The following is a 55,959-nucleotide window of genomic DNA, read 5'->3' as shown; positions in this document are numbered from 1 at the left end:
CCGCCCTCTGCAAAGGATGTGCAGACCTCCCCGTTCTTCGCATCGAGCGCGATCAGCCGTGCATCCGCAGTCGGCAGGTAAACACGCTCGGCGCATGGCGCCCCAGCTTGCGCGGCCTGATCCCGGTAATAGCTGACGCCACGGCAGGTCTGATGCTGCCGGTCGGGATTCATCCCCGAATTGGCGTCGTATTTCCAGATCTGCTTGCCGGTCGCGGCATCGAGCGCGATCGCCAGATTATGCGGCGTGCAAAGATAGAGCGCGTTGCCGATCTTCAGCGGCGTCACCTGATAGGTCGTCTCGCCGACATCGTCGGGCAGCTTCACGTCCCCGGTCTGGTAACGCCAGACCTCTTGCAGGCCGCCGACATTGTCGACATTGATCTGGTCGAGCGGCGAATAACGCTGACCATAGGGCGTGCGGCCATATTGATGCCATTCGCCATCCGGCACATTGCCGCCGAGCACAGGCGCTGCCGCAACCTTTTCTTCCGGCAGATCGCCGCTCTGGCCGAGTGGATCGAAGAACATCGAGACGACTGCAATGACGACAGCAGCCAATACCGCAAGAGCAAGCGGCTTGGCGCTTGCGCCATAACGTGCGCCCGTCGGGCTGATGAAGCCGAGCGGACGGCGGATCCACGGCGTGAGCAGCCACATGCCCAGCAGAATGATCACTCCGCCGCGCGGGCCGAGCTGCCACCAGTCGAAGCCGACCTCCCATATCGCCCAGACGAGCGAGGCAACGACGATCACTGCATAGACATGCAGCGCCAGAAGCTTGCGGGCAATGAGAAGCACCGCGACGATGAGGAAGCCAAGTCCGCAGAGAAGATAATAGGCGCTTCCGCCGAGTGAAAGCAGGTATGCCCCGCCGCCTCCAAGCGCGATCCCCATCAGCGCGATGATGATTGCCGTGATCCGAATAGCCATGAGCACCCTCGTCATGTCTCGATAAAGCGGCAGAAGGCCTTCTGTCCGCCCGCGCCCTGGACCTGACCCTCCGGTGAATATCCGAACCGGCCCCGCGCAAAAGGTAAATTAGGAGGAACAGTTGGAAAGGACAGAGGTTGGAACACTCAATGCGAGAGGATTGTACCAATCATCGCGAACAGATCGGAACTGCCGCCTTGAAAACCTCATGGCACCCCTATGTCTTTTCTTGAAGTGAGGGAGTTTTCAGACAGCATGCCCTATGAACTTTATTATTGGGACGGCATTCAGGGACGAGGAGAATTTGTCCGTCTGGCCCTCGAGGAGGCCGGCGCCAAATATATCGACAAGTGCCGCAGCTCGACCGGCACGCAGGCGATGATGGAGTTTCTCAAGGGAAGCCACGGCCATGACCAGACGCCTTTCGCCCCACCCTTCCTGAAGGATGGCGAATTGGTCATCTCGCATGTCGCCAACATCCTCTTATATCTCGGCCCGAAGCTCGGGCTCGTTGCTGACGACGAAAAGAGCCGCCTGATCACGAACGGGCTGCAGCTGACGATCACGGATTTCATTGCAGAGGTCCATGATACGCACCATCCGATCAGCACCGGCGACTATTACGAGGATCAGAAGGCGGAAGCCAAGGCCCGCTCAACCGCCTTCATCAGGGATCGCATCCCGAAATTCCTCGGCTATTTCGAACGGATGCTTCCCACCAATCCGGCAGGCAAAGGCTTCATCGTCGGACATGGCCTCACCTATGTCGACCTGTCGCTGTTTCAGGTGATGGAAGGCCTGCACTACGCATTTCCAAAGGCGATGGGGGCTGCGGAGAACGACTATCCGCACCTATCTGATCTTCGTGACAGGGTCGCCGAACGTCCGCCCATTGCGGCCTATTTGAAATCCGAACGTCGCCTTCCCTTCAGCGAGTCCGGAATTTTCCGTCATTATCCCGAACTCGACCTGACGAGCTGATCCTATTCGATGACCGCACAGGCAAGGCGCTTGCCGGCATTGCCGGAAGGTTGGCCGGAATAATCGTCGGGTCCGGCATGGATCATCAGCGCCCTGCCCTTGATGGCACTTTCACCATCTTCCAGCGTAACACCCGTATTGAACACATGCGCCCTGAGCGTGCCGTCGGCCGGCACATACTGGTTCGGCATGTCGCCGGCATGCTGGCCGTTTGCGGCAAGATAGCCGTGTTCCTTATTTGTGGGGTTGAAATGACCGCCTGCCGACTCATGGCCGGTCGTGTGATCGCAGGTCCCTGTCTGATGCACGTGGAAGGCAACCCACTGACCGGCCGGCAATCCGCTGATTTCGGCAGCGATCATTACGCCGGCTTTCGTACCGGTAAGGTCCGCTTTGCCGATCTCCTTGCCATCTGCGCCGATAAATCTGGCCGTTGCCTTCGAAGCATCCTGGCTCATCGCCATGCTTGGCAGGGTGATGGCGGCAGCTGCGAAAGCTGCAGTCAGCAGATATTTCATGGTTTCCTCCTGGTTTTATGCGGCGGGCCGTCAGCCCGTCTCTTCCCCCAGTTCCTGCAGGATCTGGTGGCGAGCGCGATTGAGCCGGCTCTTGACGGTACCGACCGCGCAGTCGCAGATTACCGCCGTCGCTTCGTAGCTTTCTCCCAGGATCGCCACCAAAGTCAGCACTTCGCGGTAATGTGGTGGAAGCTTCTGCAACGCACGCTGCACTTCACGCGCCCGCGCCGCCATTTCCTGTGAAGCCGCGATCGGCGTGTCGCCCGACACATTCTCCTCTATGCCCGGCGCCTCGCGCCCGAGAATTTTGGATCGTGTATAGAAGGTGTTACGCATGATCGTGAAAAGCCACGACTTGAGCCTGGTACCACGCTCGAACTTGTCGAGATTGGCGAGCGCCTTCATCAGGGTTTCCTGCACCAGATCATCCGCATCCGAGGGGTTGCGGCAGAAGGTGCGGGCAAATGCGCGAAGAGCCGGTATAAGCCTGACAATATCTTGACGAGCAGGGTCACCGTTCAACTGTGAGTCAGACACCGTTGCCTACCTCTCCTTACTCATCAGGGCTGAATTGACGGGTGGCAAACGCATGCATTCGCCTTTTGGTTCCGAAAACTCGGGACCTGTTTTGCCGTGGCGGAACAAAGCCCACCCGACGCCCGTTTTTATCGTCGGGACCATTCAAGCACAGGAGACGAGATCATGGGCATGAACAACGGATCACCGAACACGACATCGCGCGACGATAGCCAGAAGCGGGTCGAGAAATCCGCACGCGAGAAAGGAAATAGGCAGGATCTGGAGGAGCAACTGAACGAAGGGCTGGAAGACACCTTCCCGGCAAGCGATCCGGTTGCCACCAGCACGACGTCCATTCCGGCCGGCACGCCAAAGCCGCCGAAACATTGAGATAGGGCATGCCCCGAACGGGCGGCTGGCACCGTAGGCCGCCCATTATTTTCGTTTGTATTCATCTGTGACATTTTCGGGATTTTGGGACGACCGGTCTTGCTGTATGGAAGTCTGATATAAACTTCACATCTGGATATCGGTTGCCGGGTCTGCGTGCGGCGCCTCTGAACCTAGGGGTCGGAATGGCGAAGGAAAATGCTCAGGTCGATGAGCGCGAGGCAAGAATGGGACGCCGCGTCAATGGCAAGGTCTCAAGCCTTTTGACGGAGATCGAGAAGGAAGACATTCCCGATCGACTGCTCGACCTCGCCCGACAGCTGCAGACTGCGCTTAACGACAAGCTCGCACGATAAGCCTTTTCGGACAGACCACCTCCCCCTTTGTCCGCAACCGTACAGACACGGAACTAACGCCGTCTTCCCGCAGTTAGATCGCCGCAATGTCAATCGGACAATCGATAGGGAGAACCAAGATGGCGACGTCAAAGACGCTAGACGACCTTTTCTACGAAACCCTCAAGGACATTTATTACGCCGAGCGGCAGATCGTGAAGGCGCTTCCGAAGATGGCGCGTGGCGCTCAGGACCCCAAACTGAAGGCTGCTTTCCAGACCCACAGGGAAGAAACCGAGGGTCAGATCGAGCGGCTGAAACAGATTTTCGAGATCCTCGGCAAACGCGCCCAGGGCAAGACCTGCGATGCGATCGAAGGCATATTGTCGGAAGGCGAGGAAATTCTGGACGAATTCAAGGGCACGCCCGCTCTCGATGCCGGCCTTCTTGCCGCCGCCCAGGCGGTCGAACACTACGAGATCAGCCGATATGGCACACTTCGTGCGTGGGCTCTGCAGCTGGGCATGAAGGATGTTGCAAAGCTGCTCGATGAAACGCTGCAGGAAGAATCCAGCACTGACGAACTGCTGACCAATCTCGCCGAAGGCGCCGTCAACGCCGCAGCGAAGAAAGCCGCGTGACGAGACAAATGCTTGAAAAAGCAAAGCCCGGATCACTCCGGGCTTTGCTTGGTTCAACGGTAAGCAACCGGTCCTATCCCGGTACCGGGGGGCTGCATCACGGCGGCAATGTCGATTGGCAGCATATTCCCGTTAAGGGCCTGGCATCTGAAGATACGGCCATCGCGTCTGCCACGCGTTGCGAGGTGAGTTCGGGCCGCATCAAGCGCTAATTCGTAACTGTGATAGAATGACGCGGATTGAACGCCATCGATGACATAGACCCATCCGGTCGCATGAGGCATTATATCGCAGTAGTTGTGCATGACGATCATCTCCTTCCCGACAACGGAACCGAGCAACAGCGCAAAGGTTCCAGCATTTCGGGAAGAATTCAACTGATGGATTGTAATGTCTTCACGCGACATTGCAGTTTTTAACATTTCCTCGGAACTTTTTTGCAGTGCATGAGTTTTTCGATTTGGGCAATGGAGACGATGATGGCGGCTTCTCAGGAAAACTGGATCAAGCACAGAGCGTATCAATTGTGGGAGCAGGAGGGTTATCCTTCCGGCAAGGACATGGAGCATTGGGAGCGGGCAAAGCTGGAATATGCAACGCTCAAGCCCACGGCAGGGGAGACTGACGCGCCGAAGAATGGCGCCGCGGTAAAGGCTCCGAAGGCAGCAGAAGCTAAACCGGCCAAGGCAGGCCCGGCAAAGACGACAGCCACGAAAACGACCAAGACTGCCGCCCCCAAAGCGGAAAAGAAGACGGAGAAGCCTACGACGGCCGCTAAGGCCGACGCCAAACCTAAGGTTCCGGCTGCCGCTGCTGCGGTAAAGCCGGAGCAAACCAAGAAGCGTCCCAAGAAAGCGGACGCCGAATAGGCTCTAACGTCAGAGCCAATTTTAAACACCAAATGATGCAGTAACCGGCGACCCTGTCGCCGGGCAATTCTTTTTGTATTTTTATGGGATGAGGATATGGGCTCGAAAACCGGCACGAATGCAATTCCCCGACATTCATGCAATCGGCCAAGCAACCGGCCAAGCAACCGGTTTGTTCGCCAGAGCCTAGGACCGTTCGCCGGAACTATCCGATCTCAAATGCGAAAACCGGCACATTTTGACAAATCGCAACACGATCACGCGATCTTGCAGGACACGAGCCGATGAGTGCTTATGTTTCGATCGACACACATAATACCCTCTATCCCCGGCGGCGAAATCGAGTAGGCTTTGATTCTGTCGCGGCCCAGGGGGAAAGTGCCAAGATGAAGATATTGTCGGTCACGTCGGAGATCTATCCGCTGATCAAGACCGGCGGACTGGCAGACGTAACCGGTTCGCTTCCCAAGGCGCTTGCACCGCTCGGGATCGAAACCACATCGCTCATTCCCGGTTATCCAAAGGTGATGAAACAGCTTGGCCAATCGACCACGCTGATGGAATTCGAAGACCTGCTCGGCGAGAAGGCAACGCTGAGACACGGCTCGGTCGAAGGTCTCGATCTTCTTGTGCTCGATGCCCCTGCCCTCTACGATCGCCCCGGCGGCCCCTATGTCGATCAATTCGGCAAGGATCACGCGGACAACTGGAAGCGGTTTGCCGTCCTTTCACTCGCCGCAGCCGAGATCGCCGCAGGCGCACTGCCCGGCTGGGTTCCCGACCTCGTCCATACCCATGACTGGCAGTCGGCAATGACTTCGGTTTACATGCGCCAGAACGGCTGCAGCACCCCGGTCGTCATCACCATTCACAACATCGCCTTTCAGGGGCAATATTCCGCCGATCTGCTACCTTGGCTTGGACTGCCGCCGGAAGCCTATTCCATCGACCAGCTGGAATATTTCGGTGATATCAGCTTCCTGAAAGGTGGGCTGCAGACGGCCGATGTGATCACCACAGTCAGCCCGACCTATGCCCGCGAAATCCTGACGCCGCGTTTCGGCATGGGCCTCAACGGCGTGCTCAACGAACGAGTGGAAGTGTTACGCGGCATCGTCAACGGCATCGATCTTGATGTCTGGGATCCGGCTGCCGACGAATTCCTGCCTCAGACTTTCGACATAGCCACCCTGCGCCGCAAGCGTGACAACAGGCAGCCGCTTCTCGACCGTTTCGGCCTCGATCCTGACGACAGGGGACCGATCTTTGCCGCGATCAGCCGTATGACGTGGCAGAAGGGCATCGACATGCTGGCCGAGACGGCGGACGAGGTGATCCACAATGGCGGCAGGGTCATTATCGTTGGTGAGGGCGACCACGACATCGAACAGGCACTGCTGGAAACGGCAGCACGTTATCCCGGTCGCATGGCAGTCCATATCGGTTATGACGAGCCGACCGCCCATCTCGTCCAGGGCGGCGCGGACGCGATCGTTCAGCCCTCGCGTTTCGAACCTTGCGGCCTGACCCAGCTATACGCCCTGCGTTACGGCTGCGTGCCCGTCGTCTCGCGCACCGGCGGACTTTCGGAAACCATCATCGATGCCAATGACGCGGCCATGTCCGCGCGCGTGGCAACCGGCTTCCAGTTCCATCCGGTAACGACCAACGGCCTGCGGCTGGCGCTCAGGCGTGCACTCCATGCTTACGAGCAGCCAAAGATGTGGGCGCGGCTGCAGAATCAGGGCATGAAGACGAAATTCTCCTGGGAGCGCAGCGGCCAGCAATATGCCGCCGTCTACCGCAGCCTCGTCCAGAAAGCCTCGCCGAACACAGGCCTGCGACGCCTGAAATTCTGGTGAGATCGGGCCGGGCGGAAAAGCTTACCGTTTCAGAAACCAGCTCATCCACCGCAAAAGATGCGGCAGGATACCGAAATACATGGTCGGCACGATCAAGACGGTGGCGATGAACATCTTCAACAGGAACGGGATGTCGGCGAGCCACGGGAAGAGGAAATAGACATAGAATGATGCGGTGGGAAAGATCCCCATCCAGATGACGAAGGCCATGCGCCAGCGTGCCGGCGGCTTGGGCGGAAGGGCGAGACCCGTTGCCGAAAACCACAGATCCTCGGTATTGAAGATGCGGTATTCCGGCTGATGGTCTGAAACCTGTTTCAGCCGCTCGTGCCATTCATGCGAAACATCGGACTGGCGCCATTCATCAAGATCCGCCTGTGTGGCGAAAACCTGGACGATATGGAATTCCTCGCCTTCGACCCGCGGCGGGATCAATGTCGAAAATCTGTAACCCTTCGACTTCGACGAAGCTTCCAGCATGCCACGCGCAAGCTCTTCATACCGCGTCTCGTAACCGACATTGGCGCGCCGATGGACGATACGCGTCACCTGGGACATCTGGCCTGATCCTTGTGTGAGAGGCCAGATCCGGGAGGGGTTACGCTCCATGGAGCGGAAAAGGGAAATGGCGCGGTAGGGTGTTCGACTGCTAGGAAAGCAGGAAGCCCTTGTCAACCGGACAAGGGCTCAACCCGTGCGCAAGGCTTCAAGGCCGCCTGAACAGGGCCAGGCTTCGACCTTCCAGTTCGAAATCCTTTTCCTTGGTGATCGTAAGCCCGCGTTTGGCGCTGTCGGATGTGGTCAGTTCCAGCACCCAGCCGCCCTCGCCGAATTGGGGGATACGGAAGGGGACGTTGCCTTCGAACGGATTGCACAAGAGAAGCACGTCGTGCCAGACGCCTTCTTCTTCCTGCAGGTCGCCGCGGCCGATATAGACACCGAGCGTTGTTCCCTCGTCCCATTGGTCAGGCTGCTGGAAACCGCCGCCGGCATTGAACCACTTGATATCCATGCCGTCGCGCCAGTTCTCTCGGCGCAGGAGCGGTTGCTCGGCCCTGAGCTTGATCACCTGGCGGGTGAACTCGCGCAGTTCCTCGCAGGTTTCCGGCAGGTCGTCCCAATGGACCCAGGAAATCTCGCTGTCCTGCGCATAACCATTGTTGTTGCCCATCTGGCTGCGGCCGAACTCGTCGCCGGCAAGCAGCATCGGCGTGCCGTGGGAGAAGAACAGCGTGGCGAGAAAATTGCGCTTCTGCCGGTCGCGCACGGCATTGATGCCTTCGTCCTCGGTCGGCCCCTCGGCGCCGTAATTGTACGACCGGTTGTCGTTATGACCGTCGTTATTGTCCTCGCCGTTGGCCTCGTTGTGCTTCTCGTTATAGGAGACGAGGTCGTTCAGCGTGAACCCGTCATGAGCCGTGATGAAGTTGACGCTCGCCCACGGCCGGCGGCCGCGCTGGTCGTATAGATCGCCCGAGCCGAGCAGGCGTGCGGCGAAATCTGTCGAGACATTGTCGCCCTTCCAGTATTCACGCACAGTGTCGCGATATTTGTCGTTCCATTCGGCCCAGCCGGGCGGAAAGCCGCCGACCTGATAACCGCCCGGACCGATGTCCCATGGCTCGCCGATCAGCTTCAACTTGGAGAGAACCGGATCCTGCGTCATCGCGTCGAAAAAGCCGCCGCGCTGGTCGAACCCTTCCGGCTCGCGGCCCAGAATGGTGCCGAGATCGAAGCGGAAACCATCGACATGCATGTGCTCGGCCCAGTAGCGCAGGCTGTCCATCACCATCTGCAGCACGCGCGGATGGGAGGTGTTCACCGTGTTCCCGGTGCCGGTGTCGTTGATGTAATAACGGTGATTATCCGGCAGGGTGCGGTAATAGGAGAAGTTGTCGATACCCTTGAACGACAGCGTCGGTCCAAGCTCGTTGCCTTCCGCCGTGTGGTTGTAGACCACGTCGAGAATGACCTCGATGCCGGCATCGTGGAAGGACCGCACCATATCGCGGAACCCCTGGATACCGCGCGGACCGTAATAACGTGACGCCGGCGCGAAGAACCCGAGCGAGTTATAGCCCCAGAAGTTCTTCAACCCCTTATCGAGCAGGTGCTGGTCGTCGGGGAACCAGTGGACCGGCATAAGCTCGACCGAGGTAATGCCAAGGCTCTTGATATAATCGACGGAAGCCTTGTGGCCCATACCCTCGAACGTGCCGCGCAACTCCTTCGGCAACGCCGAATTGAGCTGGGTGAACCCTTTCACATGGGTCTCGTAGACGACCGCCTTCGGCCAGGGAATGTTCGGACGGTTCTGGTCCTGCCAGTCGAATGCGTAAGGGTCGATCACCTTGGCCTTCGGCGTGAATGGCGCGCTGTCTCGCGTATCGAAGGTGAGATCCTTGTCCTCGTGAAGGAGATCATAGGCGAAATGCGCCTCGTTCCACTCGATATCGCCGACAAGCTCGCGAGCGTATGGGTCGATCAGAAGCTTGCTCGGGTTGAAACGATGGCCGGCCTCCGGCTCGAACGGACCGTGGATTCGAAACCCGTATAGCGCACCAGGCTTCAGCCCAGGCACATAACCGTGCCAGATTTCGTGTGTATATTCCGGCAGGTCGAGCTTGGCGATTTCGATCTTTCCGCTCGGATCATAAATGCACAGCTCCACCCGTGTCGCATGGGCCGAGAAGATTGCAAAATTGACGCCCTCACCATCGAAATTGGCGCCGAGCCGTGTCCAGTCGCCGGATTCGATCGTGAACTGATTGCTCTTCATGTCCATGCAACGCCCCTTTGTGGTAAGATCGCCATCGAGAAAATCTGCCCTACAATCGTGCAGCGCGGCATTTGGTTCCGCCTTCGTTTTGCGCGGAACGAGATCGTCGCCAGGATCGTTCTCCGCTTCGCGTCCCGTCTATCTTTCACGCTGCGACAGGAGGGTAAAAATATGACATCTCTGACACCACAGGAACTCGAAGGTCGGCTCAACGCTCATCGCGAACTGATGATCGAAATGCTGGCAGCCATGATCGGTGGCGAAGTGACAATCACGACATTCCTCAAGAAGCTGCGCGATGACGCGACCTTCAAGGATAACGAGGAAGATCCAGGCGTGATGCCGGACAGCGCTTTCGCGATCGAAAACGCCTCCGCCCGTGAAATTCGCGCCATACTGGAAGCCGCGCGGGCGCGGGCTTCCGCGAGCTAGATACCATGTCGGCATCGTGTTTCAGCACATTTTAATATTTGTGGCCGTCCTGCCATCTTTATGGCAATTTCATGGAACTAGAATGGCAACAGCACGTTCTTGGTCCAGAGTTCGATGGAGGCGACCATGGTCAGGGAATGGTTTGAAGTTGCAGGTTTCGCGCTGGTCATTGCTGCCTGCTACATGTTCGTTATTCCGGTTTGAAGTTTCCCGAGGAGGGGAATGAGGCCTCGACAAAAGAGGCCCCAAGCTCTCGTGGCCTAGTGGCCGCGGGAGCATTATGCTTGAGGCGAAAGGCCATCCAGAACAGCCTCGCGATCCATTGCCGGATGTAAAATTGTGGGAACGTTCTCCGCCCGGACTTGTTAGCCCACGTGACAGGTCGCCACTTGTTATCGCGAGCGACTGATACGGGAGACTGCCATGCTGCACTTATTCAGAATGCTCAGGAACCGTTTTCTGACCCGGCGGGAACAGTCGACATTCCATGTCGCCCGCCCGCAAGATCTTCAGGTCGTGGTTCCGGAAGCCGTTGCGCTTCCGCTTCCCAAGACACCGCGTGAAGAAATCAGCGTGCCCGCATCAATCAACGGACGCGACCTGTCGACCGGCAGGCTCTAGAGACTGACGAGCCACCGCTCATCTCAAGAAGAACAATCCCAAAGGAGCTTATCATGGCGAATATCGATTCCGCCAATATCCTCATCTTGGCCACCGATGGCTACGAACGTTCGGAACTGCGCGTGCCTTACGACGAGCTGAAAAAGCGCGGAGCCGAAGTGAAAATCGCTTCGATCAAATCCGGCGAGATCAGGAGCTGGGACGAGAAAGACTGGGGCGACAGTGTGACCGTCGATCTCGATGTCAAGGAAGCGAAGGTGGAGGATTTTGACGCGCTCGTTCTGCCCGGTGGCCAGATCAACCCGGATGTCCTGCGCAAGAACGAGGACGCCGTAGAACTGGTTCGCGATTTCATCAGCCGCGGCAAACCGGTAGCTGCCATCTGCCATGGTCCATGGATGCTGGTCGAGGCGGATGCCCTGCGCGGACGCAAGGCAACCTCCTATGCATCTATCCGCACCGACCTGCGCAATGCCGGCGCCAACTGGAAGGATGAAGCCGTCGTGGTCGACAGCGGCATCATCACATCACGCTCGCCAAAAGACCTAGCAGCCTTCGTCGATAAGATCGTCGAGGAAGTGGAAGAAGGCCTGCACCAGCACCGCGCTGCCTGATTGCCCTACTTCGATCTGGTGGAAGCCCCTCATCCGGCTGCCGCACCTTCTCCCCGCTTGCGGGGGGAAGGAACATGCCGCACCGGCGCCGGCTCTCCCTACCGCCTATATCAGGAACGTCATTTCGCCACGCGCGGGGAGAGAGCGAGGGGCAACTGGACGAGCGCAAGAGCTTAGCTGCAATCCAGCGCCACCTGGCCTTACTCTTCCTTCAAAAATGCCAGTAAACGCGCCTCGTTCATCCGCAATCCGCGCGGAGACTTGGATGTTTTCTCCGTCTCCATGATCCGACGCAACGGCGCATCATCCTCGGCAATATCGAGAATGCTCGGATGGATATAGCTTGAGCGGCAGACGGCGGGCGTGTTCTGCAGCACATCCGAAGCGGCTTTGGTCAGCGCCTTTATCTTCGGCCGCTTGCCCTCTTCCTCCAAGATCGTCCATGCCGTCATGAAGGCAGCCAAGCTGCCACCCCAGGTGCGAAAGGTCTTGGCCGAAACCGGAAAGCCGGCAGCCTTGGCGAGATAGGCATTGAGCCTGCCGGAATCGACCGGGCGGGCGGTGCCGTGCTCGTCTGGAAATGAAAACAGCTGGCGACCGGGAAGATCGGCGATCTCTTCCAGAATGCGCTGCAGTCGTGGATGTTTGAGCGTGTGCTGCACGCGCTTGCCGCCCTTGGCCGTGAATTTCAAAAGTACACCGTCGCCGGACAGGATCATGTGACGTTTCAGAAGCGTCGTTGCCCCATAGGTACGGTTTTCCTTCGCATAGGCTTTGTTGCCGACGCGCAGATGCGTCACATCCATCAGCGCCACGAGGGCGGCCAGCACGCAATCGGACTTGTCGAGACCGAGCGCAAGATCGCGCTTCACCTTGCGGCGAATGCGCGGCAAAGCCTCACCGAACCGGGCCAACTGATCGAACTTCTGCTCGCTGCGAAAGCTCTGCCAGTCGGCATGATACCGATACTGCTTTCGCCCCCGGGAATCGTAACCCGTCGCCTGCAGATGTCCCTGCGGATCCATGCAGATCCAGACATTGTCATAGGCCGGAGGAAGCCCCAGCGCCGAGATACGGAGCCGGTCGTCTTCATCAGTCAGAAGCAATCCGTCCGGCAGCTTGTAGCAAAAGCCCTTGCCACGCTTTAATCGGCGAATGCCCGGCTCCGTATCGCTGACATAGGTAAGCCCGATCGCTTTGAGCGAAGCGGCGTCGATCTCGATGGTTTTGAGCGAAAGATCCATGAGCGCTAAAACGACACGCCTCAGGCTTCGTTCCTGCGCGAACCGATCAAATCACTTCGAACTACATCGCCAGGCTGCGCCGCTCGTCGCCGACATCGTCGCGCTCTAGATTGGCGCGGGGCGCCACAAGTCTCCAGACAAGGCCTTCCGGGCGGAATTCGACATCCACTTGACCGCCAAAGGCAGCAATTGCGTGGCGCTGGATGATGGTCGTTCCAAACCCCTTGCGGGAGGGCTCGCTAACCAGCGGCCCGCCGCTTTCTTCCCAGACAAGCCTGATCTTCGGCTCGCCGTCATCGTCGGGAGCGACATCGTCCCATGAAATCCGCACACGGCCTTGGGGTACCGACAGTGCGCCATATTTGACCGAATTGGTCGCCAGTTCATGTAGCACGAGGCCCAGATTCTGGACCGCCTCTGCCTTGAGCATAAAATCCTCGCCCGACACCAGAAGCCGGTCACCGGCCTCGAAGGTCGACAGATGGATCTCGATGACGCGCATCAGCCGCACACCGGCCCATTGCTCCTTGGCGAGTGCCTCGATGGATTTTCCAAGCCCGTGCAGACGGGTGCTGATCGCCTTCTGGAATTCCGGCATGGTCGTGTCCTGACGGCCGAGCTGGCGCATCATCGCCTGCACAAGCGTCAGGATATTCTTCGTGCGATGCACCAGTTCGTGCAGGATGAGGTGAATGCGGTCTTCGGCTTCGCTGCGGTCGAAGGAAGCATTGGACAGCGCCACCGCCACCTGATTGGCCTCGGTAATCCGGGTTTCGACCGGCGAGACGATCTCGCCCTTGCCGATCCTGTCCGCCATGTCGGCAATCTGCCGGATCGGCGTGCGCAGCTGGCGGGCGATCGTATAGGCGAACAGGACCGCCAGCGTGAGAAAGATCACGCCGCCTGCGACCAGTTGCTTGAATGTGGTGATGATGCCTTCCTGCGCCGAGGCGATCGGCCCCCAGACGACGGCCTTCCATGTCCAGCCGGTTATCTGGGCGTAACCGTACATCTGCCTCTCATCACCTTCGACATCTTCGATCGTGCCCTTGAAGCCGGTCATCAACCTTAGCGTATCGGGATCGAACGGCTTGCCGGATGCTATTTTGTCGGCCCCACCAGAAGCCACGACCTGCCCCTGTCCGTCGATGACCGCAGCCGACCAGCCTGCAGGAAGTCCCTCGATGGAAATCAGCTTTTCCATGTCGTCGGCATTCTGCGTCATGATGATCGCCGAACCGGAATGCGAAAGCTCTTTTGGCAAAGGCATGGCGACGTTGAACACCCACCTGTTGCTCGTCTTACCGAAAAACACACTGGAGACTTCGGTAATACCCGACCTGAGCACCGATTCCAGCGCCGGCATGTTCGACATCCTGGTCAGCGGATCACCGAAGGGCGAACGGGTGTTGAGCCGCTGCTGGCCATCCTTGTCGACGACGATGACATACAGCGAATTGGAGCGCAGGCTGCGCTGGGTGCGGTCGTGGAAGGCTCTCAGGTCACCGGCTTCAAGCTCCGGTGAGGTAATCAGAAGGCGAAGCGTCGTCGCCATGTCCTGCAATTCGCGATCGACGGAGCGCGCAATCAGCTGCGCATCCTCGGCGGTCTCGTTGGCCAGTCCTTCGCGTTCCTGCCCCTCGAGTTGCAGGACAAGAAAACCGACAAAAGCCAGCAACGGCAAGGCGACGACAATCACCAGCGCCATCAGATAGGCGCCGATCGAGGCTGTGGGGAAAAGACGCGAAAACTTAAACATTCCGCTATCTTAAGCCAATAATAAAGCTGCAGGCAGAAGCCCGCCCGCTGTCACTGATCATCAGTCGTCCCGCCCTACGCTAATACATCTTAGCCAAAACGGTTCTAACTGCTTTTGCAGATCGCGCCAACATGTGTTTGGAACAACTGAGCTGTGCGTTGGCCCACAATGTTGCGAAAACGTGTCTGCCGTATCGTTTCGGGACAATCGACAAACGTGTGGAACTTAGCCTGCCCGACGAAGATCAGCCGATCCGCTGCCCGCTTTGGGGATCGAAAACCACTGCCTTGTCGAGATTGAAGACGAAGCGGAATGTCTGGCCGGGTTCGACAACGGTTTCCGCGCGGGCGCGACCGGTGAAGGTTGTGCCGTCGAGTTTTCCGGTTACGAACGTATCCGATCCGGTCGGCTCAACGATGGTGACGACCGCATCGATCTGCGCACTGGCTAAGGCAGCGGCATCGGCAGAGCCTTCGTCGGAAATCGCCTCAGGGCGTAGGCCAACGATGACCTCTTTCCCCTCGGCGAGCGGTGTCGTGACCGAAGGCGGAACCCTGACGGTCACGCCCTGGCCACCGGCGCCGAACAGCTGGATACCGCCTGAAACCGCCCTGCCCTTCAGCATGTTCATCGCCGGCGATCCCATGAAATCCGCGACGAAGAGATTGGCCGGACGGTTGTAGATTTCTGCCGGCGTGCCGACCTGCTGGACGATGCCTTCCTTCAGCACGACGATCTTGGTGGCGAGCGTCATCGCCTCGATCTGGTCGTGGGTGACGTAAACGATCGTCGCATGCGTGTTCTGATGCAGCGCCTTTATCTCGGCACGCACTTCGACGCGCAGCTTGGCATCGAGGTTCGAAAGCGGCTCGTCGAACAGGAAGACGCGCGGCTTACGCACCAGCGCCCGGCCCATCGCCACACGCTGGCGCTGACCGCCGGAAAGCTGGCTCGGGCGACGCTTCAGAAGATGTTCGATCTGCAGGGTTTTCGCCACCTGGGCCACCGCCTTGGCACGGCTCTCCTTGTCGACGCCGCGCATTTCCAGCGCAAAGGCGATGTTCTCTTCCACCGTCATGTTCGGATAAAGCGCATAGGACTGGAAGACCATTGCGATATCGCGCTTCGATGGGTGCAGGTCGGTCACCACTTGCCCATCGATAACGATGTCACCCGAGGACGGCGGCAAGAGGCCGGCGATGGCATTGAGCAACGTGGACTTGCCGCAGCCGGACGGGCCGACCAGCACGAGGAAGCCGCCCTTTTCCAGCTCGATATCGATACCCTTGAGGATCTCGACGCTGCCGATCTTCTTGCGGATGTTCTTAATCTGGAGAAAGCTCATCGAAATTTATCCCTTGACTGCGCCGGCCATCAGGCCGCGCACGAAATAGCGTCCGGCGACGACATAGACGAACAGCGTCGGCAGCGCGGCAAAGACGGCCGCGGCCATGTCGACATTGTATTCCTTCACGCCGGTGGAAGATGAAACGAGGTTGTTGAGCGCCACCGTCATCGGCGAGGCTTCGCCGGACGAGAAGGAAACGCCGAACAGAAAGTCGTTCCAGATATTGGTGAACTGGTAGATGACCGTAACAACGATGATCGGCCCCGAACTGGGCAGAAGAATGCGCCAGAAGATCTTGAAGAACCCTGCGCCATCGATCATCGCGGCCTTCACCAGTTCGTCCGGAAAGGCTTCGTAATAATTGCGGAAAAACAGCGTGGTGAAGCCGAGACCGTAGATCACATGCACCATGACGAGCCCGGTCGTCGAGTTCGACAGGCCCATCAGGCCGAGCAGCCGCGCCATCGGGATCAGCACCGCCTGGAAGGGGATGAAGCAGGCAAACAGCATCATGCCGAAAACGATCTTGTGGCCCGGAAACCGCCATTTGGTCAGCACGTAACCGTTGAGCGCGCCGAGCAGCGTCGAGATGATGACGGCCGGAACGACCATCTTGATCGAATTCCAGAAATAGCCCTTGATGCCGACGCAGGAGACCCCGATGCAGGCCTCACCCCAGGCTTTGGTCCAGGCGGCGATCGAAGGATCGGTCGGCAGCGCCAGCATGTCGCCGCCGCGGATTTCGTCGAGCGATTTGAGCGAAGTCGACAACATCACATAGAGCGGCAGCAGATAGACGATCGCAAGGATGATCAGCGCGGCATAGATGAAATAGCGTGTGAAACGCGCCGAGCCGGCGCTGATCGTTTCGGGTGCGGCGCTCATTGCTTCTTCTCCCGCAGTTCCGAATAGAGATATGGAACGATGATCGCGGTAATGCCCATCAGCATCATCACGGCGCTGGCCGAACCGACATTCATCTGGTTGCGATTGAACGTGTAGGAATACATGAAGGTGGATGGCAGCTCGGTCGCATTGCCCGGCCCGCCGCCGGTAAGCGCGATGACCAGGTCGTAGGACTTGATCGCCATATGCGCGAGCACGATGAAGGCCGAGAGAAAAACCGGCCGCAACAGCGGAATGATGATTCGGCGATAGATGGAGACCGTCGACGCGCCGTCGATCTGCGCTGCCTTGATGATCTCACCGTCTATGCCGCGAAGACCTGCGAGGAACATCGCCATGATGAAGCCCGACGCCTGCCAGACACCGGCGATGACGACGGTGTAGATCGCCATGTTCGGGTTCACCAGCCAGTCGAAGGTAAAGCTCTCCCAGCCGAGATTGCGCATCGTGTGTTCCAGCCCGAGACCGGGATTGAGGAACCATTTCCACGCCGTACCGGTGACGACGAAGGACAGCGCCATCGGATAAAGAAAGATAGGTCTGAGCACGCCCTCGGCGCGGATGCGCTGGTCCATCAGGATCGCGATGAACAGCCCGATTGCGGTGCAAAGCGCGATGTAGAGAATGCCGAAAATGGCAAGGTTCTGCATCGCCACATACCAGTTCGGCTGCGACCAGAGCCGGAAATAGGCATCGAACCCGCCCCATTTATAAACCGGCAGGATGCGCGATGTGGTGAAGGAAAGCGTGATCGTCCAGAGGATGAAGCCATAGACGAAAATCAGAATGACGGCGAAAGACGGCGCCAGAACGAGTTTCGGCAGGCCGTTGCGCAGCGTGTCGCCTAAGGATTTCCGCGGCCGTTCGGGGGTAACCACCGGCATCGGTTCGATTGTCGTCATGGGGGTCTCCAATGGGGAGAGAAACATTGAAGGCATCCGGCGGGATACCCCCTCTGGCCTGCCAGCCATCTCCCCCACAAGGGGGGAGAAGACCTGTGACACCCGCATCGTTCGATTGAGGCGTAGAGGGTGCAGCCGGGTTAAGCCCCTCCCCCTTGTGGGGAGGGGTTTGGGGCGGGGTATTGTCTGCTACTTCGCCGCAGCAACCGCTTCCGGCAGACGCTTCAAGGCAGCATCGGTCGTGAGCTGACCATTGAGATGCTGGGTGATGACGTCGAGCATGGCTTCCTTGATGGCGGCCGGCTGGGCGTAGCCGTGAGCCAGCGAGCCCATCAGCGTACCCTTGGACGAAGCTTCAGCCAGATCCTTCATGCCCTTCTTGGCGCAATCGTCGAATTCCCTATCCGGGATGTCGGTACGGGCCGGAACCGAACCCTTCACCTTGTTGAAGGCGATCTGGAAGGCCGGGTTTTCGACGGCGGACGCCATCTTCATCTGCGCGGCGGCGGCATCACCGCCCACGTCGAACATCATGAACTGGTCGGCGTTAAACAGAACCGAGCCTTGCGTGCCGGGGAAGCGGATGCAGACGAAATCTTTGCCCGGCTCCTTCTTGGCGCGCAGCCATTCGCCCTTAGACCAGTCGCCCATTTCCTGCGCGCCAGCCTTGCCTTCGATGACGAGCGCCGTCGACAGGTTCCATTCGCGGCCGGAGAAATTAGGATCGAAATAGGTGCGAAGTTTCGACATGTCGTCGAAGACCTTCTTCATGGTGTCGCTGGAAAGTGCTGCCGGATCGGCTTCGAGCACGGCCTTCTTGTAGAAATCCGGGCCACCGCGGGAAAGAACCACGGCTTCCCAGAGTGTGCCGTCCTGCCACGGAACGCCGCCATGGGCGAGCGGGACGATGCCGTCAGCCTTGAATTTGTCGAGCAGCGCGAACAGCTCGTCGATATTGGTCGGAACCTTGCCGCCCGCCTTGTCGAGTGCGGCCTTGTTCAGCCACAGCCAATTGGTCGAGTGAATGTTGACCGGTGCGGCCACCCAGTGACCGTCATATTTGGAGAATTCCTGCAGAGCCGGCGGAATGACCTTGTCCCAACCTTCCTTGGCGGCAAGATCGTCAAGGTTGGCGGCGACACCCATTTCCGACCAGTCGCGCAGGTCGAAGCCGAGCAGCTGAACCGCAGTCGGCGGATCGCCTGCAGTGACGCGGGCGCGAAGTGCGGTCATGGCGGCGGAACCGGCACCACCGGCAACCGGCATGTCCTTCCAGGTCACGCCTTCCTTGGCGAGGTTTTCCTTCAACACGTTGAGTGCTGCAGCTTCACCGCCCGACGTCCACCAGTGCAGGACTTCGACTTCAGCGGCCTTGGCGGCACCGGCTGTCATCGCGATCAACGCGGCACCGGCGGCCAGTTTTGTAATGGCACGAATATTCATTGATGATCTCCTCCAAGTCCGGGCTCCTCTCCGGATGAGCAATTTATAACGTTATAACCCGAGCAAGTGTCAACCCATGGATGAAGGTTTTCGAATTTCTCGTGATCAATTTTTTAAAGTATTGATCTGGCTCGACAAATATCGATTTTCAGAGGAATGTTCGTCCACTTGAAAGAAAATTCTGGAAATCGTCACGGAATTTGCAACGATATATATGGAGCTCCGGCAGCGGTTAAGCCGCCGGATGGAGGATGAGACATGCCGCTGGACGATGCAGAGGACGGACGCCAACCGAACACGGCTGGCTCTTCGACTTCAACTCCCGGCCCCCACCGAAAGCCGACGCTGAAGACGATCGCCGAATTGACCGGGCTTGCGGTGACCACCGTGTCGCGCGCGCTGGGCGACGATCCGCTGATTGCCCGAGAAACCCGCCAGCGTGTTCAGGCAGCGGCGGCTGAGGTCGGTTACCTGCCCGACCGGGCGGCCCAGCGCCTGCGTACCGGCCGCACCAATGTCATCAGCCTTGTTCTGGACCCGCATGAGGAAATCCTCGGCTACGGCACTTCGATGATCAGGGGCATGACGGCGACATTGCGCGGCACGCCCTATCACCTCGTCATCACCCCGCATTTTTCCGATACGCCGCAGATCGACCCCGTCCGCCACATCGTCCGCAACCGCATGGCCGACGGCATCCTCTTCAGCCGCACCGAACCTTCCGACGAGCGGGTGAAATTCCTGCTGGAAGCGGGCTTTCCCTTCGTCTGTCACGGCAGGACGGAGCTTGCGACGCCGCATCCTTATGTCGACTACGACAATTACCGCTTCACCTATCAGGCGGCGAAAAAGCTGATCGCCTCGGGCTGTCGGCGGCTGTTCATCATCCTTCCGCCCGAACGCTTCACCTTTCACCACCACATGCGCCACGGCTTCATGACGGCGGTGCGGGAAGAAGGGGTAGGCTTCGAGATAGCCCAGGGCATCACGCTCGACAGCAAGGCCGATGCGGTTCGCGATCATGTTGCGGCAAGGCTGGCGAAATCCGATCCGCCGGACGGTTTCATCTGCGGCGGCGAAGTCTCCGCCATGGCGGTAATGTCGGCCACCCACGACCTCGGGCTTGAGATCGGCCGGGATGTGAGGTTGGTGGCAAAACAGACATCCGGCCCGTTCGATCAGGTCCGGCCGCGGATCGAGACGATCTACGAGGATTTGTCCGAGGCCGGAAGGCTGATGGCGGGGCTGCTATTGAAGCGGATGGCGGGAGCAACGCCGGTGAGTGAGTTGCAGGCGGTGCTGGAGGTCTGAAGTTACCCTCGGTGGGCGACAAAGCCCCCTCTGCCCTGCCGGGCATCTCCCCCACAAGGGGGGAGATCAGCTGGGCGCCAGCTCCTCGCCTCAAGCAAACTTCATTTTTGGCGCCGCTACCATTCTACGCTCAACAGGAAGCGAAGGTAGCGCCGTGTGTGATCTCCCCAGCTGTGGGGGAGATGGCCGGCAGGCCAGAGGGGGGCCAGCACGCGCCGACGGCCCCCGTACCCTCATCTCAATCCTCTTCGACAAACACCTCTTCGCGCTTCTTCCTTACACTCGGCAGGAACACGACGATGAGAACGACAACGGCAATAAACAGCAGCGTGGCACTGATCGGCCGCGTGACGAACGTGCTCGGATCGCCGCGCGACAAAATCATCGCCCGCCGCAGGTTTTCTTCGAGCAACGGTCCAAGCACGAAGCCGAGCAGAAGCGGTGCCGGCTCGCAGCGGAGCTTCAGGAGCAGGTAACCGAGCAGGCCGAAGAATGCCACAGCATAGAGGTCGTAGACGTTTGAATTGACGCTGTAGACCCCGATCGAGCAGAAGGCCATGATGATCGGGAAAAGCAGGTAATAGGGGATCGTCAGCAATTTCACCCACAGCCCGATCAGCGGCAGGTTGAGGATGACGAGCATCAGGTTGCCGATCCACATCGAGGCGATGATGCCCCAGAACAGCGCTGGCTGTTCGGCCGCCACATTCGGCCCCGGTACGATGCCCTGGATAATCATCGCTCCGACCATCAACGCCATCACCGGGTTGGCCGGAATACCGAGCGTCAGAAGCGGAATGAACGAGGTCTGGGCACCGGCATTGTTTGCCGATTCCGGCCCCGCCACGCCAGCAACCGCGCCATGGCCGAATTCCTGCGGGTTTTTCGAAACCTTCTTTTCAACCGTATAAGAGGCGAAGGAGGCAAGGATCGCTCCGCCGCCCGGCAGAATGCCGAGCACCGAGCCGATCGCCGTGCCGCGCAGCACCGGTGCAATCATCGCCCGAAAATCCTCGCGGCTCGGCAGAAGGCCGGAAACCTTCGCCATCAGTACTTCCCGCGTCCTTTCGTTTTCGAGATTGCGCAGGATTTCCGCGATACCGAAGACACCGACCGCAACCGCGACGAAATTCAACCCGTCGGCATATTCACGGATACCGAGCGTGAAGCGCGGGGCGCCTGTATAGATGTCGGTGCCGACGAGGCCGAGCAGCAGGCCGAGCGCCACCATGGCCAGCGCCTTGATGACCGAACCATGCGCCAGCGCAATCGACGAGACGAGACCGACGACCATCAGCGAAAAGTATTCGGCAGCGCCGAATTCCAGCGCGATGGCGGTGAGCGGCGGCGCGAAGATGGCGACGAGGAAGGTGGACACCGTGCCGGCGAAGAACGAGCCGATCGCGGCGATCGCAAGTGCCGCCCCGGCCTTGCCCTTGCGCGCCATCTGGTAACCGTCGATCGCAGTAACCGCCGACGAAGATTCGCCGGGCATGTTGATCAGGATCGCCGTGGTCGAGCCGCCATACTGCGCGCCGTAATAGATGCCGGCGAGCATGATCAGCGACGAGACGGGTTCGAGCTGGAAAGTGATCGGCAACAGCATGGCGATCGTCGCGGTGGCGCCGATGCCGGGAAGCACGCCGATCAGCGTGCCGAGCAGCACCCCGATCAGGCAGAAGAACAGGTTCTCGATCGATCCTGCGGTCTGGAAGCCGAGAAGAAGATTATTGAAAAGATCCATCAGTCAAATCCTAGAAGCGAACCCAGGGTCCGAAGCGCTGGAAGGGCAGCCCGAGGCCATAGCTGAAAACCAGCACGGAAAAGGCGGTCAGCAGCACAGCGAGAATAACCGCCGTCAGCGGCTTCATCTTGTGGGAGGCGAAAGAGGCGATCAGCGCGGCGAAGAACAGCGATGGCACGAAACCGAGGCCGCGCACCGTGATGCCGAAGAAGATCGGGGCGGCAAGAATGAAGATGATACCGCGCCAGGCAATAGGCCCGATCGGCTCTCCTTCCACGCGAAATGCCTGAAACAGGATGATGGCGCCGAACAGGATTAGCGCCAGCGCCAGGATGAACGGGAAATACCCCGGCCCCATGCGAAACGCCGTACCGAGCTCAAGCTCGATCGACTGATAGGCGAAGAAGATGCCGGTCAGGATCAACAGGATGCCGCAGATCAGATTGGCTTTGTCGAATGACTTGGAATTCATGGTGTCTCCGTTTGAGTGGGAGATGGTCTAGCGTTGATGGCTGGAGCAAGCTCGCCCCCCTCTGCCCTGCCGGGCATCTCCCCCACAGGTGGGGAGATCAGCTGGGAAGAAGCTCACCAATCAACCTCGGCGTTTGCATTCTGCGCTTTGTCTGGTCGCTCAAGGTCCGCTGGACACGGTGATCATGAGGCACGTGATCTCCCCTTGTGGGGAGATCACCGGTAGGTCAGAGAGGGCGCGCTTGCTCTAAGTCGTCGCTGAATACCGCACCCCATCCGGCGACAGCACTCAGTCCGCGTACTGCCCGGCAGACTCGATGATCGGCTTCCAGCGGGCGATCTCGGTCTCCAGCTTGGTTTTCAGCGCAGCCGGCGTTGCATCGGCTTCCGGGGAGGGCTTGGTGCCGAGTTCGGCAAAACGCTTGACGATATTCTCGTCCTTCAGCGCGCCTTGGAGCGACTTCGACAGGCGCTCGTTGATCTCGGCGGGTGTGCCCTTCGGCGTGTAGATGCCGTGCCAGATGCCGACGGTCATGCTTTCAAGCCCGGCTTCCTTGACGGTCGGCAGGTCCTTGAAGATGTCGAGACGCTCGGGCGAAGTGACGGCGTAAGCCTTGATCGTGCCGCCCTGGATCTGCTTCGTCGTGTTGGTGGTCTGGTCGCACATGATATCGACCTGGCCGCCGAGAAGATCGGTCATCGCAGGCCCCGTGCCCTTGTAGGGAACGGTGACGAGCGGGGTCTGGATCGCGCTCATGAACAGCATGCCGCAAAGATGCGAGGCAGCCCCGATGCCGGCATTGGCGACGGTCACCTTGTCGGCATTCGCCTTGGCATATTCGACGAGACCCTTGAGGTCAGTTGCTTCCATGTCCTTGCGGGCGACGATCGTCATCGGCACGTCGGTGACGAGACCGACATATTCGAAGGCATTCAGCGTGTCATAGGCAAGCTTGCGGTAAAGCGTGGCGCTGGTCGCCATGCCGATGTGGTGGAGCAGAACCGTGTAACCATCCGCCTCTGCGGAAGCGACGCGGCCGGCACCGAGTGTTCCGCCGGCACCGCCGACATTTTCGACGACGATCTGCTGGCCGAGATCCTTCGACATGGATTCGGCAACGAGACGGGCAACCGTATCGGTCGGGCCACCGGCGGCAAACGGCACGACCATGGTGATCTGGCGCTCGGGATAGCCCTGAGCACTCGCCTGTGCGGAAAACATCGAGATGGCGGCAAGCGCCGTTGCGCCGAGAACGGCCTTAAACAGTTTCATGAATTTCCTCCTCCAAGGACAATATCCAGCCTGTAGCTGCAGATGCACATCTCCTCCGGCACCTGCTTGAGGCCCATTAGCGGGCCGCGCGGAAACGCTGGCAATTGGCTAACGGCAAGCGAAGGCAGGATATTTCCTTAACCGCAGCGCAGCATGGGTGGATTTGGGAACAACGGGCGTCCGGCATGGGTGGAAATCCACCCAACTGCCTTGAGTAATAGTGACGCAGCGGCAAAATATCCGCCAATTCAACTCAGGAAAAGTCGGCGAACGCTCCCGACTCGTCTTCATCGCCAACTTGGGAAGACTTCAGCATCTTCTTGTCGAGACCGTATTTCTGCATCTTCTCGTAGAGCGTCTTGCGCGAAATGCCGAGCGTTTCATAGACCGGCTTCAGCGCCCCGCCATGGGCAGCAATCTCGGTGGCGATGAGATTGCGCTCGAAGGCGGCAACCTTTTCCGCCAGCCGGCCGCCGTTTTCCTTTGCAGCCCCGCCCGGCTCCCCTGAACCCGGATCGAGACCCAGCACCAGCCGGTCGGCGGCATTGCGCAGCTCGCGCACATTGCCCGGCCAGTCCCGCTGGGCGATCAGCGAAAGGATATCCGGAGGCACGACGATATCCTCCCGGCCGTAACGCGCCGCCGCCTCACGCACAAGCTGAAGGAAGAGCAGCGGAATATCCGCTCGTCTTTGCGAAAGCGCCGGCACATGAACCGTCGCGACATTCAGCCGATAGAGAAGATCGGCACGAAACCGGCCGGCCGCCACTTCCGCCTCCAAATCCACCTTGCTGGTGGCGATAAAACGCACGTCGAGCGGCACCGTCTCATTCGATCCGAGCCGGGTAATGACCCGTTCCTGCAGCACCCGCAGGAATTTCGCCTGCAGGTCGAAGGGCATGGAGCTGATCTCGTCGAGCAGGATCGTGCCTCCCCGCGCATGCTCGAACTTGCCGTATCGCGGCCGAAGCGCGCCGGGAAAGGCACCTGCTTCGTGGCCGAAAAGCTCGCTTTCGATCAGCGTTTCGGGAAGAGCGGCGCAGTTGATGGCGATCAGCGGGCGGTTGGCGCGCGGGCTGATATCGTGCAGGGCGCGAGCCACCACTTCCTTGCCGACGCCGGTATCGCCGATGACCAGCGTATCGGCATCCGTCGCGCCGATCGCGCGGATGCGGTAGCGCAGATCGACCATCACCTGCGTGCGGCCCGGCATGCGGGCTTCCACATCGTCGCGTTTTCCCGCAACGGCCCTCAGGCGTCGGTTTTCCAGAATAAGCGCCCGCCGTTCCAGCGCACGACGGATGACGCCGGCAAGATGCTGCGGGGTGAACGGCTTTTCGAGAAAATCGTAGGCGCCTTCGCGCATCGCCTTGACGGCCAACTGCACATCGCCATGGCCGGTGACGAGGATGACCGGGATTTCCGCATCGAGTTCTCGCACCCGGTGCAGAAGCGTCATGCCGTCCAGCCCCGGCATACGGATATCGCTGACGATCACGCCATCGAAGCCGAAACCGGAAAGCTCCAGCACGTTTTCCGCATTCGGGAACGTATCGACGGTGAGGTCGAATAGTTCCAGTGCCTGGGCGGTGGAGCGGCGAAGCTCCTCCTCGTCGTCGACAAGCAGCACCCGTTGCGCAAGCGTCATTCGGCGGCCTCCATTACGCTTGCATCGGCGACATCGAGTTCGATGGCAAACACCGCCCCGCCTTCCGGATGGTCGGTGACCGAAAGGCTGCCGCCGAAATCCTTGACGATATTGTAGGAGATAGACAGGCCCAGCCCCAGCCCCTTGCCGACACCCTTGGTGGTGAAGAACGGGTCGAAAATGCGTTCGCGAATGGCGGCCGGAACACCCGGCCCGCGATCGCGCACGATAATCATCACCTTCTCGGCCGCACCGGAGGCAGACACATCGATACGCCTGTCCTCCAGTCCCTCCACCGCATCAGCGGCATTGGTAACGATATTGACCAGCACCTGCTGCAGACGCACGGCGCCTGCCATCACCCGCGGCAGGCCCGGCTCTACCATGATGGAAAGCTCCGCATCCGCCGCCTTGAGCCGGGCGGAAACGATCTCGATCGTATCGCGGATGACATCCTCGACGCTGACCGCGCCGAGTTTTTCATTCGGCTTGCGGGCGAAATTGCGCAGGTGCCGGCTGATCGACGCCATTCGGTCGATCAGCGCCGAGATGCGCTTGAGATTGTCGCTCGCATCTTCAACGCGGCCGCGCTCGATCAGAAGGCCGGTCGTCTCCGCATAGGTCTTCGCCGCGGCAAGCGGCTGGTTGAGTTCGTGGGAGAGCGCTGCCGACATCTGGCCGAGGCCGGCGAGTTTTCCGGCCTGCACCAGATCGGCCTGTGTCTTGCGCAACCGGCGCTCGGTCAGGCGGCGCTCGGCGATCTCCTTCTCGATACGGCTGTTGACGCGGGCAAGGGCTGCGGTGCGCTCGTCTACCCGCCGCTCCAGCTCGTTCTGCGCCTCGGCCTGCAGCTGCATGCGCTCAGTCATCCGCGCCCGGCGCTGGAAGACGATTGCCGAAACCAGCCCGGCAAGGCAGAGCGCCAGAAACACGGCGGCCATCATCGTCTGCGCCTGCCAGCGCACCGAGGCTGTGTCCATCAGCACATTCACCGTCCATCCGGCCTCCGGCATGGACTGCGAGACGTAGAGATATTCCCGCTCCGTATTGCCGTTCCGGATCAGCATCGTCTCATGGCCGGCAAAGCTGCCATAGGAGAGCGGCAGCTGGTGCAGCTTCACATCCGCATATCGCCTTGAGGTTTCTGTCCGGGCCACGCGATCCGGCGTCAGCGGTAGGATGGCGGCGAAACGCCATTCGTCGCTACCGGTCATGAAGATGATGCCTTCCGGATCGGAGACGAAGATCCGATCGTCGCCGCCGGCCCAGGAGGCCTCGATCGTATCGAGATCGACCTTGAAGACGATGACGCCGAGGATTTTTCCATCCATCACGATCGGCGAACTGAAATAATAGCCGCGCTTGGCCGATGTCGTACCGACCGCGAAGAAACGCGACCTTTCGCCCCGCGCTGCTTCCTGGAAATAGGGCCGATAGCTGAAATTCTCGCCGACGAAACTGACGGGGGAATCGTAATTGCTGGCGGCAATCGTCGTGCCATCCATGGTCATGATGTAGATGTCCGACGACTTCAGCAGCGCATTGACGGATTTCAGATAGCGATTGGCATCAGACCGCAGCGCCTCGTTGCCGGGGTCTTCGATCAGCACCTCGATGATCTCGTCATCGGCAGTCAGCGCCGGCAGCGCCTCGTAGCGCTTCAGATGCCCGTCGAGCGCCGAGACCGCCAGCCTCAGCGTAGTCCCCGCCTGCAGCTCCGCCTCGTCCATGGCGCTGCGCGCCACGAACCCATGCACCTTCCATGTCAGCACAAGGCCGAGCACGAGACACAGGACAGACACTGCCGCGATACGATATTTCACGTCCGAAGGGCTCCTCCTCCCTCGACCATAACGCGCATATCTTACGGAGCGCCGCGGAATTTTCCAATGGCTTCCCGTATGACGGGTGCGTTTGGATATTTTGGCGAAAGCAAAGGCTGCTATGTAGCACCGTCACAGGCAGCAATCCCGTGCAAGACGCTTGACTTGCGGTAGGATATCACGTCGTTGTGCAATCAATGAGGGCAGACCGCTTCGAGCGGAATAGGGGTTCAGATGGTTTCCTTGCTTGCGCTATTCATGGGCGGCGTCGCCGGCCTCAGGGCGATGATGGCCCCGGCCCTCGTCACCTGGGCGGCAGCGCTCGGTTGGCTTGATCTGTCCGGCTCATGGCTGTCCTTCCTCGCCTCCAAATGGGCGGTGCTGATCTTCACAATTCTCGCCGTGTTCGAACTGGTGACCGACCAGTTGCCCAACACGCCGAGCCGTAAGGTGCCGCAGCAATTCATCACCCGGCTGATAACCGGCGGCGTGGCCGGCGCCGCGATCGGCATTCCCTACGACCTTTGGCTGGCCGGCCTCGTTTCCGGTGTTCTCGGCGCCATCGCCGGCACCTATGGCGGGGCATGGGCGCGGGCGAAATTGGCCGAGATTTTCGGCAAGGATGCACCGGCCGCCTTCATCGAGGATGGCGTCGCTTTCGTCGTGGCCTTTATCATCATTTTGTCTCTCCCCGCGGCCGCAACGATATGAAGCGTTTCGACGCGATCATCATCGGTGCCGGCCAGGCAGGCCCCTCGCTTGCCGGCCGGTTCAATGATGCGGGAAAGACGGTCGCGATCATCGAGCGCAAACATGTCGGCGGCACCTGCGTCAACACCGGCTGCAAACCGACCAAGACGCTCGTCGCCAGCGCCTATGCCGCCCACCTCGCCCGCCGTGCCGCCGATTATGGCGTCGGCATCCGCGGCGACATTTTGGTCGACATGCAGGCGGTGATGCGCCGCTCTCACAAGGTCACGCTCGACAGCCGCCACGGCAACGAGAACTGGCTGGAGGGCATGCCGAACTGCAGCCTGATCCGCGGCCACGCCCGTTTCGAAAGCAGGGATGTCATTCGCGTCGGCGATGAATTGCTGACCGCGCCGCAGATTTTTCTGAATGTCGGTTCGCGCGCAACAATCCCGGATTTCGCCGGTGTGGGCGACGTCCCCTACATGACCAATACCGATATCGTGATGCTCGACCGGCTGCCGAAACATCTGGTGATTGTCGGCGGCAGTTATATCGGGCTGGAATACGCGCAGATCTATCGCCGTTTCGGTGCCGAGGTCACGGTCGTCGAAAAAGGCTCGCGACTGATCGGCCGCGAGGACGAGGATATTTCCGCAGCCGTGCGCGAGATCCTTGAGGCGGAAGGCATCCATATCCGCAGCAATGCCGAATGCATCCGCTTCCGCAAACACGAAGACGGCGTAGCTGTCGGCGTCAACTGTGACGAAGGCGAGCCTGAAGTGATCGGCTCGAATGTGCTTCTGGCAGTCGGTCGGCGGCCGAATACCGATGATCTTGGCCTCGACAGGGCCGGCATCGAACTCGATGCGCGCGGCTTCATCAAGGTGGACGAGCGGCTTGCCACCAATGTCGACGGCATCTGGGCGATGGGCGACTGCAATGGTAAAGGCGCTTTCACCCACACCGCCTATAACGACTTCGAGATCGTCGCCGCCAACCTGTTCGACGGCGAGGACCGAAAAGTCTCGCAGCGGCTGCTGGGCTATGCGTTGTTCATCGATCCGCCGCTTGGCCGGGTCGGTATGGGCGAGGAAGAGGCGCGCAAGGCGGGCCATGATGTTCTGGTCGGCACGCGGCCGATGACCAATGTCGGACGTGCAGTCGAAAAGGGCGAAACCAAGGGTTTCATGAAGATCGTCGCTGACGCGAAGACGAAAAAGATCCTCGGCGCGGCCCTGCTCGGCACCGGCGGTGACGAGGCGATCCACGGCGTGCTGGACCTGATGAATGTCGGTGCGAGTTACGACGATCTGCGCTGGGCGGTGCCGATCCACCCGACAGTTTCCGAACTCTGGCCGACCGTCGTTCTCTCGATGAAATAGAACATCCCCTTGGGCATAAGGGGATCGGCAAGCTTTTCCGCTTATGAACAGGATCGAACGATCCTGTTTTGGATGGAAAAGATGTGCGGATTTGCAGGTTACGCGGGAGATGGGTTTGGGGCGGAACGTGCGCCATCTCTTCTCTCTGCCATGGGACAGGCAATCGCCCATCGCGGCCCGGATGGGCACGGCATCTGGACCGGCCCCGGCATAGGCCTCTCGCATGTCCGCCTGTCGATCGTCGGGCTTGTCGACGGCCAGCAGCCGATGACGAGCGCAGACGGGCGCTACACGATCGCCTTCAACGGCGAGGTCTTCAACTATGTCGAACTACGCGACGAACTGAAGGCCCGCGGCGCGACGTTCCGTACCGGCTCGGATACGGAAGTGCTGCTGCAGCTTTACGCCCATGACGGTAAGGCCTGCCTGCAAAAGCTCAACGGCGATTTCGCCTTCGCCATCTGGGACGCGACGGAGCGAAAATTGCTGCTGGCGCGAGACCGCATGGGCGTGCGGCCTCTCTTTTACACAGAGCACAAGGGCACGCTCTATTTCGCCTCGGAAGTGAAGGCACTTCTGACCGTGCCCGGTATCGAGGCCGAACTCGATCCGTTCGCGCTCGACCAGATTTTCACCCTGTGGGCCCCAATCGCGCCGCGCACAGCCTTTCGCAACATTTTCGAGCTGGAACCCGGACAAATGTTGGTCCGTGAAAACGGAGCGAACCGGTTGAAATCCTATTGGACGCTCGATTTCCCCGATGTCGGCGAGCATGGGGCGACAGATGAAGATCACACCGAGGAATTGCGCGCCCTGCTGACCGATGCCGTCGGATTGAGGATGCGCGCCGATGTGCCGGTCGGCTCCTATCTTTCCGGCGGGCTCGACTCGTCGCTGATCTCGGCGCTCGCCGCCCCGATGGCGCCGAGCGGACTGAACACCTTCTCCGTGACCTTCGACAGCGCGGAACACGACGAAAGCAGCTTTCAGCAGCAGGTAGCCTCGGCGCTCGGCACCCGTCATAGCTCGATCGCCTCATCGCCTGAAACGATCGCGACCGCCTTCCCTGACATCATCCGGTTTACCGAACGCCCGATCCTGCGCACCGCCCCTGCCCCGCTTTACACTTTGGCCGGTCTCGTTCGAGAAACCGGCATGAAGGTGGTCCTGACCGGCGAAGGCGCAGACGAAGTATTTGCCGGTTACGACATTTTTCGCGAAGCGAAGGTGCGCCGTTTCTGCGCCCGCCAGCCCGGCTCGAAGATCAGGCCGCATCTCTTCCGCAAGCTCTATCCCTATCTTCCCGGGCTGAAACAGCAGTCGGCGGAATATCTTTCGGCCTTCTTCAACGTCTCCGGCACCGATCCGTCCGATCCGCTTTTCTCGCATCGACCGCGGATGAAAAGCACGACGGCGACGAAAATCTTCTATTCCGCAGATCTGCGCGAAACGCTCGGCCACTACGATGCCGCCGAAGAGCTGAGCACGCGGCTACCGGAGCGTTTCGGCCGCTGGCATCCACTGCATCAGGCGCAATATCTCGAAACCCGTCTTCTTCTGCCGGGCTACATCCTCTCCAGCCAGGGCGACCGGATGGCGATGGCGCATGGCATAGAAGGCCGTTTCCCCTTCCTCGATCACCGGCTGGTGGAGTTTGCCACGAAACTTTCGCCCGATGCGAAGCTCAAGGGCCTGCGTGAAAAACATATCCTGCGTGAAGCGGCGAAAGGTCTGTTGCCGGACAGCGTCATCGAGCGTCAGAAACAGCCATACCGCGCACCTGACAGCAGTTCCTTTACCGGCCCGGGCACCGATGAGCAGGCTTACGTCTCCGAGATGCTGTCCGAACGTGCCGTCTCGGCAACCGGACTGTTCGATCCGGTGGCGGTTTCAAGGCTTCACGGAAAATGCCGCAAGCAAACTGTCGCCGGTTTTCGCGATAATGCCGCGTTTGTCGGAATTCTTTCAACCCAGTTATGGGCCGAGAATTTTGCCAAAAAACAATTGGTTACAAAAATATCGCCACTGTCCAAAAGCTCGCTTTAAGGCCGAAAATACGCGTTTTTGCCTCTCACGCTCGCGTGATCGATAAAATTTTAGTATTGTCTTTATGAGGATCGGAAGAGCCTGCCTTTAAGCCTTCCAGCACGCCGCGCCACGATCGGGACCCGTGGGCACAAATCGCGACCAAGTCAGGGAGTTTCACCACCATGACCTTATCGATCATCATCAAGACACTGGATGACGAAAAGCGCATTGCCCGCACGATCGAGTGCGCGCTGAAAGCTCTGCCGGATGGTGAGGGCGAAATCATCGTCACCGACCTCGGTTCCCGCGACCGCACGATAGAGATCGCATCGGCCTATCCCGTGCGGCTGACCCAGATTGCTCGCCCCGCGCGTTTTCGCAGCGGCGCCGGCTCGCAGCTCGGTTATCAATATGCGCGCCACGATTTCATATGTCTGATCGATGCCGACATGGAACTCGATCCGGCATTTCTGCCGGAAGCGATTGCCTTTCTGGAGCGCCATACGCGCACTGGCGGCGTGACAGGCCATATCGAAACCGGAGCGGCATCCGGCAGCGGCTTCCTGCCCGATCGGCGTATCGGCGCCGTGGACCAGTTGGCCGGAGGCGGGCTTTATCGCCGCCGCGCGATCGAAGAGATCGACTATATGGCCGACCGCAACCTGCATGGCTACGAGGAATTGAACCTCGGCATTCGCCTGCGCAGTGCCGGCTGGAAACTGCATCGGCTGGATCGCCGTTTTGCCCGCCATCACGGCCATGATGCTCGCTCTCGTGACCTGCTTCTGCAACAGGTAAAAACCAAGGAGCCTTTCGGCATCGGCGAGCTCTTGCGGGCAGCAACCGGCAAGCCCTATTTCTATCGGCTGCTGCGTGCACTGCCCGAGCTTGGCATCCTGGCGCTTGTCTGGAGCTTCATGTTCGGCTCAATGCTGCTTGTCGCAACACTGCCCGGCGTCACCATGCCCGCCCTGATCATCGCCGCAGGCCTTGGCCTTGTCGTGGCCGTAACGTCCTTGCGCACCGGACGGCTGAAGACGGGTCTTTATACGGTGATCATCCGCTTTCTTCAGGCGATCGCCCTGCCGGTCGGCTACATCACGCCGCGCCGCAACCCGCGTTCCTGGATCGAAAGCCGGCTTCTCGGCGAACCCGATGCGGAAGTGAGCCGCGATGCCGATCAAGCCACGGATGCTTATGATACCGCCATGGCAAAGAGCGCCCGCTGAGCCCTGATTTAAGCCGGATTGTGCAACCGGAACCCGTAATCCGACTTGCTGCAAGCCAGCCTGCAGAGCCGTGAACAGCAGATAAAATCCGGTCACCGAATCATTACTTCGATTTAACCTGACCCCGCTTGAAACGGCCACAGAAGGTAGTAATCTCACCCCATCGCTGGCTGATGTGTAGGGCGCCGGCGACTGAAAGACGACAGCTCGTCACTGAAGTTCTTTCGCCCCCATGATGGAGGCAAGAAATGATACCCGCAGTAGCAACACATACATTCGACCCTAACGAGCTTGCGTTCCTGAAGCGCGTGTTCGATGACGTTTGCATGGAACACGGCCTGCCCGGCAGCAGCGCTGCGGCAAGCAATGTGGCGGTTGAGATGATTCAGCTTTATCAGCGCGGCGTGAAGGACGAAAAGAGCCTTCATCGTCACTTCGATGGGCAAAGCTTCTTTGGTTGAATAAGGCTAACGCTTCGCCTGCAGATCCCGTTCATCGCGCATCAGGAAAACCCGGGTGATGGGATCGAGATTGTCTTCCAGCCAGCTCGCCATCGACATCTCTTCCGCAAGGATGCGTTCGAACACGGCCTGGGCTTCGGTTTCTCCCAGCTCGTCGGCAGCCGCGATCAGCATGCGATAGGTCGCGATCTCCAGATGTTCGAACGCATAGGCCTGAGCAGTGAACTTCACCACCTCGTCATTCATCACCAGCGCGGGAATTCCGTGCACGGTCGCGGCGATGCGCCCGGCAATATCCTTGAGCGCGGACGGCGCACCGGAAAAATCGTTGAGAAGGCTCTGCAGCGCGTCCGCCTGGCTGCGCGTTTCCTCAAGATGTTCGAGCATGCGTGCCTTGAGGTCCGGGTAGTTTTCCAGTCGCCGCGTCTGCGCGGTCAAAGAGGTGATCGCCTGCTCCTCCATCGCATGGGCGCTTTTCAGCCAGGCAATGAAATTGTCCTTCGCATGGGTCATGCAGCTCCTCCCTCGTCTCATCCACAGATAATACACGGGCTCGTGATCGCCAATGGCAACCCCGAACCATAACGGGAAGTTCCCTGACATTGAACGCGAAATTGCCTCGAGATGCCCTCAAGGGATGCATCTGCGGCATATCAGCACTTGTTAAAAAGATGGGAACCATCACTTGCGCCCGGGGTTACCGATGCATTAATGGAGGCGCCGATGATCGAAGATCCAAGAGAGCCAACAGAGCAGCCGCCCATGCCGGCGCCAGGATGGGCTCCAGATCCACCGATCAACGAGCCGGAACCCGACAGGCTGCCCGATGAGGCGCCAGTCCCCAATCCGGATGAGACAAACAGACCGCCCGTGTACATGCCGCCAGGAAATGCGGTGTAACCGGCGGCATAGAAGAGAACGACATGAGAGTATCGAGTAAGAGCATGCCGAGCAGCGTTGCAGCTCGGTCCCAGCAGCCAGCCGAGTTCAAACCGTGCCTTTGGAAGCTGCTGGTAGTGACCGCCGGTATCCTGGCCTCCGTATTCGTTGCCATGCAGATGGTCGACGACACCTATGTCGGTTCGTTCGATACCAAGGTCTCCACGCAGCAGACCCAGAAGGCCGGCTAAGCCTTTTGAAGACCGCTTAGGAAGCCGGAGCGGGAACAAAAACCGAAATCGTGGCGTTCATCCGTCAGAAATGACGAGGTGGCGCAAGGTGGACGTGAGCAATTTTTCCAATTCTGATCTGATTGATCCGGTGCTTCATCGCACGCGGGTCATAAAGCCCGGCAGAAATGTCTGGCGCTCGGCGAAAGCGGAACGCGTTGCGTTCCTGATAGACGGCGAAGACTATTTCCTCCGTCTCGACGACGTGTTGCGTCAGGCGAAAAGATCGATCTTCATCGTCGGCTGGGACTTTAATCCCGACATCCGCTTGCGCCCGCGGGATGAGGGTTCAGAAACGATCGGCACGCTGCTGCGCCGCATGGTCGAGGAGAAGCCGGAACTCGAAATCCGCATTCTCGTCTGGGGCATGGGACCGATCTATTCCGGCAAGAGTTTTCGGATGTTCGGCAAGATTGACTGGGCGGATCATCCGCGCATCGATCTGCGCTTCGACTTCCGCCACCCTTTAAGGGCAAGCCACCACCAGAAGATCGTCGCGATAGACGACAAGACCGCCTTTCTCGGCGGCATTGACCTGACGGCCCGACGCTGGGACGACAGAGAGCACACGATCGTCAATCCTGATCGCGTATCGCCGGATGGCACCTCCTATGGCCCTGTCCACGACATGCAAACCATCGTCACGGGTGACATGGCGAAGCTGATCGGCGATGTAGCGCGCCGCCGGTGGAGGAAGACTCATGGCGAGGAACTTGCATCCGTTGACGTACCCGGCCCCGCGCCCTGGCCGTCCGATCTCAAGCCAGCACTCACCTATTGCCCGACCGGCCTGGCGCTGACCGAGCCATGGAAGTGGAAAGGCCGCCGCGGTCATCGCGAGGCTATCCGCCTGACCCACGATGCGCTGAAGGCTGCCGAAAGGCATCTCTACATCGAGACACAATATCTCGCCTCCTTCGGCGTCGCGCGAACGCTCGCACGGCGCCTGCGCAAACAGAACGGCCCCGAGATCGTCGTGCTCGTCACCCGCGAATCCCACGGCTTTCTCGAAAAGCTGATGATGGGCCATAACCGCACACGGCTGATCCGCCGGCTGAAACGCGCCGACCGATATGACCGGCTCAGGGTATTTTATGCGGTGACGCCGGACGAAAAGGGTGGCGAGCGGGAGATTATCGTCCATTCCAAGCTGATCATCGCCGACGACCATTTCGTCCGTGTCGGCTCTTCCAACCTCAACAACCGCTCGGAAGGCCTCGATACCGAGAGCGATCTGGCGATGGAACCGCAGGATGCCGCAGGCCGCGCCGCCATTGCGGAACTGCGGATCGATCTGCTTGCCGAACACCTGGCGGCCGATCCGGCGCTGGTACGCCAGCATTTCGAAGAGACCGGATCGCTGATCCGCACGATCGAGATGCTGAATGTCAATGGCCGGCATCTGAAGCCCTTCGATGTGGATGTCGAAAAGGGCGAGACCGAATCCATCCCCGGCACCAGCATCATCGATCCGAAACAGCCCTTCTGGCCGGTCCCGCAGATTCAGGCCGGTTTCCGCCGCCTGGTCTCGCGCTTCTCACCCCATCGAATGTTTTGAAAAGCTGTCCGGGCGGCGTCGATAATAGGCCTCGCTGGCAAGAAATGTCGGCAGGCCGATCATCAGCGGCACGAAGAAATAGAGAACCCGGAAGGCGACGAGCGCACCGATGATCTTGGCGCCGGGAATAATGCCGAGCATTGTCGCCTCCAGCACGCCGAGCCCGCCCGGAACATGGCTGATGAGTGAAGCGACATTGGCCGTGACATAGGCGCCGGCGACCTCAAAATAGGTGATCTCGCCAAACACCGCCATGAGCTGATGGATCGCTGCCGCAACACAGGCGAAATTCAGCGTGCCGATGCCGATCTGCGCCATCGCCAGACCGGGCGACGGTGGATCGAGGCGCCATTTGCGGAATCGCACCGGGATACTGAAGAGGCAGACAAGCAGATAGGCAACCGGACCGGCGAGGCAGGCAAGACCTGCGGCCACCCTCGTCTCCTGACCGATACCGAAAAGATCCGTATCCGGTCCGAGATCGAGAAGCAGGACGATCGCGGCAAGGCTCGAAAGCCCCAGCCCCACGGTAATTCCGCAAAAGCCGATGACCTTGGCGATCTCCCCACCCGTCAGCCCCCAGCGAGAATAGAACCGGTAACGCACCGCACCGCTGCTGAGCGCCGCCATGCCGACATTATGGCCGATCGACAGAGCACAGAAGGATGCAAGCGCCGCCTGCTTCCAGACGAGTGGCCTTTTGACATAACGGACCGCAAGCGTGTCGAAGCCGGTGAGGCATAGATAGGATGCCGCGACGAAGATCAGTGCAGCGCCAAGCCTGTCGAGAGGGATCGCTTGCGCCGCATCCGCCACTTCATCGAACGTATAGCGACCAAGGCTGCGATAGACGAGAAAGGCAGCAATGCAGACAGCAGCAAGGACACCCAGTTGTAAAATATGCTTCCTGCCGATCATCATGCCTCCTGCCTTCTTACAGGTGGGGAACGAAAACGCGCGACAGGTGTTCCCAGCCCTATGCAATCACCACCCGCCAGATCGCCGGCTTCCCGTCGCCTGAAACTTCTGACCTATAATGTGCACAGTTGTATCGGCACCGATCGCCGGCTTGCGCCGGAGCGCGTTGCCGAAGTAATCGCCGCGGCACAACCGGATATCATCGGCCTGCAGGAACTCGATGTCGGACGGAGACGAACCGGCGGCATCGATCAGGCCCACACGATCGCTGAAATCCTCAAGATGAAGCATCATTTCCACGCTGCCCTCGATGTCGAGGAAGAACGCTACGGCGATGCGATCCTGACTGCCCTGCCGGCGGAACTGGTCAAGGCAGGTCCTCTGCCTTCGGTGGGAGAACAGCGTGGCGCAATCTGGATCGAAGTCGAGGTCGGTGAAACGCGCCTGCAGGTCATCAATACCCATCTGGGCCTCAGACGCATCGACCGGATGCGTCAGGCGGAAATCCTGCTCGGTCCGGAATGGCTGGGTAGTGACCGTATGTCCGACCAGCCGGTCGTTATGCTCGGCGATTTCAACTCGATCCCCTCCAGCCCGCCCTATAAGCGTCTTGCCGGTGCCTTGACGGATGTGCGCACCCATAGGGCCGGGCAATTGCGCCCGACCTTTCCTTCACGCTTTCCGCTGCTAAGGCTCGACCACATATTTGCATCGAAAGAAGTTTCGGTGACAGGGGTAGAGGTCATTGCCAACCCTCTCGCAAGGCTCGCTTCGGACCATCTGCCGCTTCTGGCGACAATCGAAATCTAGTGCAGCAGCTTCTGAAGCCGTCGCGCCTGTTTCAGGAACTGCGTAACTGCCCGATCGTCCGGCGGCTCGCCGGCTGAAGCAACCCGGGCGACGCGAACGGAATGTGCACCAATCTCGCCGAGCCGCTTCAGCACCAGCTGGAGAATGGATGCCTCAACCCCATGATCGACGATCACCACGTGTTTTCCGGCATGATCGTGGCAGGGGCCATCATTATCGCCGAGATACATGACGTGGCGGCGTTCGAGATCCCACAGCTGTCGTTGGCGCTCGGTATTGAGATAACCCGGAGGCACATGCGACGCGCGCGCCAGATCCTCATCGATCACGACCTGCGGCACTTCGAAATCGAGAACCGCGCCGATCGTCTTTTCGGGGTGACCCGGCGCAGGAATTCGCCCGACAAGCAGAAGGTCCAGCTCGCAACCGAGACGCTGCGCGGCATCAAAGGCAAGATCGACGCTTTCGGGAGAAAGTGCCACGAGCACGATACGCTCCAGAGAAAGCGCCGAAAGCTGGTCAGCCAGCTCGCGTCCCGCTAGGTTACGCCCGGTAAGACCGGATGGATGGGGCTCAGCCTGCATGAAATTCCTCCTCCCAGAGTTTTTCGTATTCTCAAGGACAAAGCGGTAACATCAGCCGATTGTTCCGACAGCATAACACGAAAACGGGGTCTAGCTGCGAGAAAGGACGACCAGATATCGTGCTGGCAACGGGCCACGGTTCGAGAAAGCGCAATCGCTTGGAGGGCCGAGCAGAAGGCAATCGCCCGTTTTCAGTTCATGTTCGACACCGCCTTCGGAAAAATCGAGACACCCTTCGAGTATCCAGATCTGTTGCTGCTGAAAGGCGAAGGCTGAGGCGGGATAGGTGATGTAGGCACCTGCAGGTAGCTGGACTTCTATGAGCTCTGCTGGCGCACCGGCGGGCGAAATGGCTCTTCTGAGATAACCCGTCTCGGGATCCGTCCAGATCGATTGCCTTTCCGAAAGGCTCAACCTTTCGGCGGCCTTTTCGGCCGATGCGATCAGAACCGACAGGGGCACGCCGAAAGCACCGGAAAGCCGGCCGAGAACTGTCGCAGTCGGGCTTGCCTCCCGGCGCTCGATCTTGCTGATCATTGCCTTGGATACGCCTGATCGCTGGGCGAGATCGGCAAGCGACCATTTCCGCGCCTCCCTCTCCTGCTTAAGCATGAAAGCTATAGCGTCCGCAGGATCACGCTCCATTTCACAACGCTCCATGCACCTAAACCGTCTCAGATAGTAGACATTCAGTTCATATAGGAGACAAGCAATTTCCGCAACGAAAGGACAAGACCACCGAGTTGCGGCTATACGGAAATTATTCAGTCGTATAATAACGGCAGGATCGGCAGCAAGAAAAAGAGCGTGACGAGATATGGCACCGGCCCGCCGCTCCTACACCCGCGCCAGCGAGGCTGAGCGCCGCGAAGACCTGATCCTGGCGACGCTCGACTGCATAGCGGAAGTCGGCATTCAGGGTGCCACGGTGCGCCAGATCGCCAACCGCGCCGGTGTGACGGCTGGCCTCATCCGGCATTACTTCACCGGCAAGGACCAGATGTTGGAGGCGGCATACCGCGCCGTGATGAACGGCATGACACAGACAGCGATCGAGGCCGCCCGCGAGGACGAGGCGCCAAGGGCACGGCTTCGCCATTTCATCATCGCCAACCTGACGCCGCCTGTAACCGACAGCCGCACACTATCGCTCTGGGCCGCCTTCATCAGCCACATCCAGATAGACCCGAGTTTTGCCGCCATTCACCGTGACAACTATCTCGCGTTTTTGCGGGAAGTCGAAACACTTCTGTCGGCATTCTTCGATGAGCGCGGCTCCGCGCTTTCGCCAAAACAATGCCGCAGCTTTGCGATCTCGCTAAACGCGCTGATCGATGGATTGTGGCTGGAAGGCACGCTTGCCGCCGATCTGTTTGACGAACACGAACTCGCCGATGCGGCGCTTGCCTCCGTTGAGGCGCTGTTGAGATTGACCCCGGGCGAACTGGCCTTGGAAAAGTAAGGAAACCACGCATGCGTTATGCCTCGATCACCGACCGCCTTGCCCATCTCGGCTCCGGCCGCTGGGCCCTGCATCTCACCGCCCGACGGATGAAGGCGGAAGGCGAGGAGATCATCGAACTGACGATCGGCGAGCCGGATGTGGCGCCCGACAAGGCTCTGCTGGATGAGGCTTCGCGTGCCATGTATGCCGGTCGCACGCGCTATTCCAACGGCCGTGGCGAACCCGCAGTCCTGAAAGCACTGGTCGAAAAATATTCGAAGCGCCGCAAGGGCGTAACTGAAAAGAATTTCCTCTGCTTCCCCGGTACCCAGACAGCGCTTTACGGCGTGATGACCGGCCTTGTGGAAGCGGGCGACGGCGTGCTGGTCGGCGATCCGCTTTATGCGACCTATGAAGGCGTGATCGCCTCGACCGGCGCCCACATGATCCCGGTACCGCTCAGGCCGGAGAAGAAATTCCATCTTCAGGCCGAGGATCTGGAACGCGCCATCACGCCGGAGGCCCGCGTGCTGCTCTTGAACACCCCGCATAACCCGACGGGGGCCGTGCTGACCAAAGCCGAAATCGCCGCGATCGGCGAAGTCTGCCGCAAACACGACCTCTGGATCATCTCCGACGAAGTGTATGAACAGCTGATCTTCGACGGCACCGAATTCGCCTCGCCCTTCGACATGCCGGAACTGGCCGAGCGGACGATTGCAGTCTCTTCCATCTCGAAATCCCATGCCGCACCCGGCTTCCGCTCCGGCTGGGCGGCCGGTCCGGAGGAATTCTGCGAACGGCTTCTGCCGGTCTCCGAGACCATGCTCTTCGGCGTGCAGCCCTTCATCTCCGATATGACGGCGCTGGCGCTTTCCAGGCATTTCGACACCGCCGACGTGATGCGCGAAAATTACGCCCGCCGCGCCGCAATCGTCGAAAAGGCCTTTGCCGGCAGCAATCTCGTAAAACCAATGCCTCCCGAAGGCGGCATGTTCATCCTGCTCGACGTGACGGCAACGGGCCTCAACGGCGAGGAATTCGCCTGGGAACTGCTACGCGAGGAAAAGGTCGCGGTTATGCCGGGCACTTCCTTCGGCGATCAGGCCGCAGGTTTTCTGCGCATCTCGTTGACCGTGCCGGAAGACGTGCTGGAAACCGCGATGAAGCGGATCGGCGAACTGGCCGGACGCATCGTTGCGCATAAGGAAGCGCCGCTGCATATCCGCTGATCGAAACCTGATGGCGGCGGGCGCCTCACAGTTTGCCCGCCAGCCATAAGATGCAGATGATCGCTCCGCCGATTGCCATGAATGAAGACAGGATTGTCATCAGGATCAGGGGGACGAGATAGAGCGCCGGTACATGCGGCGAGACTTCCAGCTGGAAACTCTCCCGTATCGTCTCCGGATTGACGCAGGTGATCTCTAAATCACCGGGCGTGGGGCATTCGAATGCTCCCAGCGGAAACGATTTGCGACCGCTCATATCCGTGCGCTCGGTTCGAAACAGCGAACGGCCATAGGAGCGATAGTCAAGCTCGACACCTGACGGCTGCTGCGTGATAGAAAAGCGGGCCGAAAAATAGGAAACCCCGGTGATGAACGTCATTGCCGGAATGACGACGCTGACCACGTACCGCCCGGCGATCGGCAGGTTCATGCGGTACCGCGTGCTTCCTGCCGGGAAGCGATATTTCACCTTCGGCGAAATGATCTTCCACAGTCTCGCAATGCAGCGGACGAGCAGATAAATCCCCGCCACCGCAAAAAGTGGCGAAGCAGCACCAATGAAAACCGGATTCGTCATGCGGCAAGGTTAGCGCAGTGAGGCGCACATTTCCAACAGAAGCGCCGATCTAACGCCTGTTCCGGCCATCACGTCAAACCGTGTCAGCCCGCATCACCGGCATCGGCGACACGCTCGTCGCGCTCGACAGCATCGGCCCCGACGCCGCATGCCTTGCGGGCCTTGTTGAGTTCGATACTCTCTGCGCTCGGTCTTGTCTTGAACATGGCCTCGCCGGTGCCGCAACTGCGGGCGACATTGGGCTGGCTGCTGCCGAAGCGGGTGGCTTCTTCCGATGTGCTTCCACGGGTCATCATGTCCTCCTCCAGGCTAATGCGATAACACCGCAGGCCGGCAGAGGGTTCCATTGTCGGCCGCACGGCATGCGCCAATACTCCCGCGGATGCCACGCGGGAGTTTTTGCAGACTGTCCGGCGGCTGCGGCTTGTCTTACTTCCACAAGCCATGGCGTTTCGCGAAAGTCTCGAACAGCGCCAGATGCGGAAGATCCTTGCCATTTTCGATCAGCCCATGCCCGCCGACTTCGAAGAGATGCAGTTCGGTCGGCGTCTTTTGGGCGCGCAGGGCGTTAAACAGGATCAGGCTGTTTTCCGGCGCAACGGCCGGGTCGTCACCCGCATGGGCAAGGAAGGTTGGTGGCATGTCGGCGGGAAGGTTGAATTCCAGCGAGATCTTGCGCTTCTCCTCATCCGTACCGCCCTTGGGGAACATGTTCTTGACCGAGGTCTCATGCGCATAGGGCGCCATCATGGTCATCACGGGGAAGAACATGCCGGTGACGAGCGGCTTGGTCGGGAGCTTGTCGGCCTCATCGACCGGCGCATAGGTTTCGCGGCCGAAGCTTTCCGTCAGCCAGCCGGCCAGATGCCCGCCTGCAGAGAAACCGGCAACGCCGACGCGGGCGGGATCGATGCCGAATTCCTTGGCGCGGTGGCGGATCAACCGGATTGCGCGCTGGGCATCCTGCAGCGGCGCTTCCGGGCCCGCAGCCCAACCGTCATGCGGCAGGCGGTAGGTCATGATGAAGACCGTCGAGCCCAGGCTGGCAAAGATCTTGTCGATACTGCTGCCGGAACGGGTCACCGCGACACGCGTATAGCTGCCGCCGGGAATCATCAGGATGGCCGAGCCATCCGGCTTGGCTGGCCGCTGTACCATCAGGATCGGATTGGTGACATGCATGGCGGCCGTATCGTTCGGATCACCATCCTTCGGATTGCGCAGGATCCACTCCTCCTTCGCCGCCACTCCCGCGCTGCCCGGAACCTTGCCCTCCGGCCAGATCGGAAAACTTTCGAGCTGCGGCAGAAGCGGAAGCTTCATCCCCTGCGGTATCTCACCCGGCTTTCCCGCAACAGCAACCGGCGTTGTGCCGGAATTCTGTGCAAGTGCGGCGACCGGCAAAAGCGCAGAGGCTGCGACGGCGGTGAGAAGCTGACGGCGATCCAATAAGGCTGGCATGATGATGATTACTCCCTTTCACATGACTCCTGATGTGCAGCCTAGGGAGTAGCCGGATTGTGACAAGCGGCCGACATGCCGCAGGGCCGCAGTAAAGCCCATGCCGCGACACTGTGTCGGAGGCCAAAGTGATTGCTGTCAAATATCGGGAAAGGTCTTAAGGGGCGAGCTTTCCGCCCTGCTCCGGCCTGTCGCTCTCCTCCTCCGGCGGCTCCCAGCCAAAAACGCTGCGGCCGCCCCATTCATGCGAATGGCGAAACTCGCCGGCGATGATTTCCTTGAAATCCGGACCGGTGACGTAGCGTTCGAGGCTCCGCGCCTGGTCGTCTAGGCGACGCAAAGCCTGCAGCTCTTCTTCGCGGCCGAGCCTTGCCTTGCCGACGGCGGATTTCATAACCCTGATCGTCTCGTCATAGACTTTAAGCGGCACCGGAAACGGATGCCGGTCCTTGCCGCCATGGGCGAGTGAGAAACGCGCAGGATCGGAAAAACGGCAGGGCGCGCCATGCACGACTTCCGCCACCATGGCGAGCGCCGAAACGGTGCGGGCGCCGACACCGGGCGTCATCAGCAGATCCTCGAAATCCTTCGGCCCACGATCGGCAGCGGCGGCGAGCGTACCGTGAAGGCGTCGCATGTTGACATCCTCTTCGCGGACATCGTGATGCTCCGGCATGATCAGATGCGGCAACATCGGCTGCGCTGAGGGTTTCCTCATCCGCGAGGGATCGAGCGAAATGACTTCGCGGACTATTCTGTCCGGCCCGAGCGAGGCAAGCAGATCGAGCTGGCCGCTGCGCGAGGCAAGCGCCCGGTGATCCGCCAGATTGACGATCTCGCCCTGCCCTCTGCCTTCGATGGCCGCATGGGGTGAATCGAGAAAGCTCTTCAACCCCTCCGAATGCCAGTGATAGCGCCGCGCCTGTCGCCGCGCATCGTTCATGCCCTGCTGCACAACCACCCATTTGCCGTCATCGGTGACGATGAAACCGTGCAGATAAAGATCGAACCCGTCCTGCACGGCGGCACTGTCCACCTTGGCGACGAGCTTGCTGGTCTGGGCGAGTGCTCCGCCATCGATGCCGACGCGATTGCCGATGGCGATCAGCTCCTCCGGCGTCTGGCGCGAGTTCTTGCCGCGCCCGCCGCAGACATGGATGCCGAGTTCGCCGGATAAAGGCGTGAGCCCGCGCTTCAACGCACCGATGACGCTGGTGGTGATCCCTGACGAGTGCCAGTCCATACCCATCACGGCGCCGAAGGACTGGAACCAGAAGGGATGCGCCATCCGCGCCAGCAATTCGTCACGGCCGTAGTGGATGATGATCGCTTCGGTGATCACCGCACCGAGCCGGGTCATGCGTTCGCCGAGCCACCGGGGAACCCGGCCGCTGTGAAGCGGAAGATCGGCGCTGCCTGAACGTTGAGCCATGCCCCGTTATAGGCGCGCCGTGCCGATTACGACAGCGAAAAGTTCTTCAAACGTTCCGTCAGTCGACCGATCGTCTCGGCATCCGCATTGGCAAAGGCAAAGCGCAGATAATTCTGCTGGCCCTCGCCGAAATAGACGCCCGGAATGCAGGTGATGCCGGCACGTTTGGCAAGCTTTTCCGCGACTTCCGCCGAACCGACACCGGCAAACGGATGCCGCACGAAGGCGAAATAGGCGCCGATTGCATCGAGCTTCCAATCGGGAAGCTGCTCCATGACGGCCTTCAAAGCCTCGGCGCGGCGGCCGATTTCCTGCCGGTTTTCCTCACGCCATCCGGCGAGCAGCGGCAATGCTGCGGCAACGGCACCCTGGGCAGCACGCGGCGCGCAGATCTGCAGGTTGTCCATGATCTTGGCGACCTGCCCGATCACCGCTTCGCTCGCCGTGATCGCACCGAGGCGGTGGCCGGGAATGCAGAAGGATTTCGAGAAACTGTAGAGGCTGATCAGCGTCTCTTCCCAGCCTGCGAGATTGAACAGGCCGTGCGGCTTCTGGCCCGCCTCGGGAAGGAAATCGCGATAGGTTTCGTCGAGGATCAGCCAGATGCCTTTCTGCTGGCAGAGCTTGAAGATCGTCTCGAGCAGCACCGGCGGATAGATGGCACCGGTGGGGTTATTGGGCGAGACGAGCGCTAGCGCCTTCACCTCGGGCGTGATCGCCGCCTCGATCGCGGAAAGCTCGGGCAGGAAACCGTCTTCTGCCTTGCAGGGCACGAAGGCGGTCTTGATGCCCATCATCGCCAAAGTGGTTTCGTGGTTGAAATAGAAGGGTTCGGTCATCAGCACCGTATTGCCGGGACCAGCAACCGTCATCGCGGCGCAGACAAAGGCCTGGTTACAGCCGGAAGTGACATGCGTATTGGCAGCCGCGAGCGGGGCACCATACACCTCGGCGACATGCGCACCATAGGCGTCACGCAGCGATTGATCACCTTCGATCGGACCATAACCGATATAGGCGGTGGACGAAGCCGTCTCGCCGAGCAGTCGCAGCATCTCGGGATGCGCCGGATAACCGGGCACGGCCTGCGAAAGATCGATCAGCGGCCCTTTCGCACCATCATAGGCGCGGCCCCATGCGGCAACCGAAGGAACGGGCGGAAGCGAAAGCTTGTCGACGAGCGGATTGAAGCGGGAATTTGAGGCGAGCATGATGTTCCGGAGAAGATTTTAAAAGACAGGCAATTGAATTGCTCCTCTTCTTCATCAGATTATCCGATGACGCAAGCGGAACCGCATTGAACATCGCCTCCGGCACCCATGGGAGAACCGCAAATGGCCGACGATACCCCGGCACAGCAAGATTCCAAGCTGACCATCACCAAGCGCAAATGGGCCGATGAAGGAAAATTCCTCACCGGCCACCATGCCCGGCCGGAAACCGACAGGCTGCCGCCCGGCCAGCATCTGGTGAAGAACTGGCCGGTGCTTGATCTCGGCCAGCAGCCAAGCATTTCCACGGCTCAATGGAAACTTGAGGTCCACGGCTTCATCAACAATCCTTTGACGCTCGACTGGGCCGCATTCCGGGCCCTGCCGCAGACGGACATGCTCTCCGACATCCATTGCGTGACCACGTGGTCGCGTTACGACAACAACTGGAAAGGCGTCTCCACCCGTGACTTCCTCGATCTCGTCGATCCGAAGGAGGAGGCTCATTCGGTGATGCTGACGAGCTACGACGGCTACACGACGAACCTGCTGCTCTCGGACTTTTCAAGCCCCGATGCGATCATCGTTACCGACTGGGAAGGCGCGCCGCTAACGGAAGAACACGGCGGCCCCGTGCGCCTCGTGGTGCCGCATCTCTATTTCTGGAAAAGCGCCAAATGGCTGAAAAGGATCGATTTCAACGGTATGGATCATGCCGGCTTCTGGGAGAAAAACGGCTATCACATGCGCGGTGATCCGTGGGCGGAAGAGCGGTATTCGGAGGATTGAAAGCCGGTCGCGTTATGGCATCAGAGGATGCAGTCGCGACGTCTCAGCAGATTGCAATTTTCACGAGAGCCATTACAGATCAACACCATAGATAGTTCAGTCTATTTCCAGAAAGCTATTTATGCGCCTGATTGTGGTTTTCCTCCTGAGCCTGTTTGTCGCGGGCTGCAGTCCCCTGTCCAAACGTATAGGAACCGTACTGGTCAGAACCGACGCGAATGGCAAAATGGCATCCGTATCCATGCGGGATTCAACGGGCAATCCCAAAGCCGATGCACGGTACATGCAGTATGCGCGAACGACATTTCCTTCTCGGATGCCGAATGCCAAACCCAATACGGGATACACCTATCCAGTCCACGGAGATCCCAGCGTCACTTCGGGAAATGTCATTGCCTGGCGCCAGCTAGGGAGATGAGAACCGCGGAAATCTATGCTGCCATCTACGGACTGGTTTTTCCGCCTTAAGTCGCGTGAACAAGCCCTTATTTCCTGCTCGCTCGACATATCGCATTTCACGCATGACATTCACCCTGCTTCCGGTTTAAAACGAAGAGGACTTCCAATTCGGAGGCTCCTCCATTCAAACCAGTGACTTGATGCCAAGCGTCAGGTGACGATCGCGCAGGAGCATGACTTTGGCCTCGGCCACGCCGGAAAATGCAGATCAGACACCGCCGAAACTGCGTGCGGATGCACGCCGCAATCGCGACAAGCTGATTGAAATCGCCGCTCAGGCCTTTGCCGACAATGGCGTAGAGACCTCGCTGGAACATATCGCCCGCAAGGCCGGGGTCGGCATCGGCACGCTTTACAGGCATTTTCCGACACGCGAACATCTGGTCGAGGTCGTTTATCGGCGAGAGCTGCAGAATCTGGCGGATGCGGCCGACGAACTGTCGCGCACCGAAGCCGCCGACATCGCACTCGAACAATGGATGCGCCGCTTCGTCAATTACATGGCTACCAAGCGCGGCATGGCGAGCAGCCTGAAAATCATCGCCAGCTCCAACTCCACCATGTTCGCTGAAGGGTTCGGGCGGATCCGCTCATCCTTCGACAAGCTTTTGACGGTAGCGCAGGAGCAGAACCTCATTCGCAAGGATATCGGCCAGTCGGACCTGATGCACGCCATGTCCAGCATCTATTCCATCCCCGACACGCCCGAATGGCGCGACAGCGCCAATCGCCTGATCGGGTTGTTGATGGATGGATTGCGCGTTCAGCGCTGAGGCAAACTCTACATGCAAAAACGGCCCGGAGAACCGGGCCGTTTCTGTTTGATGGAGATCGTCGCGCCGTTATTCGGCGGCGACTTCCTTGTAGTCCCGATAATAGGACAGATAGTTGCTGCGCAGACGCTCCGGCGCACCCGGATCGGCGTATTTGTGCAGTTCGGAAAGATCCGTCTTGTTGAGGATGACGCCGATCGTCTTCGCGGCGATCTGCGGTTCCGACTGCAGCACGCTCTGCACCGCCTTGGCCGGCGTCGCGCCCCATTCGGTGACGAACACGAAGGCATCCGCGTAAGGCTCGAACGCCTTGGCATCGATAACCGGGATAAGCGGCGCAAGGTCGACGACAATAACGTCAAACGTGTCCTTGATGCTTTCCAGGAACTGGCTCATGCCGCTGGAAGCCAGAAGCTCGCTCGTATGGGTAACCTGACGGCCACGCGTCGTCATCGGCAGGATGGTGAGGCGCGAACGGCGGTCGACACGGGCAACGCTGGTCCACGACGTCTTGTTGAGAATGACGTCGACCAGACCGACTTCCGGTTCGCTTGCCAGCATCTTCGAAAGACCCGGATTGCGAAGGTCGGCGTCGATCACCAGCGTGCGGGCACCGCTCGATGCGATGAGACCCGCAAAGTTTGCGGCGACCGTCGACTTACCCTCGCCCGGCAGGCAGGAAACGACACCGATGACGGCGCATTTCTTGCCCTGAAGCACGATATCGCAGGCAAGCTTGGTGTTGCGCAGCGTTTCGGCGAACTGCGAACGCGGAGCCTCGACCGCAACACGCATCATGCGGCGGAAGGAGATCGGATCGCCAACCGGTTGGTTGGCGGCTTCGCCCTGTTCCGGCACAGCGCTCGGCTTCGGCGCGTCTTCACGTGCGGCACCGGCAATGCGCGGCAGGTAGCCGAGGAAGCGCATGCCGAGCTTCTGCTGCACGTCTTCGCCGGTGCGGAAGAAGCGTTCACGCAGTTCCAGAACGGCGGCGGCGGCACAGCCGATCAAAAGACCGAGAATGACCGACAACGCTATGGTCAGCGTCTTGCGCGGGCTGGACGGCGAGACAGGCACACCGGCATCGGAAATCACGCGCGCCTTGGCGATCGGCAGGGACTGCTGTTGCGAGGCCTGTTCGAAACGCTGCAGGTAGGACTCGTAAAGCGTTCTGAGGGCCGAGGCCTTCTGTTCCAGCTCCTGCAGCTGAACCATGTTCACATTGGCATCGGAATTGTTGCCTGCGACGCGCTGGATATTTTCCCGCATCGATTCCACGCGCGACTGGGACACGTCCAGCTCGTTCTTGAAGCTGCCCGTCAGCTGCTGCAATTCGCGGAACATCTGGTTGGTCACGTCCTGCTTCTCGGCCTTCATCGCAATCGCCTGCGGATGATCGGCGCCGAACTGCTGGATGATCGCCTGTTCGCGATCGTTGATGCCGATATAGCGCTTGCGCAGATCCTGCATCACGGTGTTGTCGGTGTCGCGGTTGGAGACGACCGCATTGTGCACGGCCGCTTCCGGCCCCTTTTCGATGATTGCCTTGTACTGATTGTAGCGGGCGGCGGCGGTTGCCGCATCAGCCTGAGCCACGATCAACTGGCTGTTCAAATCGGAGAGCTGCTGCGCTGACAGAAGTTCGCCGCGCGGGGAAATCAGCCCTTTGTCGCGCTTGAACTGTTCGACGGCAAGCGACGCCTGCTGCGAACGGGTATTCAGATCGTTCAGACGTTCCTGCAGCCAGATGCTGGCGCGTTCGGTAGCGTCGAAATTGGCGTTGAGCTGTTCCGTCAGATAGGATTCGGCATAGGTCCTGGTGATCTGCGCCGAGAGAAGCTTGTCCGGCGAGCGCACGGAAACAGCGATGACCGAGCTGCGACCGACGCGTTCGACGGTCAGCCACTGCTGGATGATCGCGGCGGCCTTTTCACGGCGACCTGCTGCGATCTGCTCTTCGGTCAAGGCCGGAGCATCGGCGGAAAAGATCGATGTGACACCGCGCAGCATGCCCTTCACAAGATCGACAGGCGACTTTGGGGGGGCGACGATCAAGGCATTCTGGTCGAGCTTCGCCTTGTCAACGACGCTGAGTGCCAGTTCCTTCGACTTCAGGATTTCCACAGCACTGGACATGCGGTTGTCGAGCATCTGCGCGGACTGATTGTCCGACGCGTTTTCTTCCGCGTAACGGGACAGATTGTCGTCCATGAGAATATTCGTCATCGACGTATACATCGGCTGGGCAAAAACCAGATAAAGCCCGGCCAGAACGACCATTGCAGCAACGCAGGCACCGATCACACCCAACCGGCGCATGGCCGCAGACCACAGCTTGTCGAGGTCGATGAACGTGTCGTGGTCTTTCGGTTCCGGGGGAAATATAGTCATCGGTCGAAAGTTTGCCTGATCCATTGTGTCATCCGCTCTGGGGAAAATAGTGCAGGAAAGGCGAATGTCTCGCCTTTCCCATAATCATTATGCGTCAAGCCGCGCGTACCTTGGTCGCATGCGCATCCAGCAGTTCCTGGATCGTTACTGCCAGATCGCCGCTCATGTCGGCACGCATCATCGCGAAGGCGACGTTTGCCTCGATGAAGCCGCGCTTGGATCCGCAGTCGAATGTACGTCCCTGGTAAGGATGCGCATGGAACGGCTGAACCTTCAACAGTTTCTGCATGCTGTCGGTCAGCTGGATCTCGTTGCCGGCGCCGCGCTCCTGGCTTTCGAGAAGCTCGAAGATCTGCGGCTGCAGAATATAACGACCATTAAGGTAATAGTTCGACGGCGCATCGGCCGGCTTCGGCTTTTCCACCATGCCGGTGACCTGGAAACCATGGCGAACGTCCTGACCGATGGCCACCACGCCATAGCTCGACGTCTCTTCCGGCGCGCACTGCTCGACCGCAAACACGTTACCGCCGACTTCCTCGTAAAGGTCCATCAGGCCGGACATGCAGCCACGAGCACCATAGGAAACCATGTCGGGCAGAAGCAGCGCGAACGGTTCGTCGCCGACCAACTCACGGGCGCACCAGACCGCGTGGCCGAGACCGAGCGGCACCTGCTGGCGCGTATAGCTGACGGTACCGGCGAGCGGCAGCATCTTTTCCAACTGCGCGACCTGCACGGTCTTGCCTGAGCGGGTGAGGCTGGCGATCAGTTCGGGATTGCTGTCGAAATAGTCTTCAATGGCAGTCTTGTTGCGGCTGGTGACGAAAATGATGTTTTCGATGCCCGCCTGCATGGCTTCATCAACGGCATATTGCACGACCGGACGGTCGACGATCGTCAGCATTTCCTTCGGCATGGCCTTCGTCGCGGGCAGGAAGCGGGTTCCGTTGCCTGCGACAGGGATAACTGCCTTACGAACTGGTCTTTTCAAGTTCATTCCTAGTCCTTTCCAGGGGGCATACACGCCCGATTGATCGGATTTCAGTTGACACCGGCCGCCTTGGCGAACCGGCGCATGCGAACAGCGATAGGCATACGGAAGTGTTTTAACGCTCCCGGGGCTTTCAACGCGGTTTTGAGGAACCCACCGAGCGACTTGGCCTTGACCTCGTCGACGAGGGTGAGAAACGAGCGGGCTTCGATGATGCTGTGCGTACGGCGACGCTGCGCCGCCATCTCGGCCGGGCCGAGGGAGAAGCGCGCCATGAACCGGCGGTCGCCTTCCAGCATGTCATCAAGGTGCTGATGCTTGAGCACGCGGGAGATGGACCCCTGCATGAGATAATAGACATAACCCGGATTGGGATCGACCGCGCAGCGCGCGCCGCTTGCCAGAACCGAGGCGAACAGGATGTAATCCTCGCCGATCTTCAGGGCATCATCGAACCAGAGATCGTTCTTCGCCAGGAATTCTCGGTCGAAAACCGGCTTCATGTAGCCGTAGTTGAAGGTCGTCTTGAAGATCAGGTTGGAATCGATGAATTCCGCGAGCGCGATCTCGCGCTTCTCCTGCAGAAAACGCTTGTCGAACATCGTCTTCGCAGGTCCGCCCTCCATCGGCACGACATCGACATTGTCGACGACGATCTGCGCGTCGAGCGTCCTTGCCCGTTGCAGCATCGAAAGCGAACGTTCCGGATAAACGGCATCGTCGGAATCGAGCGTTGCAACGAAGCGGCCGGTCGCAGCCGCGATACCGGTATTGCGCGCCCTGCCCGGCCCGCCATTTTGCGGCTGGCGGATCAGTCGCACGCGCGGATCGGTGTAGGTTTCCGCGAGAGCCACAGTTCCGTCGGTCGAACAGTCGTCAACGACGATCACCTCGACGGTAACGCCGAGCTGAGCCAGAGCGCTGTCGATTGCACGCGCGAGCGTCTCTTCCGCATTATAGGCGGCAATGATGAAGCTGATATCGGGTATCCCGCTATCCATGTTCACGCAGCCTCCGGGGCGCCGTATTGGCGGATTTCACGAACGCCGAGCATGCCCATCACGGCGCCGACATGCAGCGCGCCACGTAGCGCATAACGGTTGCGCCTCACTGGCATAAGCGTGAAGGCGGCGGCGACCGCACCACAATAACCGGCCTTTGTGGCAGCGATGAGAGCCTTGGGAAAACGCTTCACACCACCGCTCTTCGCCGCAACGATCCGGCCATGGGTCTGGCCGGATCGGAAACGACGCTTGGCAAGCCACAGGAAGCTGGCGCGACTTGCCGGCACCGGCTCCAGCACCAAGGCATCCTCGGCGAATTCGATCCGTCCGCCGCTTTCCGTCAGCTGCGAGAAGAAATGCGTGTCCTCGCCACCGCTCTGGCCGAGCGCCAGCGCGAAACGGCGGCCGGCAACGAGCGGCGAACGCATGTCGAGCAGCGTATTGCAGGTGTAACCGGTGATGATCCGGCCCTCGACCCAGACCGGCATGGTCGAGTGGAAATCGCCATTGCGCATCCAGGCGGCGCTGTCATCGCCATAAAGCGCGCGCACCGGGCCGAGTACGGCTTCCGCACCCGTCTGGCGTGCCTTTTCATAGAGAGCTGCCAACCATTCCGGCGTCGCCGTTTCGTCGTCGTCGATGAAGGCAAGAAAATCCGCATCAGCCGAGGTGAGGCAGGCATTGCGGGCAATCGAGATATTCGACTTCGGGCAATGGACATAGAGGATCGGGAACGGAGACTGCGCGCGAACACTCTCCACCAGATCGCTCGCACTGGGAACCGCATCATTGTCCGCCACGATCAGGCGCAACGAAACGCCCGCCGGAACGGTCAGCTTGAACAGCGATTCCAGCGTATCCCTCAGCGCCGGGCGCCGATAGGTGCAGATGCCGATGTCGATTTTTGCCACGGTGAGATCAGCCGTCATGCGACCTTCTTTCGTCGAATACGAAGCAGTTCCATCCAGAACCCGGCCGACCAGGCGAGGTGCATGATCATTGCGGGGATGGTGGCCAAGAGTGCGATCATGTTGCGCTGGCCGATCGCCATATAGGCACCGTAGGCGATGCAGGCGATCATCCAGACGGCAACCGGAACGGCCGCCCACCAATAGAGCAAGGCCAGAACCGCACCGGCAACCACGGGTGCGACCGCAAGCGGGATCGCCTGGCGGATCTTCGGGATGGAGCGATGCTTCAGAAGGTTCTTCGCCCGGCCACGGCCATAACCGAGATACTGGCGAAACAGCGCCGAGGCACTGGAGCGCGGATAATAGGTCATGAAAGTCTCGCCCGTCATCCAGATGCGGAAACCGGCGCTGCGAAGCCGGAAGTCCAGCTCGGCATCTTCGTTATGGCTGAAACTTTCATCGTAACCGCCGACCTGACGGTAAGCGGCGATCCGCATCAGCGCATGGTGGCCATGATCGACCCACTCACCGCCGCCGCCGGCACGGTGCTTGGAACCGCCATTGCCGAGCTTTGAATTCTGCGCGATGGCCGCTGCCTGCTGGAAAGCGCCGAAGCCGACCGTTTCCATGCCGACCACAACCGAATCCGCCTGATGCACGACCGCGTCCTCGATCAGCGCCTGGCAGTAATTGTCCGGATAATCCCCATGCGCATCGATGCGAATGAGATAATCGCGCCCGTCACCATAGGTCTGGATCGCGAGGTTAATCGCAGCGCTCTGGATGCGCTTGGGATTGTCGAGAAGCACGAGATCCGGGATTTCCCCGATCATGCGACGAACGATATCCGGCGTGCCGTCGCGGCTGCCGCCATCGGCTACGACAATCAGCATGTCGGTCTCGCCCCGCTGAAGCGAGAACTTGCGCAACAGCGCCTCGATCGTCTTGGCCTCGTTAAGGCATGGGATGACGAGAAGGACACGCGGATTGGCCGGGATTTCAGAAGGTTGGTTCGACATGTCGGAACCGGAAACGCTACTCACTACCATATTCCACCTCACGACTGCATGGTTGACGCAGCCTGCATTTCAGCAGGAGAGCGTAAATCGGGTTTTAACGATGCGAGCTTTCCAACCAGCGCCCGGCAATCGGCCGGGCCGGTGATCCATTGTCCGCGCTCGATGGCGGCGATGCGGGCAAATTGCTCAGCGTAAATTTCGGGTGTCATCTGAGAGAACATCGCTTCCAGTGCATCAGGCGTGGCGGCATCGATCGTCACGCCGATCTCGCGGCGGGCCAGAAAGCGGCCCGTCTCGGTCGACTTGAGTGCAATCGGCACCGCGCCATAGAGGCCACCTTCGTAAAGGCGGTTCGGCAGCAGCCATTCGGAATTTTGGCCCTCTTCGAAGAAATCAATCGCCCAGTTGAATTGCACCTCGTCATAGATGCGGGCGAGATCCTCCGGGTTCTGGTAGGAACCGTGAAAAGCGACATGTGGCGCGTCAGCGACGATCCGGTCGAAATCGGCAAATTCGCTATAGGCCGGGCGGCCGCGCAGCACGATCTCGACCTTGCCATCCATGCGGCGGGCGAAATCTGTCAGGATCGCAAGCGACTTGGCGCAGCGGATCGCTCCGAACCAGCCGATCCGCCATGGCTCGCCGGCTTTCGGCGCGCGCGGCACCGGCTGAAGCGGCAGACTATCCGGATCGAGTGCAAGAACCTTGTTTTCCAGGAGCAGTACCGGCAGCGAAAGCCCGGAGCGCGGCTGGAAGAAGTTTTCGACAAAGGCAGGCGAGCTGGTGATCAAAAGCTGCGCGCGGCGGCCGAAATGACGCTGGAATGCCCGCACCAGACGTCCCTTCCAGCCTTCGTCGAGCAACAGGCGATGGATATCGAGGCATTCGTAGACGATCGGCAGATTGCGATCGAACAGACGCGCCGCCTGGCCCGCCAGCGCCAGCGTCTCAAGATTGCGGGCAATGATCACGTCGGGGCGGTCGATAGCGGCAAGCCTGCCCTTCAGCCCAGCGCTCGCCTTGACGATCGCACCGATCCGCTGCGCAAACTTTCCGTCGGAGGTCTCGCCCAGCACGATGGTGCGCACGCCCGGCTCACCCTCAAGCAGGTTGCGTCCTCTGGTAAAGCCCGCAACCGTCACGTCTGCTCCCCCGGCCTTCAGGGTGAGCACACGCCGCCTGATGGCCGCATCGGCCAGATCATGGGCGAGATAGAGAACGTTTATGCTCAAACGGGCATGCTCCTGTGCTGAAAAACTCAACGCAATATGACAAGCGAAGAAATGGCTGCGGTCAGGCTCAATCGAGATTGCAGGCGACGGATTCAGGGAACTGGCACGCGTCTCCCTGGGCGGTGAAGGAAACCCGGTCGATCACCATGGAGGACTGCCCCTGATAGGAGAAGCGGCCCATCCAGTCCTTCAGCGTGTCGGTACCCCACAGGCTGAGCATGATCTTCTGGTCATTGGTCGGTATTTTCGAAGGATCGGTCACTTCATGAACGAGCTTGCCGTTGACGAAATAGCGCAGCCGATCCTTTTCCCAGACGAAGGCGTAATCGTTGAAACCCTGATCGGCGCCGCCGGCAACCGGAATGAGCTTCTCGTTACCGCCCTTGCCGTTGATATACTGGTTGACCTGAACCTGATTGGTGTTCTTGCCGAGCACCTCGAAGTCGATCTCGTCCCACGGCTTCTTGTCGGTCGGGCCGATATAGGTGAAAAAGGCCGAGTTGAGGCCGGAACCGGTCGCCGCCTTCATCCGCACCTCATAGGTGCCGTAAAGGTAACGCGACTTGGTCTGCACTTCACCGCAGAGAAACTTGCGGTCCTTCGACTGGCCTTCCGAAAAATTCAGCGTCAGCGCGCCGCCCGCCGTATCGATCTGCTTCTTCGACCAGGTGCAGTTCTGGTGCGAGCCGTTGGCCCAGCCATCCGCGACATACCAGAAGGACCGGTCGAAACTGTCGAAATTCTCGACGAACGACTTGTTGTTCAACGTACCCTGCGCCGCAGCCGGCATGGTGGCGGACAGAAAGGAAAGGCCCAGAGTGGAGATGGCGGCC

The 55,959-nt window shown here is 59.8% G+C and carries 55 protein-coding genes (1 of these 55 only partly in view); 22 read left to right on the top strand and 33 right to left on the bottom strand.

Annotated elements, in window-relative coordinates:
* Window positions 1–932, bottom strand: partial view of a glucose/quinate/shikimate family membrane-bound PQQ-dependent dehydrogenase gene (locus tag ACI3K0_RS17515; RefSeq protein WP_404945801.1) — the beginning only. 1,411 nt of this gene lie to the left of the window's left edge; only the first 932 of its 2,343 coding nucleotides appear in the window; its start codon is at window positions 930–932; the stop codon falls past the left edge of the window.
* 255 nt (window positions 933–1,187) lie between these two features.
* Here ACI3K0_RS17515 and ACI3K0_RS17510 point away from each other — a divergent pair, with 255 nt between their 5' ends.
* A complete protein-coding gene (locus tag ACI3K0_RS17510; RefSeq protein WP_404945800.1) occupies window positions 1,188–1,913 on the top strand; it encodes a glutathione S-transferase in 726 nt (241 codons plus the stop codon).
* Between the two features lie 2 nt (window positions 1,914–1,915).
* On the opposite strand, the gene ACI3K0_RS17505 is transcribed toward ACI3K0_RS17510, so the two are convergent.
* A complete protein-coding gene (locus tag ACI3K0_RS17505; RefSeq protein ID WP_404945799.1) occupies window positions 1,916–2,431 on the bottom strand; it encodes a superoxide dismutase family protein in 516 nt (171 codons plus the stop codon).
* A gap of 30 nt (window positions 2,432–2,461) precedes the next feature.
* Window positions 2,462–2,968 carry a sigma-70 family RNA polymerase sigma factor gene (locus ACI3K0_RS17500; RefSeq protein ID WP_343062176.1) on the bottom strand — a complete coding sequence of 169 codons (507 nt, stop codon included), beginning with the start codon at window positions 2,966–2,968 and terminating at the stop codon, window positions 2,462–2,464.
* A 165-nt stretch (window positions 2,969–3,133) separates the two neighbouring features.
* Between ACI3K0_RS17500 and ACI3K0_RS17495 the strand changes: the two genes are divergently transcribed.
* The 3 genes from ACI3K0_RS17495 to ACI3K0_RS17485 all read left to right on the top strand — a co-directional run bounded on the left by ACI3K0_RS17495 (window position 3,134) and on the right by ACI3K0_RS17485 (window position 4,316).
* On the top strand, window positions 3,134–3,340 hold the full coding sequence (locus ACI3K0_RS17495) for a hypothetical protein (protein ID WP_183820933.1): 207 nt from the start codon (window positions 3,134–3,136) through the stop codon (window positions 3,338–3,340).
* Window positions 3,341–3,525: 185 nt separating this feature from the next.
* Window positions 3,526–3,696 (top strand): hypothetical protein, encoded by a 171-nt coding sequence (locus tag ACI3K0_RS17490; protein ID WP_183685317.1) that lies wholly within the window; start codon window positions 3,526–3,528, stop codon window positions 3,694–3,696.
* 119 nt (window positions 3,697–3,815) lie between these two features.
* Window positions 3,816–4,316: a ferritin-like domain-containing protein gene (locus ACI3K0_RS17485; protein ID WP_183820932.1), complete on the top strand. Its 501-nt coding sequence runs from the start codon at window positions 3,816–3,818 to the stop codon at window positions 4,314–4,316.
* A 53-nt stretch (window positions 4,317–4,369) separates the two neighbouring features.
* Here the strand turns inward: ACI3K0_RS17485 and ACI3K0_RS17480 are convergent, their stop codons facing one another.
* Entirely contained in the window at window positions 4,370–4,723 is a 354-nt protein-coding gene (locus ACI3K0_RS17480) for a hypothetical protein (RefSeq protein ID WP_404945798.1), read from the bottom strand.
* Window positions 4,724–4,795: 72 nt separating this feature from the next.
* On the opposite strand from ACI3K0_RS17480, the gene ACI3K0_RS17475 reads away from it, so the two are divergent.
* Both ACI3K0_RS17475 and glgA read left to right on the top strand, forming a co-directional pair.
* Window positions 4,796–5,185 (top strand): DUF2934 domain-containing protein, encoded by a 390-nt coding sequence (locus tag ACI3K0_RS17475; protein ID WP_404945797.1) that lies wholly within the window; start codon window positions 4,796–4,798, stop codon window positions 5,183–5,185.
* A gap of 386 nt (window positions 5,186–5,571) precedes the next feature.
* Window positions 5,572–7,047 (top strand): glycogen synthase GlgA, encoded by a 1,476-nt coding sequence (glgA, locus tag ACI3K0_RS17470; protein WP_404945796.1) that lies wholly within the window; start codon window positions 5,572–5,574, stop codon window positions 7,045–7,047.
* Between the two features lie 21 nt (window positions 7,048–7,068).
* Here the strand turns inward: glgA and ACI3K0_RS17465 are convergent, their stop codons facing one another.
* Window positions 7,069–7,605: an antibiotic biosynthesis monooxygenase gene (locus tag ACI3K0_RS17465; RefSeq protein ID WP_404945795.1), complete on the bottom strand. Its 537-nt coding sequence runs from the start codon at window positions 7,603–7,605 to the stop codon at window positions 7,069–7,071.
* Window positions 7,606–7,753: 148 nt separating this feature from the next.
* Window positions 7,754–9,832 carry a glycogen debranching protein GlgX gene (gene glgX / locus ACI3K0_RS17460; protein WP_404945794.1) on the bottom strand — a complete coding sequence of 693 codons (2,079 nt, stop codon included), beginning with the start codon at window positions 9,830–9,832 and terminating at the stop codon, window positions 7,754–7,756.
* A gap of 165 nt (window positions 9,833–9,997) precedes the next feature.
* Between glgX and ACI3K0_RS17455 the strand changes: the two genes are divergently transcribed.
* The 3 genes from ACI3K0_RS17455 to ACI3K0_RS17445 all read left to right on the top strand — a co-directional run bounded on the left by ACI3K0_RS17455 (window position 9,998) and on the right by ACI3K0_RS17445 (window position 11,493).
* Window positions 9,998–10,258, top strand: coding sequence for a hypothetical protein (locus tag ACI3K0_RS17455; protein WP_148143092.1), 261 nt, complete (start codon window positions 9,998–10,000; stop codon window positions 10,256–10,258).
* 423 nt (window positions 10,259–10,681) lie between these two features.
* Window positions 10,682–10,879: a hypothetical protein gene (locus ACI3K0_RS17450; protein WP_148143091.1), complete on the top strand. Its 198-nt coding sequence runs from the start codon at window positions 10,682–10,684 to the stop codon at window positions 10,877–10,879.
* A 53-nt stretch (window positions 10,880–10,932) separates the two neighbouring features.
* Entirely contained in the window at window positions 10,933–11,493 is a 561-nt protein-coding gene (locus ACI3K0_RS17445) for a type 1 glutamine amidotransferase domain-containing protein (protein ID WP_404945793.1), read from the top strand.
* A gap of 200 nt (window positions 11,494–11,693) precedes the next feature.
* On the opposite strand, the gene ACI3K0_RS17440 is transcribed toward ACI3K0_RS17445, so the two are convergent.
* The 6 genes from ACI3K0_RS17440 to ACI3K0_RS17415 form a co-directional block, all read right to left on the bottom strand.
* Complete coding sequence (locus ACI3K0_RS17440) at window positions 11,694–12,710, bottom strand: DNA topoisomerase IB (protein WP_404945844.1); 1,017 nt, start codon at window positions 12,708–12,710, stop codon at window positions 11,694–11,696.
* Window positions 12,711–12,798: 88 nt separating this feature from the next.
* Window positions 12,799–14,496, bottom strand: coding sequence for an HWE histidine kinase domain-containing protein (locus ACI3K0_RS17435; protein WP_404945792.1), 1,698 nt, complete (start codon window positions 14,494–14,496; stop codon window positions 12,799–12,801).
* A 244-nt stretch (window positions 14,497–14,740) separates the two neighbouring features.
* On the bottom strand, window positions 14,741–15,841 hold the full coding sequence (locus ACI3K0_RS17430; protein ID WP_404945791.1) for an ABC transporter ATP-binding protein: 1,101 nt from the start codon (window positions 15,839–15,841) through the stop codon (window positions 14,741–14,743).
* A gap of 6 nt (window positions 15,842–15,847) precedes the next feature.
* Window positions 15,848–16,729, bottom strand: coding sequence for a carbohydrate ABC transporter permease (locus tag ACI3K0_RS17425; protein ID WP_148143087.1), 882 nt, complete (start codon window positions 16,727–16,729; stop codon window positions 15,848–15,850).
* Window positions 16,726–17,652, bottom strand: coding sequence for a carbohydrate ABC transporter permease (locus tag ACI3K0_RS17420; protein ID WP_404945790.1), 927 nt, complete (start codon window positions 17,650–17,652; stop codon window positions 16,726–16,728). The genes ACI3K0_RS17425 and ACI3K0_RS17420 overlap by 4 nt, the downstream gene beginning before the upstream one ends.
* A gap of 189 nt (window positions 17,653–17,841) precedes the next feature.
* Window positions 17,842–19,089, bottom strand: coding sequence for an ABC transporter substrate-binding protein (locus ACI3K0_RS17415; protein WP_404945843.1), 1,248 nt, complete (start codon window positions 19,087–19,089; stop codon window positions 17,842–17,844).
* Between the two features lie 264 nt (window positions 19,090–19,353).
* On the opposite strand from ACI3K0_RS17415, the gene ACI3K0_RS17410 reads away from it, so the two are divergent.
* Entirely contained in the window at window positions 19,354–20,406 is a 1,053-nt protein-coding gene (locus tag ACI3K0_RS17410) for a LacI family transcriptional regulator (protein ID WP_404945789.1), read from the top strand.
* Between the two features lie 238 nt (window positions 20,407–20,644).
* Here the strand turns inward: ACI3K0_RS17410 and ACI3K0_RS17405 are convergent, their stop codons facing one another.
* From ACI3K0_RS17405 to ACI3K0_RS17385, 5 genes are all read right to left on the bottom strand, one after another.
* Window positions 20,645–22,150, bottom strand: a complete 1,506-nt coding sequence (locus tag ACI3K0_RS17405) for a tripartite tricarboxylate transporter permease (RefSeq protein ID WP_183820921.1) — start codon at window positions 22,148–22,150, stop codon at window positions 20,645–20,647.
* A gap of 10 nt (window positions 22,151–22,160) precedes the next feature.
* Window positions 22,161–22,622 carry a tripartite tricarboxylate transporter TctB family protein gene (locus tag ACI3K0_RS17400; protein ID WP_148143082.1) on the bottom strand — a complete coding sequence of 154 codons (462 nt, stop codon included), beginning with the start codon at window positions 22,620–22,622 and terminating at the stop codon, window positions 22,161–22,163.
* Window positions 22,623–22,910: 288 nt separating this feature from the next.
* Window positions 22,911–23,894 (bottom strand): tripartite tricarboxylate transporter substrate-binding protein, encoded by a 984-nt coding sequence (locus ACI3K0_RS17395; protein WP_404945788.1) that lies wholly within the window; start codon window positions 23,892–23,894, stop codon window positions 22,911–22,913.
* A 253-nt stretch (window positions 23,895–24,147) separates the two neighbouring features.
* Window positions 24,148–25,542, bottom strand: coding sequence for a sigma-54 dependent transcriptional regulator (locus ACI3K0_RS17390; RefSeq protein WP_148143080.1), 1,395 nt, complete (start codon window positions 25,540–25,542; stop codon window positions 24,148–24,150).
* A complete protein-coding gene (locus tag ACI3K0_RS17385) occupies window positions 25,539–27,365 on the bottom strand; it encodes an ATP-binding protein (protein ID WP_404945787.1) in 1,827 nt (608 codons plus the stop codon). Before ACI3K0_RS17385 ends, ACI3K0_RS17390 begins: the two co-directional genes overlap by 4 nt.
* A 234-nt stretch (window positions 27,366–27,599) precedes the next feature.
* Here ACI3K0_RS17385 and ACI3K0_RS17380 point away from each other — a divergent pair, with 234 nt between their 5' ends.
* From ACI3K0_RS17380 to ACI3K0_RS17360, 5 genes are all read left to right on the top strand, one after another.
* Window positions 27,600–28,076 carry a DUF4126 family protein gene (locus ACI3K0_RS17380; protein ID WP_183820918.1) on the top strand — a complete coding sequence of 159 codons (477 nt, stop codon included), beginning with the start codon at window positions 27,600–27,602 and terminating at the stop codon, window positions 28,074–28,076.
* Window positions 28,073–29,440 carry an FAD-containing oxidoreductase gene (locus tag ACI3K0_RS17375; protein WP_404945786.1) on the top strand — a complete coding sequence of 456 codons (1,368 nt, stop codon included), beginning with the start codon at window positions 28,073–28,075 and terminating at the stop codon, window positions 29,438–29,440. The genes ACI3K0_RS17380 and ACI3K0_RS17375 overlap by 4 nt, the downstream gene beginning before the upstream one ends.
* 81 nt (window positions 29,441–29,521) lie before the next feature.
* Entirely contained in the window at window positions 29,522–31,486 is a 1,965-nt protein-coding gene (gene asnB / locus ACI3K0_RS17370; RefSeq protein WP_404945785.1) for an asparagine synthase (glutamine-hydrolyzing), read from the top strand.
* A gap of 164 nt (window positions 31,487–31,650) precedes the next feature.
* A complete protein-coding gene (locus ACI3K0_RS17365; RefSeq protein WP_404945784.1) occupies window positions 31,651–32,697 on the top strand; it encodes a glycosyltransferase in 1,047 nt (348 codons plus the stop codon).
* A 326-nt stretch (window positions 32,698–33,023) separates the two neighbouring features.
* Entirely contained in the window at window positions 33,024–33,158 is a 135-nt protein-coding gene (locus ACI3K0_RS17360) for a hypothetical protein (RefSeq protein ID WP_404945783.1), read from the top strand.
* A 6-nt stretch (window positions 33,159–33,164) separates the two neighbouring features.
* Here ACI3K0_RS17360 and ACI3K0_RS17355 read toward each other — a convergent pair whose 3' ends face one another.
* Window positions 33,165–33,671: a ferritin-like domain-containing protein gene (locus ACI3K0_RS17355; protein ID WP_148143074.1), complete on the bottom strand. Its 507-nt coding sequence runs from the start codon at window positions 33,669–33,671 to the stop codon at window positions 33,165–33,167.
* A 410-nt stretch (window positions 33,672–34,081) separates the two neighbouring features.
* On the opposite strand from ACI3K0_RS17355, the gene ACI3K0_RS17350 reads away from it, so the two are divergent.
* Both ACI3K0_RS17350 and ACI3K0_RS17345 read left to right on the top strand, forming a co-directional pair.
* Window positions 34,082–34,288, top strand: a complete 207-nt coding sequence (locus ACI3K0_RS17350; RefSeq protein WP_404945782.1) for a hypothetical protein — start codon at window positions 34,082–34,084, stop codon at window positions 34,286–34,288.
* Window positions 34,289–34,376: 88 nt separating this feature from the next.
* Window positions 34,377–35,885 (top strand): phospholipase D-like domain-containing protein, encoded by a 1,509-nt coding sequence (locus ACI3K0_RS17345; RefSeq protein ID WP_404945781.1) that lies wholly within the window; start codon window positions 34,377–34,379, stop codon window positions 35,883–35,885.
* On the opposite strand, the gene ACI3K0_RS17340 is transcribed toward ACI3K0_RS17345, so the two are convergent.
* The gene (locus ACI3K0_RS17340; RefSeq protein WP_404945780.1) at window positions 35,865–36,803 is read right to left on the bottom strand and encodes a UPF0104 family protein; all 939 of its coding nucleotides are present in this window, start codon (window positions 36,801–36,803) and stop codon (window positions 35,865–35,867) included. The genes ACI3K0_RS17345 and ACI3K0_RS17340 overlap by 21 nt on opposite strands.
* 60 nt (window positions 36,804–36,863) lie before the next feature.
* Between ACI3K0_RS17340 and ACI3K0_RS17335 the strand changes: the two genes are divergently transcribed.
* Window positions 36,864–37,613 carry an endonuclease/exonuclease/phosphatase family protein gene (locus ACI3K0_RS17335; protein ID WP_404945779.1) on the top strand — a complete coding sequence of 250 codons (750 nt, stop codon included), beginning with the start codon at window positions 36,864–36,866 and terminating at the stop codon, window positions 37,611–37,613.
* Here the strand turns inward: ACI3K0_RS17335 and ACI3K0_RS17330 are convergent.
* Window positions 37,610–38,197, bottom strand: coding sequence for a hypothetical protein (locus ACI3K0_RS17330; protein ID WP_404945778.1), 588 nt, complete (start codon window positions 38,195–38,197; stop codon window positions 37,610–37,612). The two genes, ACI3K0_RS17335 and ACI3K0_RS17330, sit on opposite strands and share 4 nt — an antisense overlap.
* A gap of 90 nt (window positions 38,198–38,287) precedes the next feature.
* Window positions 38,288–38,842, bottom strand: coding sequence for a helix-turn-helix domain-containing protein (locus ACI3K0_RS17325; RefSeq protein WP_404945777.1), 555 nt, complete (start codon window positions 38,840–38,842; stop codon window positions 38,288–38,290).
* A gap of 172 nt (window positions 38,843–39,014) precedes the next feature.
* Between ACI3K0_RS17325 and ACI3K0_RS17320 the strand changes: the two genes are divergently transcribed.
* On the top strand, window positions 39,015–39,659 hold the full coding sequence (locus ACI3K0_RS17320) for a TetR family transcriptional regulator C-terminal domain-containing protein (RefSeq protein ID WP_404945776.1): 645 nt from the start codon (window positions 39,015–39,017) through the stop codon (window positions 39,657–39,659).
* Between the two features lie 11 nt (window positions 39,660–39,670).
* Window positions 39,671–40,873, top strand: a complete 1,203-nt coding sequence (locus ACI3K0_RS17315; RefSeq protein WP_404945775.1) for a pyridoxal phosphate-dependent aminotransferase — start codon at window positions 39,671–39,673, stop codon at window positions 40,871–40,873.
* Window positions 40,874–40,898: 25 nt separating this feature from the next.
* On the opposite strand, the gene ACI3K0_RS17310 is transcribed toward ACI3K0_RS17315, so the two are convergent.
* From ACI3K0_RS17310 to ACI3K0_RS17290, 5 genes are all read right to left on the bottom strand, one after another.
* Window positions 40,899–41,450: a hypothetical protein gene (locus ACI3K0_RS17310; protein WP_183820906.1), complete on the bottom strand. Its 552-nt coding sequence runs from the start codon at window positions 41,448–41,450 to the stop codon at window positions 40,899–40,901.
* Window positions 41,451–41,533: 83 nt separating this feature from the next.
* The gene (locus tag ACI3K0_RS17305; protein WP_183820905.1) at window positions 41,534–41,743 is read right to left on the bottom strand and encodes a hypothetical protein; all 210 of its coding nucleotides are present in this window, start codon (window positions 41,741–41,743) and stop codon (window positions 41,534–41,536) included.
* Window positions 41,744–41,879: 136 nt separating this feature from the next.
* Window positions 41,880–42,911, bottom strand: coding sequence for an alpha/beta hydrolase (locus ACI3K0_RS17300; RefSeq protein ID WP_183820904.1), 1,032 nt, complete (start codon window positions 42,909–42,911; stop codon window positions 41,880–41,882).
* Window positions 42,912–43,068: 157 nt separating this feature from the next.
* Window positions 43,069–44,343 carry a DUF763 domain-containing protein gene (locus tag ACI3K0_RS17295; RefSeq protein ID WP_404945774.1) on the bottom strand — a complete coding sequence of 425 codons (1,275 nt, stop codon included), beginning with the start codon at window positions 44,341–44,343 and terminating at the stop codon, window positions 43,069–43,071.
* A 26-nt stretch (window positions 44,344–44,369) separates the two neighbouring features.
* Entirely contained in the window at window positions 44,370–45,554 is a 1,185-nt protein-coding gene (locus tag ACI3K0_RS17290) for an aminotransferase (protein ID WP_404945773.1), read from the bottom strand.
* Between the two features lie 123 nt (window positions 45,555–45,677).
* Here ACI3K0_RS17290 and ACI3K0_RS17285 point away from each other — a divergent pair, with 123 nt between their 5' ends.
* Window positions 45,678–46,343, top strand: coding sequence for a sulfite oxidase-like oxidoreductase (locus ACI3K0_RS17285; protein ID WP_404945772.1), 666 nt, complete (start codon window positions 45,678–45,680; stop codon window positions 46,341–46,343).
* 638 nt (window positions 46,344–46,981) lie between these two features.
* Window positions 46,982–47,575 carry a TetR/AcrR family transcriptional regulator gene (locus ACI3K0_RS17280; RefSeq protein WP_404945842.1) on the top strand — a complete coding sequence of 198 codons (594 nt, stop codon included), beginning with the start codon at window positions 46,982–46,984 and terminating at the stop codon, window positions 47,573–47,575.
* 69 nt (window positions 47,576–47,644) lie between these two features.
* On the opposite strand, the gene ACI3K0_RS17275 is transcribed toward ACI3K0_RS17280, so the two are convergent.
* The 7 genes from ACI3K0_RS17275 to ACI3K0_RS17245 form a co-directional block, all read right to left on the bottom strand.
* Window positions 47,645–49,990, bottom strand: a complete 2,346-nt coding sequence (locus ACI3K0_RS17275; protein ID WP_183820900.1) for a polysaccharide biosynthesis tyrosine autokinase — start codon at window positions 49,988–49,990, stop codon at window positions 47,645–47,647.
* A gap of 70 nt (window positions 49,991–50,060) precedes the next feature.
* Window positions 50,061–50,966 carry a UTP--glucose-1-phosphate uridylyltransferase gene (locus ACI3K0_RS17270; protein ID WP_148143057.1) on the bottom strand — a complete coding sequence of 302 codons (906 nt, stop codon included), beginning with the start codon at window positions 50,964–50,966 and terminating at the stop codon, window positions 50,061–50,063.
* A 44-nt stretch (window positions 50,967–51,010) separates the two neighbouring features.
* Window positions 51,011–51,961 carry a glycosyltransferase family 2 protein gene (locus ACI3K0_RS17265; protein ID WP_404945841.1) on the bottom strand — a complete coding sequence of 317 codons (951 nt, stop codon included), beginning with the start codon at window positions 51,959–51,961 and terminating at the stop codon, window positions 51,011–51,013.
* A gap of 2 nt (window positions 51,962–51,963) precedes the next feature.
* Window positions 51,964–52,893 carry a glycosyltransferase family 2 protein gene (locus ACI3K0_RS17260; RefSeq protein WP_404945771.1) on the bottom strand — a complete coding sequence of 310 codons (930 nt, stop codon included), beginning with the start codon at window positions 52,891–52,893 and terminating at the stop codon, window positions 51,964–51,966.
* Window positions 52,890–53,894 carry a glycosyltransferase family 2 protein gene (locus ACI3K0_RS17255; protein WP_404945840.1) on the bottom strand — a complete coding sequence of 335 codons (1,005 nt, stop codon included), beginning with the start codon at window positions 53,892–53,894 and terminating at the stop codon, window positions 52,890–52,892. The genes ACI3K0_RS17260 and ACI3K0_RS17255 overlap by 4 nt, the downstream gene beginning before the upstream one ends.
* A gap of 38 nt (window positions 53,895–53,932) precedes the next feature.
* On the bottom strand, window positions 53,933–55,126 hold the full coding sequence (locus ACI3K0_RS17250; protein WP_404945770.1) for a glycosyltransferase: 1,194 nt from the start codon (window positions 55,124–55,126) through the stop codon (window positions 53,933–53,935).
* A 67-nt stretch (window positions 55,127–55,193) separates the two neighbouring features.
* Window positions 55,194–55,916 (bottom strand): glycoside hydrolase family 16 protein, encoded by a 723-nt coding sequence (locus tag ACI3K0_RS17245; RefSeq protein ID WP_404945839.1) that lies wholly within the window; start codon window positions 55,914–55,916, stop codon window positions 55,194–55,196.
* Window positions 55,917–55,959: the final 43 nt, after the last annotated feature.

The organism is Rhizobium sp. ZW T2_16, assembly GCF_044987325.1.
In the GTDB taxonomy this organism is placed as follows: domain Bacteria; phylum Pseudomonadota; class Alphaproteobacteria; order Rhizobiales; family Rhizobiaceae; genus Neorhizobium; species Neorhizobium cellulosilyticum.
This window is presented reverse-complemented; position numbering and strand designations above follow the sequence as displayed.

Excerpts from the sequence above, each read along its gene's own strand:
- ACI3K0_RS17510 (WP_404945800.1), top strand. The coding sequence starts at position 1,188 with ATGCCCTATGAACTTTATTATTGGGACGGCATTCAGGGACGAGGAGAA.
- ACI3K0_RS17505 (WP_404945799.1), bottom strand. The coding sequence starts at position 2,431 with ATGAAATATCTGCTGACTGCAGCTTTCGCAGCTGCCGCCATCACCCTG.
- ACI3K0_RS17495 (WP_183820933.1), top strand. The coding sequence starts at position 3,134 with ATGGGCATGAACAACGGATCACCGAACACGACATCGCGCGACGATAGC.
- ACI3K0_RS17490 (WP_183685317.1), top strand. The coding sequence starts at position 3,526 with ATGGCGAAGGAAAATGCTCAGGTCGATGAGCGCGAGGCAAGAATGGGA.
- ACI3K0_RS17485 (WP_183820932.1), top strand. The coding sequence starts at position 3,816 with ATGGCGACGTCAAAGACGCTAGACGACCTTTTCTACGAAACCCTCAAG.
- ACI3K0_RS17480 (WP_404945798.1), bottom strand. The coding sequence starts at position 4,723 with ATGTCGCGTGAAGACATTACAATCCATCAGTTGAATTCTTCCCGAAAT.
- ACI3K0_RS17475 (WP_404945797.1), top strand. The coding sequence starts at position 4,796 with ATGGCGGCTTCTCAGGAAAACTGGATCAAGCACAGAGCGTATCAATTG.
- glgA (WP_404945796.1), top strand. The coding sequence starts at position 5,572 with ATGAAGATATTGTCGGTCACGTCGGAGATCTATCCGCTGATCAAGACC.
- ACI3K0_RS17465 (WP_404945795.1), bottom strand. The coding sequence starts at position 7,605 with ATGTCCCAGGTGACGCGTATCGTCCATCGGCGCGCCAATGTCGGTTAC.
- glgX (WP_404945794.1), bottom strand. The coding sequence starts at position 9,832 with ATGGACATGAAGAGCAATCAGTTCACGATCGAATCCGGCGACTGGACA.
- ACI3K0_RS17455 (WP_148143092.1), top strand. The coding sequence starts at position 9,998 with ATGACATCTCTGACACCACAGGAACTCGAAGGTCGGCTCAACGCTCAT.
- ACI3K0_RS17450 (WP_148143091.1), top strand. The coding sequence starts at position 10,682 with ATGCTGCACTTATTCAGAATGCTCAGGAACCGTTTTCTGACCCGGCGG.
- ACI3K0_RS17445 (WP_404945793.1), top strand. The coding sequence starts at position 10,933 with ATGGCGAATATCGATTCCGCCAATATCCTCATCTTGGCCACCGATGGC.
- ACI3K0_RS17435 (WP_404945792.1), bottom strand. The coding sequence starts at position 14,496 with ATGTTTAAGTTTTCGCGTCTTTTCCCCACAGCCTCGATCGGCGCCTAT.
- ACI3K0_RS17430 (WP_404945791.1), bottom strand. The coding sequence starts at position 15,841 with ATGAGCTTTCTCCAGATTAAGAACATCCGCAAGAAGATCGGCAGCGTC.
- ACI3K0_RS17425 (WP_148143087.1), bottom strand. The coding sequence starts at position 16,729 with ATGAGCGCCGCACCCGAAACGATCAGCGCCGGCTCGGCGCGTTTCACA.
- ACI3K0_RS17420 (WP_404945790.1), bottom strand. The coding sequence starts at position 17,652 with ATGACGACAATCGAACCGATGCCGGTGGTTACCCCCGAACGGCCGCGG.
- ACI3K0_RS17410 (WP_404945789.1), top strand. The coding sequence starts at position 19,354 with ATGCCGCTGGACGATGCAGAGGACGGACGCCAACCGAACACGGCTGGC.
- ACI3K0_RS17405 (WP_183820921.1), bottom strand. The coding sequence starts at position 22,150 with ATGGATCTTTTCAATAATCTTCTTCTCGGCTTCCAGACCGCAGGATCG.
- ACI3K0_RS17400 (WP_148143082.1), bottom strand. The coding sequence starts at position 22,622 with ATGAATTCCAAGTCATTCGACAAAGCCAATCTGATCTGCGGCATCCTG.
- ACI3K0_RS17395 (WP_404945788.1), bottom strand. The coding sequence starts at position 23,894 with ATGAAACTGTTTAAGGCCGTTCTCGGCGCAACGGCGCTTGCCGCCATC.
- ACI3K0_RS17390 (WP_148143080.1), bottom strand. The coding sequence starts at position 25,542 with ATGACGCTTGCGCAACGGGTGCTGCTTGTCGACGACGAGGAGGAGCTT.
- ACI3K0_RS17380 (WP_183820918.1), top strand. The coding sequence starts at position 27,600 with ATGGTTTCCTTGCTTGCGCTATTCATGGGCGGCGTCGCCGGCCTCAGG.
- ACI3K0_RS17375 (WP_404945786.1), top strand. The coding sequence starts at position 28,073 with ATGAAGCGTTTCGACGCGATCATCATCGGTGCCGGCCAGGCAGGCCCC.
- asnB (WP_404945785.1), top strand. The coding sequence starts at position 29,522 with ATGTGCGGATTTGCAGGTTACGCGGGAGATGGGTTTGGGGCGGAACGT.
- ACI3K0_RS17365 (WP_404945784.1), top strand. The coding sequence starts at position 31,651 with ATGACCTTATCGATCATCATCAAGACACTGGATGACGAAAAGCGCATT.
- ACI3K0_RS17360 (WP_404945783.1), top strand. The coding sequence starts at position 33,024 with ATGGAACACGGCCTGCCCGGCAGCAGCGCTGCGGCAAGCAATGTGGCG.
- ACI3K0_RS17355 (WP_148143074.1), bottom strand. The coding sequence starts at position 33,671 with ATGACCCATGCGAAGGACAATTTCATTGCCTGGCTGAAAAGCGCCCAT.
- ACI3K0_RS17350 (WP_404945782.1), top strand. The coding sequence starts at position 34,082 with ATGAGAGTATCGAGTAAGAGCATGCCGAGCAGCGTTGCAGCTCGGTCC.
- ACI3K0_RS17340 (WP_404945780.1), bottom strand. The coding sequence starts at position 36,803 with ATGATCGGCAGGAAGCATATTTTACAACTGGGTGTCCTTGCTGCTGTC.
- ACI3K0_RS17335 (WP_404945779.1), top strand. The coding sequence starts at position 36,864 with ATGCAATCACCACCCGCCAGATCGCCGGCTTCCCGTCGCCTGAAACTT.
- ACI3K0_RS17330 (WP_404945778.1), bottom strand. The coding sequence starts at position 38,197 with ATGCAGGCTGAGCCCCATCCATCCGGTCTTACCGGGCGTAACCTAGCG.
- ACI3K0_RS17325 (WP_404945777.1), bottom strand. The coding sequence starts at position 38,842 with ATGGAGCGTGATCCTGCGGACGCTATAGCTTTCATGCTTAAGCAGGAG.
- ACI3K0_RS17320 (WP_404945776.1), top strand. The coding sequence starts at position 39,015 with ATGGCACCGGCCCGCCGCTCCTACACCCGCGCCAGCGAGGCTGAGCGC.
- ACI3K0_RS17315 (WP_404945775.1), top strand. The coding sequence starts at position 39,671 with ATGCGTTATGCCTCGATCACCGACCGCCTTGCCCATCTCGGCTCCGGC.
- ACI3K0_RS17310 (WP_183820906.1), bottom strand. The coding sequence starts at position 41,450 with ATGACGAATCCGGTTTTCATTGGTGCTGCTTCGCCACTTTTTGCGGTG.
- ACI3K0_RS17305 (WP_183820905.1), bottom strand. The coding sequence starts at position 41,743 with ATGACCCGTGGAAGCACATCGGAAGAAGCCACCCGCTTCGGCAGCAGC.
- ACI3K0_RS17300 (WP_183820904.1), bottom strand. The coding sequence starts at position 42,911 with ATGCCAGCCTTATTGGATCGCCGTCAGCTTCTCACCGCCGTCGCAGCC.
- ACI3K0_RS17295 (WP_404945774.1), bottom strand. The coding sequence starts at position 44,343 with ATGGCTCAACGTTCAGGCAGCGCCGATCTTCCGCTTCACAGCGGCCGG.
- ACI3K0_RS17290 (WP_404945773.1), bottom strand. The coding sequence starts at position 45,554 with ATGCTCGCCTCAAATTCCCGCTTCAATCCGCTCGTCGACAAGCTTTCG.
- ACI3K0_RS17285 (WP_404945772.1), top strand. The coding sequence starts at position 45,678 with ATGGCCGACGATACCCCGGCACAGCAAGATTCCAAGCTGACCATCACC.
- ACI3K0_RS17275 (WP_183820900.1), bottom strand. The coding sequence starts at position 49,990 with ATGGATCAGGCAAACTTTCGACCGATGACTATATTTCCCCCGGAACCG.
- ACI3K0_RS17270 (WP_148143057.1), bottom strand. The coding sequence starts at position 50,966 with ATGAACTTGAAAAGACCAGTTCGTAAGGCAGTTATCCCTGTCGCAGGC.
- ACI3K0_RS17265 (WP_404945841.1), bottom strand. The coding sequence starts at position 51,961 with ATGGATAGCGGGATACCCGATATCAGCTTCATCATTGCCGCCTATAAT.
- ACI3K0_RS17260 (WP_404945771.1), bottom strand. The coding sequence starts at position 52,893 with ATGACGGCTGATCTCACCGTGGCAAAAATCGACATCGGCATCTGCACC.
- ACI3K0_RS17255 (WP_404945840.1), bottom strand. The coding sequence starts at position 53,894 with ATGTCGAACCAACCTTCTGAAATCCCGGCCAATCCGCGTGTCCTTCTC.
- ACI3K0_RS17245 (WP_404945839.1), bottom strand. The coding sequence starts at position 55,916 with ATGCCGGCTGCGGCGCAGGGTACGTTGAACAACAAGTCGTTCGTCGAG.